The following is a 57,671-nucleotide window of genomic DNA, read 5'->3' as shown; positions in this document are numbered from 1 at the left end:
TGGAGCAGCTGGCAAGCATGAGCGCCGCAGTGAACGTGGCTGCGATCCCCTTCAGGGCACGAGGGGTAAAGAGTGTCAAGGTTGCGCCTTTCGTAGGTGGTTAAAGAATTTCGCGTTAGGTCTCCCTGACCCAACGTGACCACTCTAAGGTATGCCTTGCCTAATGGGCAATCCTTGTCTAGGCGCTCGGGACCGGGTCGACGAACGTCGATACGAGGTAGCGGTTGATGATGCCCACGACGGTGCCGTCATCCGCCACAACCAGCGCCTTCTTTAGGTGTTTATCGGCGAGGACGGAGGAGATGTGCCCGAGGTCGTTGTTGACGTTGACCGTGATGACGGACTTGGTCGCGATGGAGACGATTGGCCGGTCGAGGACTACGGCGACGTCGGTACCGAACTCCGTCGAGTCGTTGTGCGCGAGCAGCGCATACGGTGTGGTGAGCGCCGGGACGGAGTCGCCGATGACGTCGAGCACGTCGCCGTCGGCGACGAAGCCCGTGGTGGGCGTCATGACGGCCGCGCCCAGCATGTATGCCGTGGCGAGCCACTGGACAGTCGAGACGCCAATGTTGAAGTCGGCCATGATGTTGGTGAAGCCGACGTTGAGGAACGTTTCATTAAACGTAGCGATAAACGCAGCAAGCGCCGCCGCAAACATAATGGACAGCGGCCGATTTTCTGCAGCCTGAGCTGCCGAGGATGGAGACGTAGCCATGAAGCCTCTCTCAGTCGAGCGGATAGGAATGGCTTCGGTGGCGTTAGCAGATTTACGCGCGGCTATCCCGGCAGCGGGACCGCACAACGTGTCTCGTATTCCAGGCCAGGGGCAAGGCTGTAGCAGATTTTCGGTTTTGGTAGGAGTGGATTTCAAAGTGGCGAGTAAAACCATTCCAAACTGCCGAGTAAAAGTATTTCAAAATGACGAGTGAAACCATTTCAAAGTGCGGAATAGGCAGTTCATGGCTATGATTTATCCTCATGGTGGATTCGTATATTGCCCGCATTGCGGACGCTCAATTAGAGGCAGCGCTTCGGCGGCAAGGTGGGGTGCTCATCCAGGGACCAAAAGGCTGCGGGAAAACAGAGACGGCAAGCCGACAAGCGGGAAGCATTTTGAATGTTGAAACCGATCCCAGCGTCCCATTGGCGATGGCTACCGATCCACGGTTGCTGCTCGATGGGGAGGCACCTCGCCTTGTCGACGAGTGGCAACTGCATCCTCGCCTGTGGGATTTTGCGCGACACGAAATTGATCGACGCAAAGCGAAAGGGCAGTTCATTTTCACAGGCTCGACAGCGCCTGGGGTGAACGCGACTCGCCACTCCGGGGCAGGTAGATTTGCGCGATTGACGATGTCGACCATGACGCTATTTGAATCGGGCGAATCGGATGGCTCGGTATCTTTGCGGGACGTCGTTGCTGGCAAGTCTCCTGCTTTTGCAACTCCGCCACTCGCATTTGCGGATTTAGCGAATCGGATGTGTCGTGGTGGCCTGCCCTACAACGTGGATCTTTCTTTGGAAGATGCCATTCAAAACGTCCGCGACTACATGCAAACAGTTGCGGGCGTAGACATTCACACGGTTGGGGATGTGACTCGCGACTCGGAACGGGTTCGTAGAGTTTTGCGCTCTATTGCAAGAGCCGTCGCGACAGAGCTTAACCTACAGACGATTGCAACCGACGTCGAAGTGAGTCGCGATACAGCGCGTGACTACCTTGACGCACTTTCTCGGATTTTCGTCTCCGTGGATCAACCAGCCTGGTCGACTCACCTGAGGTCAAAAGCAACGTTGCGAAAGTCTCCCAAGCGTCACCTCGCTGACCCTTCGTTCGCCATGGCTGTCCTTGAGCGAGGCCCACATCATCTGGTGCAGGATCCCCGCTATTTTGGGCAACTGTTTGAGTCGCTCGTTGTGCACGAATTACGCGCTTTGACTGGCAAGACGGTGTACCACGCAAGGCTGAATACAAAGCTCGAAGTGGATGCTGTAGTCAGCTTTGACGATGTTGATCTACTCGTCGAAGTGAAGCTTGGCTATACGCCAGAGATTCTTGACCACGCCGCAGATACGCTTAAACGGTTTGCGGATCAGCTTGAACAGGAAACAGTTTTGCTCATCGTGACCTCAGGGGGTCCGGTCCACAGGCGTGCGGACGGTGTGATTGTTGCGCCGATTGGGGCGTTGGGTCCGTAGCGGAGGGATTGACGTGCTGTTCGCGTATGGCGGCCACTGAAAAAGTTCCCAAGTCCGGGAACGATTTTGGATTTCTGGTGCGGCGACCTGGGGAAACGCAGCGAAATCTAGGCTGATGGGCGGGATCGTTCCCCGAATTGCGGATGAACTGGGAACTTTTTCAAAAGGGCAGGACGGCAAACCTCTGTACCATGTGCACATGGAACCTCGAAGCATTCTCCGGACCTACGCGACGGCGATGGTTGTGTGCCTCGCGCTGGCGATCGGTACGCAGATCCTGCTCGGTAGCTCCGTGGAATTCATGACTATGACCTTGGTGTGCGGCATCGTGGAGGCATCGACGGCGCTGCTCGCGCTGGGCGGCGCGGTTTGGTTCACGCAAGCTGCGTGGGGGCGCGGCTACAGAAGGGCAGTTGTGACGGCGTGGGTAGCCGCGGTGTGCCTGGTGGTCGGGTGGGGGTCGATGGCGGTGGCGCGGTGGGAAGAGTATCGGGCGGAGATGTCCCTGCCGATCATCAACCTCTTTATGTTCCTCATTCCCATCGGCCTGGTGGTGTTGTTGAGCGCGGTCCAGCTGGTGCGGAGGCGCTAGCGCTGCGCACCTTTAATAAGGAACACCACTCCCACGATCGCGCAGGCGGCCGCGATGATAGCGCCTGTCGAGCCTGAGATGAACATGACAGCAAACGCTGAGAGCAAAATTCCTGCCCCGCCAATCAAGAAATCCATAGGTTGCAAGGCTAGTGCATGTCAGTAGACTTCGGTGACCTTGGAGGGGTCGCCGAGGCGCTCGCCGACGAACACGAGGCCGAGGAAGCAGAGTGGTACGACGTAGCCGAGCACGATCCAGAAGGTGTGCAGGCGCGGGCCGCATGCGCGCGCGATGCCGACGCCCACCAGGGTGCCCACGGTGTTCATGAGGAGGTCGTCGATATCTGAGTAGCCGAGCGAGAAGATGTATTGTCCCGTTTCGACGGCCAGGCTCAGCCCGAACCCGAACAGCACGGCCCAGCGGGCGTCGCGGAAGGCAACGTATGCGAGCACGCCGACGGGGATGAAGAAGGCGATGTTGCCGCCGTAGCCGAAGAGGGGCGCGAACCAGGATTGGGCGTCGTGAAGCTCGGCGAGGGGCTGTAGCGAGAGTCCGCGGCGGCGTTGGTTTGCTGGGTCCCAGAGGTAGCCGATGCGGAAGAACGCTTTACACATTGTTAACGCAATGACGACGCAGCAGTAGGCGGCGAGTGCTCCGAGGGCTTTGCGGTTCATGGTTGCAACCTAGCACAGTTTCACACCAGTCACAGGGGTAACGGTGGGGGCGTCGAAAAGTCACCCTGAACTGCGTAAACGGAAAAGCGAGATAGTGGGTGAAAATAAATGCTTGACTTTCACCCACTAATTCTTTAAAGTAAACAGCAAGTTAACAAACGGTCAACAAAGTAAATGAAACCGAAGGGAGAGTGTCATGAAGTTCCTCAAATACTTGCTCACGTACGATACGCGCACGATCCTTGAGGCGATCGACCGCGCATCGAACTAACAACTAACACAGAGCGAACGCGAACTGGCGGGCACCGACGAGGGGGTTGGTGCCCGCCAGATTTTTCATGTGCACCCACATATGAGAGCGCCGAACATGCACCGGCGCCCGCGAACGCACTACGCTTAGGGCGAAACTCTAACTAGGCACCGAAAGTGAGACCTGTGGAAACCACGACTGCAGTAGAAGTCCTTCAGCGAGTGCTGATGCCGAAGAAGGGCGAACCGCACGACGTCCGCATGCTGTACCTCATCGAGGCAGAGCAGAACAAGCAGCGCTTGACGTGGGCGGACCGGACGAGCGTATCCATCCCCGCCGGGGAGGAAGTTTCCTTCGAGACGTACTTCAACGCGTTCCCGGCATCCTATTGGCGGCGCTGGTCGCAGCTGGAAAACGTTGTGCTGGCGATGGAAGTTGAGGGGCAGGCGACTGTCTCCATTTACCGCTCGAAGCACGACGGCAAGCGCATCGCTGTGCAAAACGCTGAGGCCAGCGACGGCGTGCTGGAGGTAGTGCTGCCGCTGCGTAACTTCGAGGACGGCGGCTGGCTGTGGTTCGACGTCACGGCGGAAACGGACACGACGATCCGCAACGCGGGTTGGTTCTCTGACAAGGAGCCGGAGGCCCAGACGATGCCGGACGGCACGACCACCGGCCCGGAGCCGAAGCAGGTCGCGGTGGGCATCCCGACGTTCAATAGGCCTCGCGACGCCGTCAACGCCCTGCACGCGCTGGCAGAGGACCCGTTCGTGCTCGAATCCATCTCCGATGTGCTGATGCCCGACCAGGGCAACCAGCACCCGGCGGACGAACCGGACTTCAAGGAGGCGGAGAAGAACCTGCAGGGTAAGCTACAGATCTTCCGCCAGGGCAACCTGGGCGGCTCGGGCGGCTACGGCCGCATCATGTACGAGGCGCTGCGCACCACGGACGCCCCATACATCCTCTACATGGACGACGACATCGCGATCGAGCCGGATTCGATCCTGCGCGCGGTGCAGGCCGCCCGCTACGCGAAGGCCCCCATCCTGGTCGGCGGCCAGATGCTGAACCTGCAGGACCGGTCGCAGCTGCGGACGACGGGAGAGGCCGTCGATAAGGATGTGTTCATGTTCCGCGCCGCGGAGCACGCGGTGTACGACCACGACTTTGCCAAGTACCCGCTGGGCTACCTCGGTACCGAGGAAGAAGAGCTGGACCCTCGCAAGACGACGTCGCGTGCCCTGCACCGCCGCGTCGATGTGGACTACAACGGCTGGTGGATGAACCTCTTCCCACGCGTCGTCGCGGAGAAGCTGGGCCTTCCGATGCCGCTGTTCATCAAGTGGGACGACAACGAGTACGCACTGCGCGCCAAGCAAGCCGGCTTCCCCACGGTGACGTGGCCGGGCGTGGCCATCTGGCACATGGCCTGGGCCGATAAGGACGACGCCATCGACTGGCAGGCCTACTACCACATGCGCAACCGCCTCATCGTCGCCTCCCTGTACGGCCCGGAGGCCCCGGACGCGATGCTGAAGAACATGCTGAAGTCCACCTACAAGCACATCATGTGCATGGAGTACTCCACCATGGCCATCCAGCTGGAGGCCATGAAGGACTTCCTCGCAGGCCCGGACCAGCTGTTCGACATCCTCGAGACCTCGCTGCCGCGCATCCAGAAGATCCGCGCCAACTACGACGACGCCAAGGTCGTCTCCTCCGCAACGGAGCTGCCCGCGCCGACGGGCGCGCCGGGCGTGCCCACCAAGAACATCGGCGGGCGCCTGGCCAAGCTGAAGAAGATCCCGTGGGCGGTCAAGGCGCTGCGCCACCAGTTCACCCAGGAGAACCAGGAGCACTGGGAGGCGCCGCAGCTGAACCTCACCGCGGAGGAGGCCCGCTGGTTTACGCTGGCCCGCCTCGACTCGGCGACGGTGGCCACGGCAGGTGGCACGGGTGTGGCGTTCCGCAAGCGCAACAAGGCGCTTGCGGACGACCTGCTGCGCGAAACCAAGGCGCTACAGGAAGAAATCAAGGAGCGCTGGCAGGAGCTACGCCAGCAGTACGAAGCCGCGAAACCGGCGCTGACCAGCGTTGAGAACTGGGGGAAGGTGTTCGATGAGCAAGCGTGAAGCTGATATCCTCGTCGCGATCCAGAACGCGGCGTACACCCCGGCAGCCGTCAAGGCGGCCAGGGGCTTGAGCCACTTCGGCGAGCACGACCTTGGCTGGTTGGCCGTCGCGGGGCTCGGGGCGGGCGTCGATAAGAAGAGGCGCTCGAAGTGGCTGGCGCTGGGCGTGGGCACCTTCGTGGCGCACGCGGCGAGCGTCGTCATCAAGCGGATTGTGCGGCGCCCAAGGCCGCATGACCCCCGCGTGAACATTGGCGTGGCCACCCCGTCGAAACTGTCGTTCCCTAGCTCGCATGCGACGAACACGGGCGCGGCCGCGGTGCACCTGATGGACATCACGGGCAAGAAATGGCCGCTGCTGCTCGTACCGGTGATGATGTTCTCCCGCAACCTCCTTGGCGTCCACTACCCGACGGATACTATTGTCGGTGCTTTGCTCGGCGCCGGGTGCGCCAAAGCGACGATCAAGGTGGAAAGGCAGCTGAAGTGAGCAACACGCAACCGCACGAACCCTTTTTGAAGCCAGAGCCCCACACCGAGGGCGTCGACTACCAGCAGGTACGCGTCCCGCCCAAGAACCTTCCCGACGCCATGGTGAAGGGCCTTCGGCCGAAGCAGTGGGTGAAGAACGTCCTGGTGCTGGCGGCTCCGCTGGCCGCTGGGACGGAGGCATGGACCTCCCGCACCGCGCTGGACGTGCTGTTGGCGTTCGTGGTGTTCTGCTTCGGCGCCTCCTCGATCTACCTGGTCAACGACGCCCGCGACGTGGACAGTGACCGCGAGCACCCGACGAAGCGCTTCCGCCCGATCGCCTCGGGCATGCTGCCGATCAACCTGGCCTACGCGATGGCGGTGGTGCTCATCGTCGCAGCGCTTGGCCTCTCCTTCTTAGCGACGGACGGCTTCGCCCTCGCCCTCGTGATTGGCATCTATATTGCGCTGCAGCTCGGCTACTGCTTCGGCTGGAAGCACATCCCGGTCATTGACATCGCGCTGGTGTCCTCCGGGTTCATGCTGCGCACCATGGCCGGTGGCGTGGCGGCGAACATTAACCTGTCGCAGTGGTTCCTGCTGGTCGCGGCGTTCGGCTCGCTGTTCATGGCGTCGGGCAAGCGCTACGCGGAGCTGCTGCTGGCGCAGGAGACTGGCGCGAAGATCCGCAAGGCCCTGGAGGGCTACACGGCCACCTACCTGCGCTTCGTGTGGACCCTGTCCGCGACCGCCGTCGTGATGAGCTACGCCCTGTGGGGCTTCCAGCTCTCCAACTCGGTCGAGGGCGCGGCCGCGGTCTGGTACCAGATCTCGATGGTGCCGTTTGTGATCGCGATCCTGCGCTACGCCGCGAAGGTTGACGGTGGTCACGGCGGCGCGCCTGACGAGATTGCCCTGGAAGACCGCGTGCTGCAGATGCTGGCCGCGGCCTGGATCCTGTGCATTGTGCTGGCAGTTTACGTGGTGCCAGCGCTGGCTTAGTAACATTGGCGCAATGAAGATCAACGCCCGGGTGACGCTGCTGCTGTCGTGCGCCATTGCGGGCGTGTTCGCATTTTGGGGTGGGTGGACCAGGCGCTGGATGTCTGACGACGGCCTCATCGTCCTGCGCACCGTGCGCAACCTGCTGGCCGGCAATGGCCCAGTCTTCAATGCCGGTGAGCGCGTGGAGGCGAACACCTCCACGCTGTGGCAGTACTTGATCATCGCGTTCGCGATGGTCAGCGACGCCCGCCTGGAAACCATCGCGATGTGGCTCGCGCTGCTGTGCACGGTCGTCGCGGCGGTGCTGGCCACCTACGCTGCGGGCAGGTTCTGGCGCTCCGCGGCGGTGGTGCCGCTGGGCATCCTGGTCTACTTCGCCCTGCCGCCCGCGCGCGACTTCGCCACCTCCGGCCTTGAGTGGGGCCTGTCCCTGCTGTGGCTGGCCGCGTGGTGGGCGCTGCTCGTCCAGTGGGCGGGTGGCACCGCACGCCTCGCCGCCCCCGTGGTCGGCTACTGGCTGGCCTTCTGGTGCGGGCTGTCGTGGCTGGTCCGCCCAGAGCTCGCGCTCTACGGCGGTCTCACCGGCCTCGTCCTGCTGGTGTACTCGCCGCGCAAGACGCTCGGCATCCTGGCGGCCGCGCTGCCCGTGCCCGCCGCGTACCAGATCTTCCGCATGGGCTACTACGGCCTGCTCACCCCGCACACCGCGGTGGCCAAGTCCGCCTCCGGCAGCGAGTGGGCCGACGGCGCCACATACGCCTGGGACTTCATCGGGCCCTACGCGCTGTACCTGCCGCTCCTGCTGGTCATCGCGGTACTCCTTATTTCTTTACGACGCCTCCTCGTCACCGGACGTCGCGCCGCCATCGTGGCGCTCGTCGTGGGGTGCGCGCTGATCCACATCCTGTACGTGCTACGCGTCGGCGGCGACTTCATGCACGGGCGCATGTGGCTGCTGCCGCTCTTCGCGCTGCTGCTGCCGGTGATGGCCGCCCCGCTGACGCGCCTCAACGTGGTGGTTGCGCTGGTGTTGGTGGTGTGGGCGTCGATAATTGTGGTGCGTGCTCACCCGCTCGACGAGGACATCCACAGCAGGACGGCGAAAGAGCTCGGCATCGTTGACGAGCGCGAGTTCTGGACGATGGCCGTCAACCGCGAACCAGACAACCCGCCGCGCTACGCCGAAGACTTCCTGGGCTCGAAACTCATGACGAACTACACAGACGCTGTCATCGAGGCCCGCGACGCCCACGCCGCCCAAATCGCACCGGGGCTTATCAGCCGCGACCCGGAGCTCTACTCCTGGTACCCGCGCCCCCGCGTCCCCGACGCAGACAGTAACTTGCAGGCCTACCAGTTGTCGCTCTACCTGATCAACCTCGGCATGACCAGCATGAACGCGCCTCTCGACGTCCGCGTCCTCGACACCGTCGGACTTGCGACGCCGCTCGCGGCCCGTATGCCGCGCGACCCCGAAGGGCGCGTCGGGCACGACAAGCAGCTCGCCGCCGAATGGCAAGTTGCGGACACGGCCGTCGACCTCTCAAAGGTTCCCGAGTGGATCGACCAGGAGGAAGCGCGCCAAGCCCGCGCCGCACTCCGTAGCCCCGAAATAGCCGAGCTGCTCGCCACGTCCCGCGAGCCAATGAGCCGCGAACGCTTCTGGAAGAACATCAAATACTCGCTGGGTAACGGCCGAACCCTCCAGCTTTCCGACGACCCCTCCACCTACCTCAGCTACCTCACAGACGACGAACAGGCACGGCTCAGCCAAGGCGAGGATTTGGGTATCCATAGCGGTACCCGTGTAGTTTGGTAGCAAACTGCTGAGAAAGGGAAACGCTGTATGAAGAACCGCCACGGACTCATGGGCCTAGTGGTAGCGCTCCTGACCGCGCTGTCGATGATCGTCGCCGCCCCCCAAGCACAAGCCGCCAACCGTGACTGGCTGCGCCCCGACTCCACCGGCACCTGCGAATGGGACCGCGTCGGCTACTGGGTACAACGCTGCACCGTCTGGTCGCCAGCAATGGGCCGCCACATCACCGTCCAGATCCAGCCCGCTCAGCGCGGCGGCAACGCCGGCCTCTACATGCTCGACGGCCTCCGCGCCACCGAACGCACCAACGCCTGGGTCCAAGACGTCAACGCAGCACGCACCTTCGTCAACCACAACATCACCCTCGTGATGCCGGTCGGCGGCCAGTCTTCCTTCTACACCGACTGGAACGCGCCAGCCACCTACAACTTCAACAGCCCCGTCACCTACAAGTGGGACACCTTCCTGTCCAAGGAGCTGCCCGCATACCTGCAGCGCCACTTCGGCGTATCCCCGACGAACAACTCCATCCTCGGCCTGTCCATGGGCGGCACCGCCGCGATCAACCTCGCCGCGCTGCACCCGCAGCAGTTCCGCCAGGTGCTGTCCTATTCCGGCTACCTCACCACCACCATCCCCGGCGCCCAAACCGCGCTGCGTCTCGCACTTCTCGACGGCGGCCTCTACAACCTCAACGCCATGTGGGGCTCCATCTTTGATCCCCGCCGCTACGAGAACGACCCATTCCTGAACATGGGTAACCTGCGGGGCCGCGACGTCTACGTCTCCGCCGGAAGCGGCACTCCATCCGCACGCGACGACCGCTACCTGCCACAGCACAAGGCCGCCGGCATCGCGCTGGAGATGGTCGCGAACTTCACCACACGCCTGTGGAGCGCCAAGGCCACAGCCACCGGCGTCAAGCACACCGCCGTGTTCACACCTGTTGGCCTGCACAACTGGGAACAGTTCGGCCAGCAGCTTGAGTACACGAAGCCTCGCATCCTCAACGTGATGAACGCCTGGTAGTTTTTGGCCCTTGCACTTCTTGGCTCCCGCGCACCAAATTCCTTGATTTGGTGGGCGGGTTTTGCGTTTCCCCAGGTGGTGCGGCTCGCGGGACGGAATTTGGTGCGCTTGCTCGGGGTGTCAGTGACAAAAGACGCACCCTAATATATATAGCTCTTTATCTACCTGCAGGTTTGAATGTCCAGCACTTTTGGGGATGCGTCCTTTGTCACTTCCCCGCTCGACCCTGCACCAAATTCCAGCATTTCAGTGGGTGGGTTTTACGTTTGTCCAGGTCGCCGGACTTGCATGCGGGAATGTGGTGCGCACCCCACCTGGCCTGACACCAAATTCCTGGATTCTCGTGCGCTGATCTGCAAACGCCCAGGTCGCTGACTCTCGCCGAGGGAATTTGGTGCACACACCCCATCCACAAGCCAAATATCTTGGTGGCGCTCCGGCGTGTCTGGTGGCTAAACTCTCAAGGCATACTTAACCTTTAGAGTGATTTGTTAGCGCCGTCGCTGGTTGATTCCGGGGGAGGGGAACCCTCGGAGTTGGCTGTAGAGCACGCGGCGCTGGTTGTGCACACCCAAAAAATGGCAAAAGCCCAGAAGAAGAGTTGAGGCAGGAAATTCATGCGTGAGACCCGTTCCCCTATGAATCGGATGAAGAAGGCTGCGATTGTTGCGGCGGCGGTGCCGATGGTGGCGTCGTTAGTTCCGGTGTTGTCGACGTCGGCTGCGGCGCAGTCGTCGTTGCCGCTGTCGAGTAACCGTGGTGGGCTGTCGGATAATATTCGGCCGTCGGACCCGCCGAAGCGGACGCCGATTGAGGTTGATAAGAACCCGCAGATCCCGGGCCTGCCTGAAGGTGTGAGCGTGGACCGCATTGAGTGGTTGACGAACCGCCGCGTGGCTGTGTTTATTCGTTCGGCGGCGATGCCGGAGCAGCTGATGCAGGTGCAGATCCTGCTGGCGCGTGACTGGCACTCGAATCCGCAGGCGAAGTTCCCTGAGGTGTGGGCGCTGGATGGTCTGCGTGCTCGTGATGATGAGAATGGCTGGACCATCGAGACGAATATTGAGCAGTTCTACGCTGACAAGAACGTGAACGTGATCCTGCCGGTTGGTGGTGAGTCTTCGTTCTATTCGGATTGGCAGCGCCCGAACAACGGGAAGAATTACAAGTGGGAGACCTTCTTGACGAAGGAGCTCGTCCCGGTGCTCAATAACGAGTTCCGCTCGAATGATAGCCGTGCCGTGGTGGGTATCTCGATGGGTGGTACTGCCGCGATTAACCTGGCGGAGCGTAACCCGCACCTGTTCAAGTTCGTGGGTTCCTTCTCTGGTTACTTGGACACCACAACCACGGGTATGCCGACGGCGATTAAGGCCGCGCAGATGGATGCGGGCGGCTACGACTCGGAGGCGATGTGGGGCCCGGCTGGTTCGCAGGACTGGATTGACCACGACCCGAAGCTTGGCATTGAGGCGTTGAAGGACATGACGGTGTACGTGTCCTCGGGCTCGGGCCGCGATGACTTTGGTAACCCGGAGTCGGTGGCGAAGAGCGCTGCGAACCCGGCTGGTGTCGGGCTTGAGGTGATTTCTCGCTTGTCGACGCAGACCTTCGTCGATTACGCGTCGCGGACGCCGGTGAAGCCGGTTGTGAAGTTCCGTCCGTCGGGCGTGCACTCGTGGGAGTACTGGCAGTTTGAGATGACGCAGGCCTGGCCGTACATCGCGAATGCGTTGGCGTTGGCGGAGGCTGACCGCGGTTCGGACTGTAGCCCGGTGGGCGCGATCGCTGAGGCGACGAAGTCTGGTGTGATCGGTAGCTGCGTGAATAACGAGTACGACGTCGCTGACGGCAAGGGCAAGGCCGAGGACTTCCGTGGTGGTACCGCGTTCTGGTCCCCGAAGACGGGTGCGTACCCGCTGTTCGGCGCGATCCTGGCGAAGTACAGCGGCCTGGGTGGCGCGTCGAGCTGGCTCGGCTTCCCGACCACCGGTGAGACCAAGACGCCAGACGGCGTTGGCCGCTTCGTGCACTTCGAGAACGGTTCGATTTACTGGACGCCGCAGACTGGCGCCTACGCTATCCCTGGCGACATGTTCAAGGCCTGGGGCGAGAACGGCTACGAGACGGGCGACCTGAAGTACCCGGTTGCTGAGGCGAACCAGGTGGGCAAGGGCTACGTGCAGAAGTTCCAGGGCGGGTTCCTGACCCGCAACCCGGACAAGAGCCACAACATTGTCCACGGCGCGATCGCTGAGAAGTACGGCGAGCTGGGCACGGCGACGAGCGCATTGGGCTACCCGAAGAGCAACGAGATCGCGATCCGCGGAGGGTTCTTCCAGCAGTTCGAGAAGGGCAACATCTACTGGTCGCCAGAGACCGGCGCACACGTGGTGCTCTACGGCGACATCTTCGAGGAGTGGGGCAAGCGCGGCTACGAGCAGGGCGCGATGGGCTGGCCGACCTCGGACATGCGCGAAATCCCTGCCGGTGGCCTGGTGATTGACTTCCAGCACGGAACGCTGGAGCAGGTCAACGGCGTGGTCCGCGAGCGGAAGTAAGGAGCGGCGATGAAGCGACTGCTGACGAGCGCAAGCCTGTGCCTCGCGTTGGGCCTGGCGGCCTGCGGTGGCACGACGGTGGAAAGCGATGACGTAACGGCGACGCAGGCCCCGCCGACGGCAACGTCGTCGGCGTCTGGCACTGCAAAGGCGACGTCGTCGGAGGGAGCGAAGCCGGCGTCGAAAAACCAGGGCCCGGCGGATCAGCCGGCGCGTGAGGTGACCTCGATTCCGGAGCAGGCGCCGACGTTTAGCCCGAAAGAGCAGGCGTTCCTTGACCAGCTGCAGCAAAGCGGCGTGAATGTGAAGGGCGTCGAGGATCAGTTGACGGCGACGGGCGCGACGGTGTGCAATGGTGACTCCGTGACGCGCGATGCGGTTGCGGGGCAGCTGGTAGAGCAGCGCCGCACCGATTTGGATGCGAATGCCGTGGCGGCGCTGATTGGTGAAACCGCGCAGTCCAAGCTGTGCAAGTAAGGGAGTAATATGCGCAGAGCAGGCGTTGTAGCTGCGGTCATTGTGGTGCTCGCGGCGATTGGGCTGGGGGTATTCCAGTGGCTCAAGAACCAGGACGGGCCGAGTGTCGTTGAGCCGGGTGAGCCGGGCACGTCGACGGAGGCTCGCCAGGAGCCGGATTGGTGCCCCTCGGTGGAGTTCGTCTCGATTCCGGGTACGTGGGAATCGTCAATTGACGACGACCCCTTCGCCCCGCAGGCGAACCCGAACAGCTTCATGCTGTCGATTACGAACCCGCTGCAGGAGCGCTACCCGATTGACCAGGTGCGCGTGTTCACGGTGCCGTACACGGCGCAGTTCCGGAACATTCAGACGCCGCAGGGCCGCAACGAGATGAGCTACGACGACTCCCGTGCTGAGGGCACGGCGCGCGCGAACGGCGAGATCGCGTTTGTGGCGGAGCAGTGCTCGAAGACGAAGTTCATCGTGGCTGGTTTCTCCCAGGGCGCGGTGATTGCGGGCGATATTACGAGCCAGATTGGCGCGGGTACGCACGCGTTGCCGCCGGAGCGCCTGCTGGGCTCGTTGATGATTGCGGACGGGCGTCGTGAGAACGGCGTCGGCGTGAACCCTGGTGTTGAACTGCGTGGTGTTGGCGCTGAGATTGCGCTGCGCCCACTGCAGATGGTTGTGAGCGCGGCGACGCCAGGCGCAACGATGACCGGCGCGCGGCCGGGCGGTTTCGGACAGGTGGCTGATCGCGCGTACGAGATTTGTGCGCCGAACGATTCGATCTGTGACGCGCCGCAGAATGTCGGAAATGCTGTGGATCGCGCGGCTGCGTTGTTGCTGGCTAACGGCAATCACGCGATGTATGCCTCGAACCCGGATGTGATTCCGGGTACCACTACGCCGCAATGGGCTGTAGATTGGGCAATGTCCGTAATTGATTCTTTCTAGAAACTAACTAGATTCTAGGACCTGACTACAAGGAGTGCCCATGGATCTCCAAGCACTGATTCAGCGGTTTATTGACGAGACCGGCCAGATCAAACTCCCGCCGAACTTCACCATCCCGGCCCTGACCGAGATGCTCTACGGGGCGGCGGCACAGGCCGGTGCGACAGACACCATCAATATCCGCTCGTGGGACTACTCCGCGGACCCGGACGGGGCGCTGCGTACGTTCACGCGCGCGGAAGTGAACACGCGGATCAAGTCGGTAGCGGCGCGCCTGCAGCAGATCGGCGCACCGGGGGACCGCGTGGCCATCCTGGCGGGCAACTGCCCTGAGTACATCTTCGGATTCATGGGTGCCATGTACGCTGGCCAGATCCCGGTGCCGCTCTACGACCCGACCGAGCCAGGCCACGAAGGCCACCTGCGCGCCGTCCTCGCCGACGCCGAGGCCAACGTGGTACTCACTAACAAGCAGGGCGCACCAGCAGTGCGCGCCTTCTTCGCGGAGCTGCCGGGCAAGGAGCGCCCGCGCATCATCGCGGTCGACGCGCTGCCGGACACGCTCGCTGCCGGCTGGGTGGCCGGACAGGTGGAGGGGGACGTCGATACGTCGGACCATGTGTCCTTCCTGCAGTACACCTCCGGCTCCACCCGCAACCCGGCAGGCGTGATGCTCACCAACGAGTCCATCGTGTCTAACGTCATCCAGATCTATACGGCGGCGAAGCTGGAACAGCCGATGCGCGTGCCGTGCTGGCTGCCACTGCACCACGACATGGGCATCATCATCTCGATGATGCTGATCATCCTTGGCAGCGAGTTCGAGCTATTCACCCCGCGTGACTTCATCCAGCAGCCGATGCGCTGGGTGGAACGCCTCGGTCGCTGCGAGAGCGACCCGGAGGACATCCACGTCTTCACCGCGGCGCCCAACTTCGCGCTCGAGCTGTGCGCTCGTGCCGTCGGGCACGCGCCGCAGGACCTGGACCTGTCCGTCCTCGACGCCCTCGTCATCGGTTCTGAGCCGGTGACGAAGCCGAGCGTCGACAGCTTCATTGCGGCCTACGAGGGCTTCAACCTGGACCGCAAAGCGATGCGCCCCTCCTACGGGCTCGCGGAGGCGACCCTGCTCGTTTCCACCCCGCAGACCCCGGACCGCCCCAAGTTCGTCACCCTCGACCGTGACAAGCTCACCGAGGGGCTTGCGGTAGAGACAGATGGCGGCGTTGTGATGGCCTCCAACGGCCAGCCGGTGTCATGGATGCACTTCGCCGTCGTCGACCCGCAGACCCACGACGAGGTCGCGCCTGGCACCATCGGCGAGCTGTGGGCACACGGCCCGAACATCGCCCTCGGCTACCAGGACCGCGCGCGCGACACCGCCGACACCTTCGGCAACACCATCGGCGCCACGCTCCAGGAAGGCCTGCCGAAGGACGGCTGGCTGGTAACAGGGGACCTCGGCACGCTTCTCGACGGCCACCTCTACATCACCGGCCGCGTCAAGGACCTCATCGTGGTCGCAGGACGTAACCACTACCCGCAAGACATCGAGGCCACCGTCATGGAGGCCAGCGAACACGTGCGTAAAGATTCGGTGGCTGCGTTTGCGGTGCCGGGGGAGGACGTCGAAAAGCTGGTGCTGCTGGTAGAGCGCGCGGACACCGCCACCCCGGACGGTGATGCAGACGCCATCGCGGCGATCCGCTCCGCCGTGACCGCGAAGCACGGGCTGGCGCCGTCGGACATCCGCTTCTACGCGCCGAACGAGATCGCGCGTTCCTCCTCAGGCAAGATTGCGCGCCAGGTCAACGCGAAGAACTACCAAGGCTGATAACGAAAAGAAAGGCACGACCGATAGGGTTGGATGCTATGAGTGAGAATGCATTGATCCAGTGGCTGCAACAGTGGGTTGCGGAGACGACCGGTGTGGAAAGCGTTGACGCGACCACCCCGTTTGAGTCCTACGGGCTCTCGTCCCGCGACGCAGTGGTTCTCTCCGGGGAACTGGAGAAGCTACTGGGCCGACGCATTGACCCCACCGTGGCCTACCAGTACCCGACGATCGCTGCCTTGGCCCACGCGCTGACCGCTGACGCCCCGGCGGCGTCGAACGTCGTCGCCACCGGCCGCGACGTGGAGGCGAAGGGTCACGACATCGCCATCGTCGGCACGGCCGGGCGGTTCCCGGGCGCGAATAACGTGGACGAGTACTGGGAGCTGCTCGCCGCAGGCGAGGTCACGACCGGCCCGCTGCCGGAGGGCCGCTGGTCCGAGTACAACTCGGATCCGTTCCTGCGCACCAAGATGCGCGAGGAAGCCACCGACGGCGGTTACCTCGACGACATCGCCGCCTTCGACAACGAGTTCTTTGGCCTGTCCCCGCTGGAGGCGAAGAATATCGATCCGCAGCAGCGCATCATGCTGGAGGTCGCCTGGGAGGCGCTTGAGGACGCCCACATCCCCGCCGACTCGCTGCGTGGGCAGCGCGTGGGCGTGTTCGTCGGTTCCTCGAATAACGACTACGGCATGCTCATGGGCGCTGACCCGGCGCAGGCGCACCCGTACGCGCTGACCGGCGCGTCCAGCGCGGTGATCCCGAACCGGATCTCCTACGCCTTCGATTTCCGTGGCCCGTCCATGAACGTGGACACCGCCTGCTCCTCCTCGCTGGTGTCGGTGCACCACGCGGTGCGCGCGCTACGTGAGGGCGAAGCCGACGTCGCCCTCGCCGGCGGCGTGAACATCCTGGCTAACCCGTTCGCTTCCCTGATGTTCTCGGAGCTGGGCGTGATTTCGCCCTCCGGGAAGATCCACGCATTCTCTGATGACGCGGACGGCATCGTCCGCTCGGAAGCAGCCGGGTTCATCGTGCTCAAGCGTGTGGAGGACGCCATCGCCGACGGCGACGACATCCTCGCCGTGATCAAGGGCAGCGCCACCAACTCGGACGGCCACTCCAACGGCCTGACCGCCCCGAACCCGGAGGCCCAGGTAGACGTGTTGCAGCAGGCGTACGCCGACGCGGGCGTGGACCCGCGCACCGTTGACCTCGTGGAGGCCCACGGCACCGGCACCATCCTCGGCGACCCGATCGAGGCGACCGCGCTGGGGCAGGTCTGCGGCACCGGCCGCGAGGCTGGCCAGCCGCTGCTGCTTGGGTCCGCGAAATCGAATATTGGCCACTCGGAGTCGGCCGCGGGCGTGGCGGCACTCATCAAGGTCGTCCAAGCCTTGCAGCGCGACACGATCCCTGCGATGGCGAACTTCGCCGGCCCGAACCGCTACGTCGACTTCGACGCCAACAATCTTGAGGTCGTCGAGGACCCGCGCGAGTGGCCGCAGTACTCCGGCCAGCGCGTGGCGGGTGTCTCCGGCTTCGGCTTTGGCGGCACGAACGCGCACGTCGTGGTCAAGGAGTTCGACCCCGCCGACTACGAAGCAGCACCGCAGCGCCCCGAGGCGCTCACCGGCGTATCGACGGCCGCCCTGCCCGTCAGCGGCCTGCTGACCTCGCGCCGCAAGACCGCAGCAGCCGGGCTTGCCGACGCGCTCGGGGGACGCCCCGACGCGGACCTTATTCCTTTTGCGCGGTCGTTAGCGCTGCGTAACCATGGCCGTTCCGCCGCGGTGGTTACCGCCGCAACGACCGAGGAGGCCGTCAAACGGCTGCGCCAGGTCGCCGAGGGCAAGGTCGGCCCCGGTATCGCCGTGGCGGATTCGCCGAACGCGCTCGGCCCGGTGTTTGTGTACTCCGGCTTCGGCTCCCAGCACCGCAAGATGGCGAAGCAGCTCATGGCATCTTCGCCGCTGTTTGCGCAGCGGATGCGTGAGCTGGACTCCATCGTCCAGTTCGAGGCCGGCTGGTCCATCATCGAAATCATCGAGGACGACGGGCTGACCTACGATACCGAGACCGGCCAGGTCGCGGTGACCGCCTACCAGATCGCGCTGACCGACATGCTGGACGCCGCCGGGATCCGCCCGGCCGCCGTGATGGGCATGTCCATGGGTGAGATTGCCGCGGGCTACGCCTCCGGCGGCATCAGCGCGAAGGACGCGATGGTGATCGCGTGCCACCGCGCCCGCCTGATGGGTGAAGGCGAAGCGCTCACCGCCGACACCGATGCCGAGGGCGCCATGGCCGTCGTCGAATTGAGTGCTGATCAATTGGAGGGCACGGGCGTCGAAGCGGCCGTGTTCGCCGGGCCTGGCATGCTCACCGTCGGCGGTCCCGTTGGTGCGGTGAAGGGGCTCGTCGAGAAGCTGGAAGGCGAAGGCAAGTTCGCACGACTGATGCGCGTGCGCGGCGCCGGGCACACGAGTGCGCTCGACCCGATCCTGGGTGACTTGGCCGCGCAGATCGCCGGCATTGAGGCCCACCCGCTGCGGATCCCGCTGCTGAGCAGCGTCGACGAGCGTGTGGTGTACCAGCCGGGCCAGGTTGTGCACACCGACGAATACTTCCTGCGCATGACGCGTCAGCCGGTCTACATCCAGCAGGCCACCGAGACCGCGTTCGCCGAGGGCTACACCACGCTCGTGGAGGTCGCACCGAACCCGGTGGCGATCATGGGCCTGATGAACACCGCGTTCGCCTCGGGCAAGCCGGACGCGCAGCTGCTGTTCACTTGCAAGCGCAAGGTCGACGAGGTGGAGTCCATTTTGGACCTCGCCGCGAAGCTCTACGTCACCGGCACCGCCGTCGATTTCACCGCGTTCTACGGCCGCGGCCCGCGTATCGACGCCCCACTAACCCAGTTCAAGCGCTCCGAGTTCTGGACCGACGCGCGCCCCGCCTCCGCGCACACCTCGCTGCTCGGCGCGAAGGTGCGCCTGCCGGAGGGTCAGGTCGCGTACTCGACGGCCGCGGACACGCTGTTTAGCCCGCACCAGATTATCGACGCCGTCGCCGCCGAAGTCCTGCCCGGCTCCCGGGTGGTGGCCTACGAGGACCACGACGTACTGCCTGCAGAGGGCGACGTAACCACCATCGCGGCGACCTCGCTCGGCGGGGTGAGCGTGAAGGTGTTCCACGAGGACACGCTGCTTGCGGAGGGCTTCGCTACCGCGCTCGACCTTGGCGGTGCTGTTGAAGAGGACTCAATAGCTGAGGCTACTGGTGACGCCGCGCCGGCCGTGGAGGAGCTCGCCGACGTCGACGCCATCCGTTGGGACCCGAACTCCGGCGAGTCCGTCGCGCAGCGCCTGCGCTCCATCGTGTCCGAGTCCATGGGCTACGACGCCGAGGACCTCCCCGACGAGCTGCCGCTCATCGACCTCGGCCTGGACTCCCTGATGGGCATGCGCATCAAGAACCGCGTGGAGAACGACTTCCAGATCCCGCCACTGCCAGTACAAACGCTTCGCGACGCCTCCGTCGCCGACGTCATCCGCATCGTCGAGGACGCGGTCGCCGGGGTGCAGTCTGAGACCGCTGATGCTGCCGCTGAGCCAGCCGAAGCCGCTGCCGAACCCACCGAGAAGTCGGAGGGCGCCCAGGGCGTCGGCGTCGCACCCCGCGACGCCTCCGAACGCATGGTCTTCGGCGCGTGGGCCAAGTTCACCGGCACCGCTGCGGCAGGCGTGACCTCCGAGCTGCCCGCCATCGACGACGCGCAGGCCGAGAACATCGCCAACCACCTGAGCGAGCGTTCCGGCATCACCGTGACCGCGGAGCAGGTCAAGGACGCCGAAACGCTCGAGCCGCTCGCCGACATCGTGCGCGAGGGCCTCGAAACCGAGGTCGAGGGCAACATCCGCGTGCTGCAGCAACCAGAGCACACCACCAAGCCGCCCGTGTTCGTGTTCCACCCGGCCGGTGGGTCCAGTGCGGTGTACCAGCCGTTGGCTCGTCGATTAGAAGATGACGTCGCGGTGTACGGCGTCGAGCGACTCGAGGGCACCCTCGAAGAGCGCGCCGCGGCCTACGTTGAAGACATCAACCGCATCGCACCCGAGGGTAAGGTCGTGCTCGCGGGCTGGTCCTTTGGCGGCGCGCTCGCCTACGAAGTGGCGCACCAGCTGGGCAACGACCGCATCGCGTACATCGCGCTGCTGGACACCACCCAGCCGTCCGAGCCAGCCCCCGACACCCCGGAGGAGACCAAGGCGCGCTGGGAGCGCTACGCCAAGTTTGCCAAGGACACCTACGGGCTGGACTTCCCGGTGCCCTTCGACCTGCTGGAGACGGCAGGGGAGGACGCGGTGCTCAACATGCTGGCGGAATTCCTCGCCACCACCGATGCATCCGAGCACGGGCTCGCCGCCGGTGTGCTGGAACACCAGCGCGCGTCCTTCGTCGATAATCAGATCCTCAACCGCCTCGACTTCGCCCGCTGGGCAGACGTGCAGGTGCCGGTGCTGCTGTTCCGCGCCGAGCGCATGCACGACGGCGCGATCACCCTCGAGCCGGCCTACGCCCACATTGACGAGGACGGCGGCTGGGGCGCTATCGTGAAGGATTTGACGATCGTCCACCTGCCGGGCGACCATTTGGCAGTAGTTGACGAGCCCGCGATTGGCATCGTGGGCAAGCACATGAACGAATGGATTGATAATGGCAACTAGCGCAGAAAAGCTCGCTGACCTGCGTGCACGTCTAGAAAAAGCGCAGGACCCCGGTTCCGAGCGCTCCAGGAAGCGCCGCGACGACGCCGGGAACACCACCCCGCGCCAGCGCATCGCCGCGCTTCTCGACGAAGGCTCCTTCGTCGAAATCGGCGCCCTAGCCCGCACCCCCGGCGACGACAAGGCCGTCTACTCCGACGGCGTCGTCACCGGATACGGGCGCATCGACGGCCGCCCCGTCGCCATCTACGCCCACGACAAAACCGTCTACGGCGGCTCCGTCGGCGTCACCTTCGGCCGCAAAGTCGTCGAGGTGATGGAGTTCGCCATCAAGATTGGCTGCCCCGTCATCGGCATCCAGGACTCCGGCGGCGCCCGCATCCAAGACGCCGTGACCTCTTTGGCCATGTACTCCGAGATCGCACGCCGCCAGCTCCCGCTGTCCGGCCGCAGCCCGCAGATCTCCATCATGCTGGGCAAATCCGCCGGCGGCGCCGTCTACGCGCCCGTGACCACCGACTTCGTGGTCGCCGTCGACGGCCAGTCCGAAATGTACGTCACCGGCCCCAACGTCATCCGCGAAGTCACCGGCGAGGACATCACCTCCGCCGAACTCGGCGGCGCCCGAGTGCAGGAACAGTCCGGTAACATTCAGGCCGTCGTCGGCTCCGAAGAAGAAGCCTTCGACTACGTCCGCGACCTCCTCGCCCACCTGCCGACGTCCACCTTCGACCCAGCCCCTGTCGAATGGGCCCCCGAGGACGAAGACCTCGACGACTCCTCCCTCGACACCTTCATGCCCGACGACACCAACGCCGGCTACGACATGATGGACCTTCTCGTGCAACTCGGCGACGACGAGAACCTCGTCGAAATCCAAGCCGGCTACGCCGAAAACCTCATCTGCGCCTTCGGCCGCATTGACGGCCGCACCGTCGGTTTCGTCGCCAACAACCCCATGTACCAAGCCGGATGCATCGACGCCGACGCCGCCGACAAAGGCGCACGCTTCATCCGCACCTGCGACGCATACAACATCCCCCTCGTCTTCGTCGTGGACACGCCCGGCTACCTGCCCGGCGTCGACCAGGAGCGCGAAGGCCTCATCCACCGCGGCGCCAAACTCGCGTTCGCCGTCGTCGAGGCCACCGTGCCGAAGGTCACCCTCATCGTGCGCAAAGCGTACGGCGGCGCCTACGCCGTCATGGGCTCTAAGAACCTCACCGGCGACATCAACCTCGCCTGGCCCACCGCCCAGATCGCCGTCATGGGCTCCTCCGCCGCCGTCGTCATGATCCAAGGCAAGCAGCTCGCCGCCATCGAGGACCCCGTTCAGCGCGAGGCGATGAAGAAGATGTTCATGGACTTCTACGACGAAACCATGACCTCCCCATACGTCGCAGCCGAACGCGGGTTCATCGACTCGATGATCGAGCCGTCCCAAACCCGCATCTCGTTACGACGCGCCCTTCGCCAACTTGCCACCAAACAAGAGCAAGACCTGCCGAAGAAGCACACCATCAGTCCCCTCTAAAACACATAAGGAGAAGAATTTCATGCTTTCCTCTGCACTCGACATCGCCGGAGACATCATCAACCACCTCGTGTGGATGGTCTACGCCCTCCAAGGCGGCGACTTCCTCGCCAACATGGGTTGGCTGTCGAGCTAACGCCGCTTCAGAATCAGTTTCGCTGCACCGCGCCATCCGAGCATGAGCAGCGCCGACATGCTGCTCGCCACGATCACGAACGAGTAATGCGGCAACTTGTGGCGGTAGAAGCCCCAGATGATCAGTCCGACCACGATCGTGATGAGCCAAATCAGCCACCCCTTGTCCTTGCGGGTGGCCAGCCACGCCAACCCCAGCCCGACCGCGAACGGTAGGAAGGTTTCCAGCCAGCCGAAGAAGTTCAGCGGCATCTCTTCGGTCTGGTGAGCGATGCGCGCGAGCAGCGCGAACGCGGCGATGGCAACGTAGTCAGCAGCAATTGCGTACGGTTTTTTAATCATGTCAGACAGTCTAACCCGGTGCCTGGTTGCGTCGGTAGGCCGCTGGTCGGTGCCGCAAAACCCGCTTAGTGAATTTGTGAACAGATTTGCGTTTCCTGCCTACCGCCCCCGGTAAAACCGCAAAGTGTCGCAATAGGAGTGTAGTAATCCTCCCGAGGGGACCGGCTGGTGATGCAGGATCATCATCTGGGCAAACATGATGTCTGTGTCGTCGTGATCGGCGGAGATCTCCCGGTCCGCCTCAGTCGTCGCCGCGGTGGTGGCTGAGGTGGAGGCATCGGTGTTGCCTGACTCGGTGGCCTCACCGCAGGCGGCTAGCGCCAGGGTGGAGGCCACGGCGAGAGCGGAAAGAACAGGGGTGCCCCTCATGGTGGGGTCTTTCAGGGCCATATGGGGGCAGTGGAGAGAAGCGGTGGATCAGTGGACGGCGGTGGATGCCGGAGTAGGCGTGGTGCGTTCCTCCTTCGACTCGGTTGGAGCCAGGTGAGCCGGATCGAGATCAATGCGGCGCAACAGCTGGGCGTTCAGGGCCACCACGATGGTCGAGGCAGACATTAAGATCGCACCCACTGCCGGGGACAGCACGAACCCGATCGGTGCGAGCACGCCGGCGGCCAGCGGCACGGCGAGGATGTTGTAGCCAGAGGCCCAGATCAGGTTCTGGATCATCTTGCGGTAGCTGGCCTGGGACAGCTCAATCATCGACAGCACTGCCCGCGGGTCGTCACTGGCTAGGACCACCCCGGCAGATTCCATGGCCACATCCGTGCCGGCACCGATGGCGATACCGACGTCTGCGCGAGTCAGAGCGGGGGCGTCATTGACACCGTCACCGACCATGGCCACGCTCAAACCTCGGTCTTGCAGCTGCGTGACCTTGGTGTCTTTGTCCTGGGGCAGGACCTCGGCGAAGACCTCATCAATGCCTAAGTCCTGACCGACCGCGTGGGCCACCTGCTGGGCGTCGCCGGTGATCATCGCGACCTTCACCCCGCGGTCCTGCAGGGCTTTCACGGCGGCGCGGGATTCGGGGCGGATCTTGTCCTCGACGGCCACCGCACCGATGATCTGACCGTCGCGGACAATATGGAGCACACCAGCCCCACGCTCGGTCCAGGCGCTGGTGGTGTTGGTGAGCTCGGCCGGGGTGGTGAGGTTGAACTCGCGCAGCATGTTCGGCCCGCCCACGAGGATCTCAGCGCCATCGACAGTGGCCCGGACCCCTCGGCCGGAGGCGGCGCTGAAACCAGTTGCACGGATTTGCCGACGGGAGGCCTCGGAATGGGCGGCCGCGGCCTCCACGATGGCGCGGGCCACGGGGTGCTCGCTGTCGGCCTCCGCGGCGGCGGCCAGGGCCAGCAGCTCGCCCTCGGTGACGCCGACAACTGCTGCGACACCGGTGACCGCGTGCGCACCTTCGGTCAGAGTGCCGGTTTTGTCGAAGAGCACCACGTCGATGGTGCGCATCCGCTCGAGCGCCATCCGGTCCTTGATGAGCACCCCGGATTTCGCGGCCCGCTCGCTGGAGATCGCAATGACCAGCGGAATCGCCAGGCCCAGGGCGTGCGGGCAGGCGATGACCAGCACCGTGACCGTGCGCACCACAGCATCGTCCGGGCTGCCGATGATGGTCCACACCACCGCGGTGATCAGAGCGGAGATCAGCGCGAACCAGAACAACAATGCCGCCGCCCGATCCGCCAGGGCCTGGGCCCGAGAGGAGGACTCCTGGGCGTCGGCAACCATGCGTTGGATCCCGGCCAGGGCGGTGTCCCCGCCGGTAGCCTCCACTCGGATGCGGACGGTGTTGTCGGTGGCCACGGTACCGGCGACCACCTTGTCACCGGTGTCGCGGAAGACGGGACGGGATTCGCCGGTGATCATCGCCTCATCGAATTCGGCGGCTCCGTCGATGATGGTTCCGTCGGCCGGCACCCGGGCACCGGCCCTCACCAGCACGACGTCGTCGACGACCAGCTCGGAGATAGCCACGGTGCGGGTGGTCCCGTTGATGACTTTCTCAGCTTCATCCGGCAGCAGGGCAGCCAGCGCGTCAAGCGCGGAGGATGCTGCCCCGAGAGCGCGCATCTCCAGCCAGTGGCCCAGCAGCATGATGGTCACCAGCAGGGCCAGCTCCCACCAGAAGTCCAGGTCAAAACCGCCCAGCCCGAGAGTGGTGACCCAGGAGGCGACAAACGCCACGGTGATGGCCATGGCGATCAGGAGCATCATCCCGGGTTGGCGGGATTTCAGTTCTTTCCATCCGCCCTTAAGGAAAGGCGTTCCGCCGTAGACGAAGATGATCGTGCCCAGCACCGGGGGGATCCAGGTGGATCCGGGGAATGCCGGGAGGTGGTAGCCGAGGAGGTGGGCGACCATGGGGCTAAAAATAACGACGGGAATGGACAGAATCAACGACCACCAGAAGCGGTCCCGAAACATTGCGGTGCTGTGTCCGGCGTGTTCGCCGTGACCATGAACGTGGTGGTCTTCGTCCAGGGCGGAGTGCGGGTGATCGTGGGGCATCGCCTGGCCGTGGGTGTCGGCATCTGCGTGGTGTTCGTGGCTGGCATGATCCGGGTGGTAGGTGTGGTCTGTTTCCGGAGCAGGGTGATCACCATGGTGATCACCGGAATGGTTGGGAGTGTTCATGACGTTCCTTTCGCTCAACCCGGTCGGGGTCGAGATTATGGGTAAAACTGATCAGGATAAGACGGCGTAGCCGGCCTCCTCGATGGCCCGGCGAGCCATCTCCGGAGGTGCGACACCGGTGACCGTGACGGTGGAAACACCACCAGCATCGAGATCGACCTGGACGTCGTCGACCTGGGGGAGGGCCTGAAGGGCCTGGGTCACGCTTTTCGCGCAGTGTCCGCAGGTCAGACCGGTGACCTGGTAGCTAGAGGAGGACCCTCCTGCTGACGAGTCGCTGGCGGCAGGGATGGAGGCAGTGTCGGCACGTGAGGCAGGTCCGCAACAGCTGCAGCCGTGGGAGGCCATCGGCAAGAGGCGGGGTGGGGAGGTGATCATGGGAAAGCTCCTTCTGGTCGGTGGGATTCGGCGATGCTATCTGGGGTATATCTTCAAGGGGTGGAGGGCACTGCCCTCACGCGGGGCAGGGTGTGGTCACCGAGCAGCCTCCTCACTGTCGGGAGGGGACAGCGGGAGGCGGAGGGTAAACACCGCTCCGCGACCAGGTCCGGGGGAGGTGGCGGTGAGAGTGCCGCCGTGGGCCTCGATCAATGCCTTGGAGATGGTCAGACCGATACCGGACCCGCCGTTGTCCCGGCTGCGAGCGGCATCTCCCCGGTAGAAGCGTTCGAAGATGTGTCCGAGCTGGCTAGGTGGGATGCCCTCGCCGTCATCGGCGACGTGGATGAGCGCGGTGGACGCCCCCTGGCGCTGAACGCTGATCCGGACCTGCCCGCCGGCCGGGGTGTGCCGTAGCGCGTTGGACAGGAGATTGCTCATCACCTGGCCGAAGCGTTGCCGGTCCACGAGCACCCGGGCGGCGTCCGTAATGGTCTCGACCTGTAAATCGACGCCTTTGTCAGCATAAGCTTCCCCCGCGGCAGCAGCCGCGGTATGGAGCAGATCCCCGAGCTCTTCCTCCGCCAGGTCCAAATCGATCCGGTGTTCCTGGGCCCGGGAGACATCGTCAATGTCTTCCATCAACCGGGTCAGGCGGGTGAGTTGGTCAGCCATGATCGTGTGGTTGGCATTATCCCAGTCCACGACCCCGTCCTGGAGACCATCGAGGTAGACCGTGAGCACCGATAAGGGGGTGCCCATTTCGTGGGCCAGATCAGAGAGCATCTGGCGGCGGACCTGTTCGGTGTGTTCCAGCCGGTCGGCCATGGTGTTGAAGGCATGCGCCAGGGTGGCGACCTCGGGGCCTGCTTCTCCGGCGGGCACGCGGGTACGGGAGTTACCGGCCGCCAGGCTGGTAGCGGCGCGGGTGAGATCCTGCAGGGGGGTGCGCAGACGACGCGATAACCACAGGCTGGCCAGTAGGGCGCTGATCAAGGCAGTGGGCAGGGCGACGGCCAGGGTGATCAGGTTGGCGTCCCGGTAGGCCTGCTCGGCATGGAACAGCTCCAGCGAGGGGTCCTCCCGGCCGGCCATCAACATATGATCATGGAACAGGGGCGGGCCCACCGTCGTGGCCACGGCCGCGGCCACCAGCAGGCTAATCACCACGACCAACACCTGGGCGGCCAGGAAGCGGAAGGTCAGGCCGGGTCCGTGATTCATGGCTGCCCCATCCGGTAGCCCACGCCACGCACGGTGTCGATAAACCCCCGGCCTCGGGTGTCGGTGCCGAGCTTGCGACGCAAGTTGCCGATGTGGACATCGACGATGCGTTCATCACCGACCCAGGTGGTGCCCCAGACCTCGGTGACCAGGTCGTGGCGGGTCAGCACCTGGCCGGGGCGCAGGGCCAGGGCAACCAGCAGCTCGAACTCCGTGCGGGTGAGTTCCACGGTCGTCTCCCCCACCCGCACCTGATGGGCGACGGGGTCAAGGATGAGGTCACCAACGATCAAGGGGGTGGTCACCTGCGGTGGGGTGGTGCTGGTGCGCGGGCGGCGCAGCACCGCATGCACCCGTGTCACCAGTTCCCGGATGCTAAAAGGTTTGGTGATGTAGTCATCCGCCCCCAGGGTCAAACCGCTGATCTTGTCGTCCTCGCTGCCACGCGCGGTGAGCATGAGGATGTAGCAGTCCGAGAAGGTGCGGATCCGTCGGCATACCTCCAGGCCGTCGAGTTCGGGCAGCCCCAGATCCAGCACCACAACATCGGGGGAAAAGCGACGGGCCTCGTCCACGGCTTGGGTGCCGGTGTGCGCCTGGCGGGTATCGAAGCCTGCCCGGATGAGGTAGGAGGCCACCATCTGAGCCAGGGGTTGTTCATCATCGACGACCAGCACCCGCCCCGGGGGCGTGGCGGTGGTCGGTGTGTGGTCAGCCATAGACCCCAGTATCGCGCCGGCCAGGGGGGAATACCACCCTCACGCAGCGCCCGGCGGGGAATCTTCATCAAATCTTCAAACATCACTCTTCGATCGCCGACACCCCTGTGCCCCATCCCGGGCCGGCGGCATCGCCTCCCCTGGTCGGTTCAGCAGGCGTCACCAGGGATTTCACTGCCCGCACCGCATACCCGGGGCGGGTAGAAGGACATCGCCCACGGCTGTGGGGTGGTGTCCCGGTGGTGACCCAGCCCACTGAATTCACCCCCTTTTCGCTCTGTTATAAGACTGTGAGCAGGGTTTTTGATTTCTACTCCGTCAGGCACCCGTGCAAGATAACGGTATGACACCGACCTTGAGGCGGTGTCTTCTCACAGTGTTACCACGATCCAAGGAGATTGACGTGAAACGAGCAGCGATCGCAGCCGCCGCCCTTGCCCTCGCCCTCACGGGGTGTTCGACCGCCGACCCGGAACCCACGGCCGACGGGACGGTGTCCCAAGATACATTCCTGACTACCCATGGCCTGGCTGACATGGACGCGGTGGAGATCATTGATCACCTCGACCGGCAGAAGGTCACTGAGCGCCCCACGGATCTGATCGCCTCAGTGCGTCCCGATGAACTGCAGCTCTCGAGCGGTGATCAGGAAGTCGTGGTCGATCTTCCCGACAATCAGACGTATGTCTCGATCGCACCCTATCTCAACTCCACCCACGACTGCTTCTACCACAGCCTCACGACCTGCGTGGGGGAACTCAGCAATGAGGATATCCAGGTCAAGATCACCGATGAGTCGACCGGTGAGGTGCTGGTGGACGAGGAGACAACCACCTTCGACAACGGGTTTATTGGCTTCTGGCTTCCCGATGATGTCACCGGCCTGATTGAGGTCAGCTACCAGGGGCGTACCGGTACCACGGAGTTTTCCACCACCGACGACGGTGCCACCTGTGTTACAGACCTGCGCCTTTCGTGATGGCTCAGCAGGGTCCTCACCTGCACCTGTCTCTCCGTGTCACTGAATTCTTACACCAGGAAGGTTAAATCATGACGAACGCGTTTTCCCGACGACAGTTTCTGCTCGGCGGGCTCGTCCTCGCCGGCACCGGGGCCGTGGCCGCCTGCACCAGCGACCCTGGACCCGTTGCCTCGGCACCAGGTTCCTCCCTTCGCCCCACTCCCACTGCGTTCGGTGAGCCGACGGTGCGGCGGACACTGACCGCCCGGCCCCTCTCCCTGGATATCGGCGGCATCGAAGCCAAGACGTGGGGATACGTCTCTGACACCGGGGATGCGGCCATTGAGGCCACCGCCGGCGACGTCCTCCAGGTCGATATCACCAATGAACTGCCTGAGAGCACCTCCATCCACTGGCATGGCATCGCACTCCACAACGCCGCCGACGGTGTGCCCGGCATGACCCAGGACCCCATTGAACCTGGCGAGTCTTTCTCCTATGTTTTTGAAGTCCCCCACGGTGGCACCTATTTCTACCATTCCCACACCGGCCTGCAGCTTGATCGCGGCCTCCACGCCCCACTGATCATCCGTGACCCGCAAGACGCTGAGGACCAGGACGTCGAGTGGACCATCGTGCTCGACGACTGGGTCGATGGTATTCAGGGCACTCCCGACGATGAGCTCGACAAGCTCACCGGAATGGGTTCAGGCGACCATAACGGGAAGAAGGGGATGGGAGGTCACGGTCACATGATGCACGGCACCCCGGACCCGGTTCTGGGCGGGGATGCCGGCGATGTGATGTATCCGCACTACCTCATCAACGGACGTATCCCCCGTGCTCACCGGACCTTCGAGGCTCGCCCGGGCGACAAGGCCCGCCTGCGGTTTATCAACTCCGGCGGTGACACCATTTTCAAGGTGGCCCTCGGTGGTCACCGCATGACCGTCACCCACACCGACGGCTTCCCTGTCCAGCCCAGGGAGACCGAATCGATCTACCTGTCGATGGGCGAGCGTGTTGACGTCGAGGTCATCCTCGACGACGGCGTCTTCCCGCTCACGGCTTTGGCGGTGGGTAAGGACGACCGCGCCTTCGCCGTCATCCGCACCGCCGGCGGCCAGGCCCCCCGCCCCGATGTCGACTTCCCCGAGTTGTCGTCCACCGGACTGCTCCTGTCCTCTCTGAAGCCTGCAGACCGTGCACTCCTGCCCGAGGGCACACCAGACCGAGAAGTTGGCATCGACCTGGGCGGGCAGATGATGCCGTATGAATGGAGCATTCTCACCGACGGCCAATCCTCCTCCGCGACCGTGCAGGAGGGCCAGCGCCTGCGGATGGTCATGCGCAACAGGACCATGATGCCCCATCCCATGCACATCCACGGACACACGTGGGCGCTGCCCGGCAGCGGCGGGCTGCGCAAGGACACCGTCCTTCTCCGCCACGGTGAAACCATGATCGCCGACCTGATCGCTGACAACCCCGGTGAGTGGGCATTTCACTGCCATAACGCCTATCACATGGAAACCGGGATGTTCAGCTCGCTTCGCTACGAGTAACGCCCACAGCAGGGTTGAGTGCCGAGGTAGGCAGAGTCGCTGCAGACCACTCACCGGGCCACTGATGATCTTCCTCGGTGTTTCGGCATGCTGGCTGCGGCAGCTGCCGGTCTGATCTCGTTCGCTTCCCCGTGCGTCGTACCCCTGGTATCCGGGTATATGTCGTATCTGGCCAGTGCGGTCGGCGGGGAGGTCGACTACGACGCCGAGGGGGCACGGTGGTCACCATATGCCAGTGGGCGGTAGCGGGTGCGGCCGGGGTGTTCATTCTCGGCTTCACCATAGTCTTTGTGCTGGCCACTTCAGTACGACTACCGTCATCGCTGTGTCCTTCCTACCCGGTGTTGCACCGCGTGACCTGGGGTGTTCACGAGTTCAACGGAAGAAGTTCAGAAGCGAGCCGGGGAACTTTTTCGGGCGACCGGTACAGACCCAGCCAGACCAAGCCAGACTGGGACCGACCTCACGCCTTGCCCAGCATGTAGCCGCGCCCGGCGTACTCCGCCGTGTGGACGACCCAGCCGATGGCGGTGATGAGGGCGAAGGAGATGAGTCGGTAGAGGACGGTGACGGCGGTGGCGTCGACAAGGGTGAGGCCGACGGTGACCAGGGAGCCGACGAGGATGGCCTCCACGGTGCCCACGCCGCCGGGCGTGACCTGGGCGGCGCCGGCGAGTTTGGTCATGATGAACGCGAGGGTGATGCCCATCGCGGAGGTTTCGTTGAGGCCGGGGTCGAAACCTGGTGCGGTGCCCAGGACGGACCAGGCGCAGAAGTAGAGCACGGCCAGGTCGAGAACCTGGTTGAGCAGGGAGAACGCGGCGGCGGCGGTGAAGCGGCGGCGTGACATTTGGATGGCAGCGACTTGGTCGACGACGCCGCTGGCTTTGGTTGCGACGCGGGCGGGCAGGAAGCGCAGCCAGCGTTTCAGTACGGCGGGGTTGCGGGTGGCCCAGTAGAGGCCACCGACCACGGCTGCGGTGCCCAGCAACGATCCTGCCAGGGCCCACACGGAGAGGCGGGCACCCATGAACACGACGGCGCTGATGCCGATGAGCGCCATCCAGACCGTGGATAGCGCGCCGGAGACGACGAAGAACCAGGCGCACAGCCCGGTGGTCGCGCCCCAGGACTGGTGGACGCGGAAGGTCAGCCACGCGGAGAGCGCCGGGCCGCCGGGGACGGTGGTGGACCAGGCGTTAGAGGCGAGCGTGATGTTCATGCAGCCGCGCAGGTCGGCGATGCGTCCTTCGATGTTGAGGAGCACGAGCATCACGGCGGCCATGGCGGCGATGGCGCCGAACGCGGTGGCCACGGCGCCGACGAGCGGCAGTAGGTCGGCGCGGCGCAGCGTGGTCCAGGCCTCGCCGAGGAAGGGGAGGCGGTCGCGAAACAGCACCAGGCCGACAATCAGGATGACGACGGGTGCTGTCCAGCGCAGCCACTTAGCGTTCAAGTTCACGCTTCTTGAGCTGTTCGAGGGCCCGGCGGGTTTCGAGTTCCTGCATCAGTTCCGTGAAGGGGACCAGGTCGGCGTTTTCGTTGACGGTCCTGCCTGCGCGGGCGGGGGATGGGTCGAGGGCGATCGCCTCGTCGACGGGGGTGTGGGTGGGGTCGGAGGGGGCGTCGACAAGTGGGACGGAGCTGGAGCCTTCGCCGAGGCTGCGGTAGGCGCGCTTGACCCAGCGTGGTGCCCACCAGTTGTCCTCGCGCAGGAGGTGCATGACGGACGGCACGATGAGCAGGCGGATGATGGTGGCGTCGAGGGCCAGGGAGACGATCATGCCGAAGGCGATGTACTTCATCATGACGATGTCGCTCATGGCGAAGGCGGCGGCGACCACGATCATGATGGCGGCGGCCGCGGTGATGATGCCGCCGGTGTGCGCCGTGCCGTACTTGATGGACTGGTCGGTGGTGGCGCGGTTGTGGCGGGCCTCGACCATGCGGGAGACGAGGAAGACTTCGTAGTCGGTGGATAGGCCGTAGAGGATCGCGATGATGAGCACCAGCACCGGGCTCATCAGCGGACCTGGGGTGAAGTTGAGCAGGTCGGAGCCGACGCCATCAACGAAGACGAGGGTGAGGAACCCGAGGGTGGCGCCGATGCCGAGCACGTTCATGATGACGGCCTTCGCGGGCAGGATCAGGGAGCCGAACAGCAGCGCCATCAGCAGGAACGTGGCCAGCACCATGTAGAGCGCCATCCAGGGCAGCCGCTCCAGTAGGGCTTCGATGGATTCGACTTCCATGGCTGGGGTGCCTGCGATGTAGACGCCGACGCCTTCTGGCGCTTCGATGGCGCGCAGCTGGTCCACGACTGCTTGGCCGCCGTTGCGGTCCGCCAGCGGCGCGGAGAGCACCGTGGTGCCGTCCTTCGTCGCCTGGGATGGGGAGAGCGGCTTGGCTAGGCCGGTGACTTCGCGGGACTGCAGGACCACGTCCACGAGCTGCTCGTTGGTGGCGTTGGTGACCACGAGTTTGATCGGGTCGGTGCGAAACGCCGGGAACTCTTCGTTGAAGGCGTCCTGCGCCTGCCGCGTTTCCTGGTTGGGTGGCAGGTAGCTTTCGTTGATGCCGCCGAAGGTGATGCCGACCATCGGCACGGTGAGCAGCAGCAGCGCGCCGGTCGCGCCGACGACGACTTTCTTGGAGTTGCGCATTGCCCACGCCGGAAGCCGGTACCACACGGTGTCTTCTATTCGACGCCCCCTTCGCGACGTGCGCCGCACCGACCACTTATCGATGTTGGGTCCCAGCATGCCGAACAGCGCCGGCAGCATGGTCACGGAGATGACCGCGGCGAGCATCACGGCGCTAATTGCGCCGTAGGCCACGGACTTGAGGAAGGCCTGCGGGAACATGAGCAGGCCGGAGAGCGCCACACCAACCATGAGTGCGGAGAAGAACACGGTCTTGCCGGCGGTGGTTGTGGTGGCGGCGACGGCCTCCTCGGTGCTGACGCCGCGGTCGAGTTCTTCGCGGAAGCGGGAGACCATGAACAGGCCGTAGTCGATGGCCAGGCCCAGGCCGAGCAGCGTAATAATCGACTGGGAAAAGATGTTGACCTGCTGGAACTGCGCCAGGATGGACAGCAGCGACAGGGAGCCGATGATGGACAGGATGCCCACAATCAGCGGCATTGCCGCGGCGACCACGCCGCCGAAGACGAATAGCAGGATGATGGCCACGAACACCAGGCCGACTTTCTCGGCGCGGGCGATGTCGTTGGCCATGCCGGTGTCCAGCGCGTCGGCGACGGCGGTGGCGCCGGCGATCTGCACGGTGGCGTCCCCGGGCAGTGTGATGTCGTTGAGCGCCGGTTGGATGGTGCGGAAGTCTTTCAGCGTCTGTTCGCCGTCGCCGGCCAGGCCGATCGCGGCGAAGGCGGCGGTGCCGTCCTCGGTGATCTGCTGCTGGTTCGGCGCGGAGAAGTAGCTGGTGATGTGGTCGATCTGGTCCGGGAACTGGGTTTTTAAGGCTTCGATTTGTCGGTTGGCCTCGTTGAACACGGCGGGGTCGGCCACGCCTTGTGGGGCGCGGACAAGCAGGATGACGTCACCGGCATTGTCGCGGCCGAAGGTGTCGTTCTCGATGGTGGCAGCTGTGGTGGAGTCCGCGCGGGGGTCCTCCCAGCCTTCCTGCGAGAGGCGCTCGCCCAACTTGGAGCCGAAGAGCACCTGCAGCACCACGATCACTGCGATGACCACGATTGGCAGTACTTTGCGCTGCCGGTACGCGAAATGTCCCCACCTGTAAAACACGGCCAGCTCCTACTTTTCCTTGGTGTTGTGCAGCAACGAGGTCAGCGGGCGGAACGGCTGCAGCCATGCGCCGCCGTCCGGCAGGGATTCCAGGTTGATGCGCGGCAGCGGCTCCAGGAAGACGTTCGGGATGTCCTCGAGGTCCACGAAGCGCAGAAGTGGGGAGTCGACGGCCCACGCGGCGTGCTCGTGAAACCCGATGACGGTCACGGGCAGGCCGTCTTCCGCGAGCTGCTCGAGCGGCTCCTGGAAGTTCTGGCCGTCGGCCGACGCGACGACGACGCCGCGCAGCACGCCCTCGTCGAGGCGGCGGCGGATGTGGGTGAGCATGTCCTGATCGACGTCCGAATCCTCAGCAGTCTTCGGCTTTGCGAAGACCGCGAAACCCACGTTGCGCAGCGCGTCCACCCACGGGCGGACCGATTCGGCGTTGTGGGCGGCGACGTTGGTAAACACGGTGGCTTCCGGCTCGATGGTGGAGCCGGTCTCCTGCGAGGCCTTCGCCGCGAGCCCGATCAGCCAGTGGCCGAGGGCGTCGAAACGCGGCCGCTGCGACCCGGAGGGCCGCCCGCCGAGGATCGCGCCGAGCCCCATGTCAAGGTTCGGCGCGTCCCAGACGAGCAGGTAGGTTTCTGGGCCGGGTTCGGCCCCTGGCGTGTAGGGGTGCGTCTTGTCCTGCAGGTCCTGCATGGTTTACTTCTTCTCCCAGAGGTATTCGCGGATCGTGTGGTCTTTTTCCAACCCTTTCCCCTCGAATTTAGTGATGACCTGACGGTCTGTCAGCAACGGCGCCTCCGGCCATGGCCAACCCTTGTATTCCAGCATGGGTTCCACGTTCACGAGCTCGTCGATCCACTCGGCGTAACCAGCGTGGTCAGTGGCCACGTGCAGCACACCGCCTTTCTTCAGGCGCGTCGCGATGAGGTTCAGCGTGCCCGACTGGATAATGCGGCGCTTGTGGTGGCGGGCCTTCGGCCACGGGTCGGGGAAGAAGATGCGCACGCCGTCGAGGCTTTCCTCGCCGAACATGCGGGCCAGGACCTCGACGCCGTCGCCGCGCACCATGCGGATGTTCTCGATCTCGCCACGCACCACGGATCCGAGCAGCTTCGCCAGGCCCGGCTTGTACAGCTCGACGGCAATCACGTTGGTGTCCGCCTCCAGCGGTGCCATCGCCGCGGTGGAGGTGCCGGTGCCTGAGCCGATTTCGAGGATCGTCGGGTGGCCCGTGCGGCCGAACCACTCGTCGACGTCGATGGGGGTATCGCTGAGCATCTGCCCCAGGCGCGGCCAGTGCTCCTCGAAGAGCGCCTCCTGGTTGTCCGTCAGCGTGCCGCGGCGGAACGTCACCGAGCCGAGGCGCGGGTAGTCCAGGCCGGTATCAAATTCAGTTTGCGGGGGCCGCCCGTGGGGCAGTTCGCCCATGCCAGGGCGTGAATTCTCAGACATGTTCATCGTGTTCATTGTCCACACGGTGGATTGAAATGCAATTCCCCCAATTGCCCCCGGAATGGGGTGAATGTGGGTCCGGTCACGTTTATTTACGGGTTTGCACGGTGAAAGAATGTTGTTTTCGCTGCGTACGGCCAATATTTATCGACGCTCCACCGTTCGGGCACACCCCTTTTTGGGGCACATTTACATGCTCACTCTTGGTCACATCTATGAAGTATGTCACTGGTTATGACCGGGGTGGGCGTCGAAAAGCTGGAGACGGACCAGCGTAACCGCGATTTCGATAGGCTTGGGACCTAGAGGTTTGTCTATTTTGACCAGGAGAGATTATGACCACTGCCGTGAAGCGCATCGAAGGCAACGTACCAACCGACAATGAGCAGCTCATTGCTTGGATCAACGACGCTGTCGACCTCTTTGACCCGGACAAGGTGGTTTTCGCGGACGGATCCCAGGAAGAGTGGGACCGCCTCGCAGCCGAGCTGGTGGAGAAGGGCACGCTGATCAAGCTCAACGAGGAGAAGCGCCCGAACTCCTTCCTTGCACGTTCGAACCCTTCCGACGTCGCACGTGTTGAGTCCCGCACCTTCATCGCCACCGAAGGCGAGGACGGCGCAGGCCCAACCAACAACTGGCGTGACCCAGCCGAGCTCAAGGCTGAAATGCGCGAGCACTTCAGCGGCTCCATGAAGGGCCGCACCATGTACGTTGTGCCGTTCTGCATGGGCCCAATCAGCGACCCAGACCCGAAGCTGGGCGTCCAGCTCACTGACTCCGCATACGTGGTCATGTCCATGCGTGTGATGACCCGCATGGGCCAGGAAGCGCTGGACAAGATCGAGGGCGACAAGTTCGTACCGTGCCTCCACTCCGTCGGCGCACCGCTCGAACCAGGTCAGGAAGACGTCGCATGGCCATGCAACGAGACGAAGTACATCTCCCAGTTCCCAGAGACCAAGGAAATCTGGTCCTACGGCTCCGGCTACGGCGGCAACGCAATCCTGGCGAAGAAGTGCTTCGCCCTGCGTATCGCGTCCGTCATGGCGAAGGAAGAGGGCTGGATGGCTGAGCACATGCTCATCCTGAAGCTCACCTCCCCAGAGGGCAAGGTCTACCACATCACCGGCGCGTTCCCGTCCGCATGTGGCAAGACCAACCTGGCAATGCTCACCCCGTCGCTCGAGGGCTGGACCTCCGAGGTTGTCGGCGACGATATCGCCTGGATGCATCTGCGTGAGGACGGCCTCTACGCCGTCAACCCAGAAAACGGATTCTTCGGTGTTGCACCTGGCACGAACTACAAGTCCAACCCGATCGCCATGAAGACGATGGAGCCGGGCAACACCCTGTTCACAAATGTCGGCCTCACCGATGACGGCGACGTCTGGTGGGAAGGCATGGACGGCGACGCCCCAGCGCACCTCGTGGACTGGCACGGCAACGACTGGACTCCAGAATCCGGCGAGAAGGCCGCCCACCCGAATTCCCGCTACTGCACCCCGATCGCACAGTGCCCAACGGCAGCACCGGAGTACGACGACTGGAAGGGCGTCAAGGTCGACGCCATCCTCTTCGGCGGACGCCGTCCGGACACCGTGCCACTGGTCACCCAGGCGCACGACTGGGAGCACGGCACCATGATCGGTGCGATGCTCTCCTCCGGCCAGACCGCTGCCTCCGCTGAGGCGAAGGTCGGCTCCCTGCGCCACGACCCAATGGCCATGCTGCCGTTCATCGGTTACAACGTCGGTGACTACTTCCAGCACTGGATCGACATGGGCCGCGAAGGCGGGGACCGCATGCCGGCGATCTTCCTGGTGAACTGGTTCCGCCGCGGCGAGGATGGCCGCTACCTGTGGCCAGGCTTCGGCGAGAACTCCCGCGTACTGAAGTGGATCGTGGACCGCATCGAAGGCCGCGTCGGCGCAGACGAGACCGTGGTCGGCTACACCGCCCGCGCGGAAGACCTGGACCTGGAGGGCCTCGACGAGCCAATCGAGGACGTCAAGGAAGCCCTCTACCCAGATCCGAAGCTGTGGGAAGGCGACGTCGCGGATGCCCGCGAGTACTTCGCTGGACTCGGCGACCGCGTTCCGAAGGAAATCTTCGAGCAGCTGGACAAGCTCGAGGAGCGCGTCAACGCCGCGAAGTAAATCGCACTAAGCCTCTAAGGTAAAAGGCCCGCCGTGTGGCGGGCCTTTGCTTATGCGAACTTAGCGGACAGTGATTGTGACAACCTGTGGCTTCTCAAAGTTACTGACCGTTGCGTGGCCCTCCAGATCCACTCGACCGGACGACAGGGCCCCAACGCTCGGGCAGGATGCGTCGATACGTTCTTCCCCCGGCTCGAGCTTCCAGTAGTAGACGGAGTTCTTGTCGGTGTAGTGCACCTTTTCCTGGCGCAGACCACCGAGTGCGCATACGCCCGCTGACTTGCCGTCTTCGGTAACCACCTGGATGACGGACTGCTCGCCGCGCGGCTCCACGACGGGTGCCTTCGCGTTGGTTTCGCCCATCACGACGGCCACCACGATGGAGACCACCGCCAACACGGCTGCGAAAATGGACGGGGCTTGGAATTGGATCGGGAGTTTCATAGTTGCTGATCCTACCCGCGAAGCACGACCACCAGGTTGGAAACCGCAAACTCGCGGAGCAGGGGCACCCGCGTGAGCCACCAAGCCCAGCGTGGGTGGTAGCGCGGGAAGGCGGCGAGGAGCCTGCCGGTCGATTCCGCCCACGCCAAGCCCTCCTTTGCAGAGACTGCGAAAAGAGACTCGCCCCACTTGTTCTTCGGCTCGTGCCCGTGTGCCGCCACGTAACGACGCCTAGCGAACTCGCCGCCCACGTAGTGCTGCCACAGGCCGGTCTCGTGCCCGCCGAAGGGTCCCAGCCACACCGTATAACTCAGCACCACCAGGCCGCCGGGCTTGACCACCCGCAACATCTCTTCGGCCATCGTCTGCCAATCCGGGATGTGCTCGGCAACGTTGGAGGAGTACACCACGTCGAAGGAGTCCGTGGCGAAGGGGAGCGCGGTGCCGTCGCCACGAACGGAGCCGTAGCCACTGATGCCGGCGGCGGACAGCTCGGAGACGCTCGGCTCCACGCCCACGTAGAACGTGTCCGCGAAGGCCTTGGCGAAATAGCCCGGCCCACCGCCCACGTCTAACACCGACTTGCCTCGCAGGGGGGTGGAGGTGAGGTCGGCGGAGAGGGCGTCGAGAAGCTGGTAGGTGTCGCGGGCCAACCCCTCGTAAAAGATGCGGGGGCGGAACTGCTCATAGCGAAACGAGCGCAACAAGCGCAACGAACGTGCCAACGTGGCCAGGCGGCGGGTACGGTACATGACAATGAAGATACTGCTGATGTGTTGGCGCGACTCCACCCACCCACAAGGTGGCGGCTCCGAGGCGTACCTGGAACGCGTCGGCGAAGCGCTCGCGGCCGCCGACCACCAGGTGATCTACCGCACCGCGAAACACACCGACGCACCGCGCGTCTCTCGGCGCAACGGCATCCGCTTCGAGCGTGCCGGCGGCAAATACACTGTCTACCTGCTCGCGCCGTTTGCCGCGTGGCGGCACCGGCCCGACATCGTCGTGGACACCCAAAACGGCATCCCCTTCTTCGCGCGCCTCTACTCGCGCGCCACGACCGTGCTGCTCACCCACCACTGCCACAAGGAACAGTGGCCGGTGGCCGGGCCGATCATCGGGCGGTTCGGGTGGTGGCTGGAATCCAAGGTGGCGCCGCGGGTGTACCGGGGGGCGCCGTATGTGACGGTCTCGCAGGCGTCGAAACGTGACCTGGAGGCGCTCGGGGTGGACCCGGCGGCGATCCGCATCATCGAAAACGGAGTGGACCCAGTGCCCGCCGAACTGCCCACCCTCGCCGACGACGGCCGCACCCACGTGGTCACCCTCTCCCGGCTCGTGCCACACAAGCAGATCGAGCACGCCATCGACGCCGTCGCTGCCCTCGACAACGTGGTGCTCGACGTGATCGGCTCCGGCTGGTGGGAAGACCAACTCCGCGACTACGCCGGCGACCTTGCAGGCGAGCGCGTCATCTTCCACGGCCACGTCGCCGACGACCACAAACACGCCCTGCTCGCCCGCGCGCAACTCCACCTCATGCCCAGCGCCAAAGAAGGTTGGGGCATCGCCGTCATCGAAGCCGCCCAACACGCCGTCCCCACCATCGGCTACATGACGGCAGGCGGCCTCGCCGACTCAGTGCAGCACGGGGAAACCGGCCTGCTCGTGGACACGCACGCTGAGTTCGTCACCGAAGTCGCCCACCTTCTTGACGACGCCCCCCTCCGCCACACCCTCGGCACCCAGGCGCAACAGCGCGCCGGAACCTACTCGTGGGCGGAAACTGGGCGCAAGTTCACCCAGTTCATCGACACTCTCGCGCGCCCTTAGAGCAGCTCCGTCGCCCAGTTCAGTTGCTGAATCTTCGTATCCAGCTCCCGGTACTCCTTCGCTGCCTTATCCGCCATCGCGTGCAACTGGCCCACATCCACCGTGGACACATACCGCACCTCGGAGGCCGAATACCGATCCGCGCGTGCCGACGCCGCATCCGCCACCGCGCTATAAAACCTTCGGGCGCGCAAAAACGCATCCCGGCGTGCAATCGCATCCGTCAACGTCGCGTCCCCCTCAAACGGCGTCGACGCATTCGTGTGGTTAATCCGGCGGACCAGCGTCTCAATGCTCTGCAGCACCGACGCCGACTCCTGCAGCAACGCCTCCGAATCCTCCACCGGGGTATCCCCCTCCTGGATCCGCGCATTCCGCGTCAAACGACGCTCCAACTCATTCAGCCGATCCTGTGCCTGCGCCCGCTTCGCCAGCGCTTCTGCCAACAACATCGCATCCTCCTTCAAAAATAGGCGGCCACCCCCAGCACCGTGGTAGTTCCCAATTCTCATGTGCACTGTGCCCGTGTACCTTGTGCAGGCTTAGGGATCAATCACAGGGACCCGGAAAGCCACCGGGTTACAGGTTTGGGTGGTTTCCAATTGCGCCCGAGGAAACCGGTCGGGCTGGTGCTCGCTGAGTGGCCTGCGCACCACGATAGCAGGTTGGTGGGTGTTGGGGTTGGTGGCGGTTTCGGGACTGGTTTTGTTCTGGTTTCGTTCCGGTCGAGGTGCTCAAGGAGTGTGACGCTGGTCGCCCAAAATCGGTCGGGCCAGGTGAAAATGCGCGACCTGCAAGGGGACAGTGTCGGGCCAAAGGGGCCTATTGCGATTCCAGACGAAAATATCCGGCGCGTCGGCCAGGTATGTGTTGAGGCGGCTCGGGTGGAGATCCATCGGGTTTGAGTCTGGCGTCTCGTAGTGGAATAAGCGCGGGGTGACCTTTTGCTTTGAAAAGCTCACGATGACGCAGAAGACATGAGCTTGGTCACTTGCTTCGTTCGCCCAACGGAAGGTGTCGTGCGCGAAGTCAATGTGGAAGCCCAATTGGGTGATTGGGTACCAAATGTTTGCTGCCTGTTCGCCTTGGACAACCGAGTTGGTCGATACGAATGCCGTGCGTACGGTGTGGTCGCCCATGTACTCTGCGGCCTTGATGAACCAACCCGCTACGTAGTCGATGTTGCCGACATTCTTCGTTCCCTTTGGAAAGACTGAAGTGCCCCAGGTTTTGTTCCGTCTGAGCAGATGGGAAAATCTGGGGCACTTCAATTGACTTCCTTCACCCCGTTCACTAGGTGTGAGGAAGTTGAAGGTTGGTTACCGAAGCAATCTTAGATCGCTGAAATTCGGCCTGCGCGATAGCTCGGTAGAAGTTATCATTATTAGCACCACTGCCAATATCTACGGAGGATCTGGAGCGCCACATCGTGAAAGAAAAGCTCACAACAGCCCTAGAACCAATCGTCGGTACGTCCTACTCGCTGATGATCGCAGACGTTATTGCTTGGCTGGCCCTATAAAAACATGGACAATATCGAGCATCGCATTTCCCAATTAGAACTTAACCAAGGACGGATCGCAATCCTACTCAGCTCAGCCCCCGAAGAGCATAAAGCGTGGGATAAAGCGTGCCTATGCCATGACCTCACCTTCGAACAAGAATACAGGACTCGACAAGAAATCCTAGATTTCCTCAACTCAGAAGCGACTGATAGTAACGAACTACTATCAAAAGTAAGCCACATCGTAGGACATCCCGCAGTAGCTCGCGACCTCGTAAGCGCATTTAAACAACGTGGCACGGCAGCTCAACGATGGAAAGAAATAGACTCGGAAAACCTACTCTGACCATTCAGCTCACTGACTGAATGTTTCACAGAAAGAGCATCAAGTGTTGAACTAGTACTCAACGTTTGATGCTTTTGTCTTTCTGTTTTCCCATATGAGGGCGCTCCACTGGTGAGTGCATCGCTGGAGGGCCTGAAACGTGGTATTACGAACCTGATCAGCCCTTCTATTTGGCAGATTCAACAGCAGAATCATGTATTAGGATGGAGATTTCCATTTTGCAGGGTGGAAAGTACGGAATCCGCTTTTACCCTAGCCATTGGCCTCAACAAGATGGTGGTGAAGTGCCCCGGTTTTTGTTCCTAGGCATGTGCCTTGTTTTCCATTATCCCGTGGTCCTGGGAACTTTCTTTGTGGTCAGTCGTCGCGACCTGGGGAAACACTACGTCGGTCGACTGAGCAGCTGCAAAACGCAAAATGGTTCCCGAGCTTGGGAACTATTTCAGCGGGCTCGAGCGAGCGAACGACGTGACCTGGGGAAACGCGTTCGGAGGTGAGCTCCGAAACCCCCGAAAACGCGAAAAAGTTCCCGGACGCAGGGCGCGGGAACTTTTTCACAGATAGGAGAGAAGGGGATGGGGTAGGGCGGAGCGCGTTGAGTATCAGTGAGCCGGAGTTTAGGCGGCCGCGAGGAGGCTGTCTGTGCGCAGGCGGTTGAGCATCTCGGCTTCGACGAGGACGGGGATGAAGTCTTCGACGGTTGCGGTGCTGCAGTGCTCGGCGAGGACGGTGTCGAAAGTGTTGTTGATTTCGGCTTCGCTGAATTGTGGGGTCCAGGCCTCGAGGAGGTCGTGGCGGATGTTGCGAAGTACGCGCTTCTGGATGGTGTTGAACTGAATCTGCATGGTTACGCTCCTTGTTAAACTCTTGTTTACCTGGAGTTCACTTTAACCTACGCGCAAGAATACTGCAAATGCTCCAATAATGGGAGTTCCCCAACTATTTAAAGCGCCTGTTCAGCAGCGCAATCAGGGGCGATGTGCACCACAGTCCGAACAGTCCGAGGCCAAGCGGCGGCCGGCCGACGGGCGCGGCCCCCGTGTTTACCGAGTGGCCATCCGGGTACACCACCACGCCGACGCCCATCGAGGCGGCGCGCCCCACGTCCGCGTTGAGGGCGGACCAGCGCGGAGACGGCGGGTCGACCTCCACGTTGCCAACGCGCAGCGCGCCTGATTCGACAACGTTCATGATCTTGGGGGCGGGATCCACGATGATGGTGCCGTCGGCGCGTCGGGTGAGCGTGGGGCGGTCGACGAAGAAGACGTCGCGGCCCTGGTCGTCGACGTGCGGGATCGGGAGGGAAGACGCCGGGACTGGCGTGAGGGCGGAGAGGGCGAAGGGGGCGTCGAGAAGCTGGAGGAGGGCGAAACTGCCCGCGAGCTGGGCGCGAAGCTCCGGGAGGTTGCCGGCGGCGGTGACGTAGGCGGGGATGGCGAGGATGAGGAGTTTGTGGGCGTCGCGAAGGAGGCCGCCGCCGGGAACGTGCTGGATGACGGGGGTGAGCCAGCCTGCCCACGACGCGAGCGCCAGTGCAAACCCGAGGCCCGCCAGCACGAGGAGGCGGCGCGGGACGTGGCGCCACGCCAGGCACAGCACGGCAAAAAGCAGCACGCCGAAGACGGCGAAGCCCGAGGTGCGGGAGGCGGGCACGGCGTGGGCGTTCCAGATCCCGCCCAGGCCGAGCAGTGCACCGAGGGTGCCGACGCTCCCCTCCGCACGCGGGGCGAACATGGCGGCGGCCTGCGCCGAGGATGTGCCCTGTCCGCCGCTAAAAGCGGCAACTGCACCGGCGACAATCCAGGGCGCGCAGGTCAGGGCGCTGAACAGCCAGCGCCTGGAGTGGAGGGCAGCCGCGATGGCGCCGGTGGGGGTCAGCGAACAAACCCACTGGGCAGCGATGCTGCCGCGCGCGCCAAGTGCCACCAGCGGCAGCAGCCAGGCGGCCACCGCCACCGACCACTGCCCCTGCAACAGGCGCTCGACGACGAACGGGTTCCACACCGCGACCGTGATCGCCGCGAACCGGCCCCAGCCGCCGCGGCCGATCTGCCACCCCGCCCACGCGGCAGCGGCGGCGGCGCCGACCACGAGCGCGCGCACCGCCAGCACCGGGAAGGGGAGGACAGCGAGCAGCGCGTCCTGGGGGACGTTGCGGGCTGGCAGGTCCCCGAAGCCGAGGGCTGCGCGAGTTAGCGCCATGTCCGGCAGGACGAGCATGTCCCGGTACGCGAGCGCCTCGCCCGGCGCGAGGAACGGCCAGGTCACGCCGAGGACCAGGGCCGCCGCGTAGGCGAACAGCAGCCAGGAGAGCAGACGCCCCTTAATCACGGCGGCGCCGCACCAGTAGGACGAAGGCGTAGAAGAGCGCGAGCGCGCTCACCAGGCGGGTTACAAACGCCATGACCTGGAGGGATTTGAGGATGTGGACGTCGTGAAGTGCGGCGGAGGCCGCGGTGGCCTTGGACTCGTCGCTGAGCGTGTAGAGGCCCTGCAGCGGGCCGCGCGTGATGGTCCACGACTCGTCGAGGAGGCGGCCGGTGCGGCGCTCGACGTCGATGGTGCGCTCGGCGTGGTACTCGGGCACGTCGATGGTGGCGGTGTACCTGTAGGTTTCCAGGCCGGCGACCCAGCCGGCGCCGAGGTAGTCGAGAGGGACGACGAGGTCCGCAAGCGGGTCGTAGAACGGGTAGGAGCGGCGCTCCGGGTTGTACGGCAGAACGTAGCCGAGTCCCTGGCGCCCGCTGGTGGGGTAGGCGGAGGCTGGGTTGACCTCAAAGGAGTCCTCGGCGATGACGGCGCCGTCGTCGCGGACGGTGGCGGACATCGTCAGCGCCTGCTTCTTCGGGTTCGCCTCCGAGGGGCCCTCCGTGATCAACAGGGTGCGGGTGAGGGCGGAGGGGCCGTCGAAAAAGAGGGTGCTTTCCGTGGGGGCGAGCACCCGCTGGTGGTTGATGATGAGCGGGGACAGGAAGTTCAGCGCCACGCACACCGCGATGATGGCGGCGCAGATGCCCAGGCGCCGTTTGCTTACAATGTCCACATCAGAAACATTAACGTACTCCCGGAACTGGCGGGCCTGCGCGGTATCGCGGCGCTCGGCATTGTGGTGACGCACGTGGCGTTCCAGACGGCCACTGACTCGCCGGTGCTCGCGCGCTTCGACTACTTCGTGGCCGTCTTCTTCGCGCTTTCGGCGTTCCTGCTGGCGCGTGGCGAGCCCCGCCCGGCGCGCGAGTACTACTGGCGTCGCGTTGCCCGCATTGTGCCTGCGTACGTGGTGTCCGTGGCGATTATCGTGGTGACGTTGCCGCCACTCGCGGGGGTGCGCGCCGGCCCGCTCGTGGCCAACCTGACGCTCACGCAGCTCTACGTCCCCGGCGGGCTTATCGACGGCCTCACCCAGCACTGGTCCCTCTGTGTCGAGGTGGCGTTCTACCTGGTGCTGCCTGCGTACCTGGCGTGCGGACGCCGGGGTCGCGCCGTGGTGCTGGCGGTGGCGCTGGCGGCTGCCCTGGTGTGGCCGCACCTGATCCCCGCCCCGGAGCAGACGCCGGGGGAGTTGAACCTGCAGATCTGGCCGATCTCCTTTGCACCGTGGTTCGCGGTGGGCCTGCTGTGCGCGGAGGCGGAGCGCGCCGGGTGTAGGTGGCGGCTGCTGGTGCCGGCGCTGCGCTGGGTGTTTCCGGTGTTGTCGCTGCCGGTCGCGTGGGCGGGCGGGGTGCTGGGGCCTGCGGGGCTGGAGCACCCGAGCGCCGCCGAGTTCAATGTCCGCGTGCTGCTCGGCGCCTTGTTTGCAGCACTCTGGATTGTGCCGTTCGCGCTCGCGCCGCGCCTACACGGCACCGCGCTGTGTACCCGCCCGGCGCAGCTGTTGGGCCGCTGGTCCTACTCGCTGTTTTTGTGGCACATGGCGGTGCTCTACGCGGTGTTCCCAATCTTGGGGGTATCGCTTTTCGACGCCCACTTCGTCCCCATCCTCACCCTGACTGTGGCGTTGAGCCTGGTGGTGAGCTATCTGTCCTACTCGTGGGTGGAGGTGCCGGGGGCGAAGGGGGTGCACCAACTACGCGCCAGGCTTGTTAGGTAAGGCTTGCCTGATATATTGTTGTTCCGCTCTATTGGAACAAATGTTACTACGGCAAGGAAACCACTGTGAACATCCTGCGTAAAGCAATGACCGGCGCCGTCGCACTGTGCGCGGCCGCCTCACTCGCCGCGTGCTCGGGCGACAGCGCCGACACCACCCCATCCGCCGAGCCGACCCCGGCGGACAAGGCGCTGACCGTCACCGACGTCACCGGCCGCGAAGTCACCTTCGACCACGCGCCGGAGCGCATCGTCCTCGGCGAGGGCCGTGGCGTCTTCGCCACCGCGCTGCTCGGCGGGGACCCCTTCGACCACGTCGTGGCCTACGGCAACGACCTGACCAAGGCCGCCCCGGCGTTCAAGGACAAGGTCTTCGAAATCAGCGAGGGCGCCATGAAGGCGCAGGAGATCGGCAACATCGGCAAGGGTGACGTCTCCCTTGAAACCCTCATGTCGCAAGACCCGGACGTCGTCGTGATGACGCTCGACCAGAAGAAAGTCGCCGAGGAATCCGGCCTCCTGGAAAAGATGGACCAGACCGGCATGAAGTACGTCTTCACCGACTTCCGCCAGTCCCCACTCGAGCACACCGTCAGCTCCGTGCAGTTGCTCGGCGACCTGATGGGTAAATCGGAACGCGCCAAGGAGTACGGCGAGTTCTATGAATCGAAGGTCGAAGAGATCAAGGGTCGGGTCGAAGAGGCCGTCGCAAAGGACGGAGAGAAAGACGGCCTGATCTGGTCCGCCGCGGGCTTCGTTGACTGCTGCAGCACCCCCGGCAAGGCGAACCTCGGCCAGCTGCTCACCGCCGCGGGCGGCAACAACCTGGGCGAACAGCTCATCACCGCCGACTCTAAGCAGTTCAGCGCCGAGAAGATGATCGAGCTGCAGCCCGAAAACCTCATCGTCACCGGCGGCGAGTGGGCACGCAAGCCTGACCAGCCGGACACCTTCAGCCACGTCGAGCTCGGCTACCAGTCCAGCCCGCAGCGCGCCGCCGAAACCCTGAACAACCCGCTGGGCACCCCGGGTCTCGACCTGCTGCAGGCGCCGAAGCAGGGCAAGTACTTTGCCGTCTACCACCAGTTCTACGACAACCCGTACAACGTGTTCGCACTTGAGGCGTTCGCGAAGTGGCTGCACCCAGCAGCCTTCGAAGACATGGACCCGGCGAAGGACTTCGAACAGTTCCACGCCGACTGGCTGCCATTCGACTACTCCGGCGCGTTCTTCGCCCAGGCACAGCAGTAGGGGAACCATGAACCAGCAAGATCAGGCGATCCGCGCCTACCACCAGCGAGGACGACGCAAACTCATCGCGATTAGCGCGCTGCTGCTCGTCGCGTTCATCAGCTTCGTCGTTGCCACGGTGGTCGGCCCGATCAACCTCAGCGCCTCCCAGCTTCTCGACGCCCTCCTCCACCCCAACACCGCACCCGAGCAAGCCTCCGTGGTGCTGTGGGACCTGCGCCTGCCGGCCTCGGTGATGGCGCTGCTCATCGGCGCGTCCCTGGGACTTGCGGGCGGGATGATGCAAACCATCCTGGACAACCCGCTCGCGGAGCCGTTCACGCTGGGCATCTCGGCGGCGGCCGCGTTCGGCGCCGCGATGTCGATCGTGCTGGGCATCAACCTGATCGCGCACCCCCAGTTCAACCTGGCGCTCGCCGCTGCGCTGGCCGCCCTGGTGGCGGTGGCCGTCGTCGCCGCAGCAGCCGTGTGGCGCGGCGCCGCCGCCGAAACCATGATCCTGCTCGGCATCGCCCTGTCCTTCTTCTTCCAGGCGCTGCTGTCGCTCATGCAGTACGGCGCAACGCTTGAGGCGCTGCAACAGATCGTCTTCTGGACGCTCGGCTCCATGCAGCGCGCCACCTGGCTCGCCGACGGCATCATCGGCGTCCTCCTTGCCGCCGCAATCCCGTTCGTGGTGTTCAACGCCTGGCGGCTCACCGCCCTCCGACTTGGCGACGCCCGCGCCGCCTCCCTCGGCATCAACGTCTCCCGCCTGCGCGTCACCACCCTGATCGTGGCATCCCTGCTGGCAGCAGCTTCGGTGGCCTTCGCCGGTGTCATCGGCTTCATCGGACTGGTCGGCCCCCACATCGCCCGCATGTTGGTCGGGGAGGACCAGAAGTTCTACCTCCCCGCCTCCGCCGCGGCCGGCGCGCTGCTGCTCACCGCCGCGCACGCCGTCTCCATCACCGTCAAACCAGGCCTGGTGATCCCGATCGGCATCATCACGGCCATCGTCGGCGTCCCATTCTTCGTCTTCCTGATCTTCTCCCGCTACCGCAAGGCAGGCCACTAACCATGATCGTCGCCACAGACCTCAACGTTGCCTACGGACGCACCCCTATCCTCCACGACATGACCTTTCGCCTGGGCACCCCCGGCGCCGTCACCGGCCTCCTCGGCCCCAACGCCGCCGGTAAGTCCACCCTGGTCAAAACTATCGCCGGGCTCAAAACCCCCACGTCCGGCACCGTCACCACCACCTGCGAGCCCCACGACGTCGGCTACGTCCCCCAAGACCTGCTGACCAGCGCGTCGCTGACCGCGTTCGAATCCATCGTCGTCGCCGCAAAAGCCGGAGGCGCCGTCACCAACCCACTCGAGGCCACCGCCGCGATGATGGACCGCCTCGGCATCCTCCATATCTCCGACCGGATGGTCTGCCACATGTCAGGCGGCCAGCGCCAACTCGTCGGCGTCGCCCAGATGCTGGTACGCGAACCCCAACTCCTCCTTCTCGACGAACCCACCTCCGCCCTCGACCTCCACCACCAAGTCAGCCTGCTCACCATCATCCGCAACATCGTCGCCGACACCGAACGCCAAGCCGTCGTCGCAATCCACGACCTCAACCTCGCCGCCCGCTACTGCGACGAACTCCTCGTCATGAAAGCCGGCCGCGTGGTCACGCACGGCGAACCCCTCGACGTACTCACCCCCGAACTCCTCGAAGAGGTCTACGGCATCGAAGCCCGGGTCCTGTACGACCCAGTCTCCGGCGCGCCCGTCATCTGCCCTGCGTAGGGGGTGGTAGGGGGTTGATCCGTTTTGGTATGGAACTGTTCTGGGTAGGCATTCAACAAGAGTCAGCGTAGGTGGGGTGCATATGTAACTTCGATGCCAGCCCCAGAGACAGATTGTGTTGCATATCACAGTATTGAAAAAGAGTAACATGCGTGATAATATCGACACCAATCCGTTTATCTCATACGAACGCAGCCTTCATCCCTACCTCAAGGAGCTGTCATGTATCTCAACTCCCATATCAGAAAGATCTTCAACCGGGCTACAGTCCTGGCATCATCGGCTTGTCTGGCCATGGCTGTGGCGCCAGTGGCAGTCCATGCTCAGGAATCATTCATCGGAGAAGAAGCTGAAACCACGGTCGGAGTAATTAACCCGAATGATCAGTCGACTAGATCAGTTTCCTCGGAGATGACACTGGATGAGTATTGGACACTGGATCGCATGTCGAGAGCCACTCCTGTTGATGCAACCCTCGACTTGCCATTTGCGGCGGACCGAGCAACGTCAAACAGCAAAGAGGTTGTCGTTTCCCCTGAAGTGCCAGAACGTGAACAAGAAGCATCAGAACCTATTGAACCGTTCTCCTCATCTCAAACGGCCAGTGAGGCGCACTCTCGAATCGGCAATTCCGGTGCTGCGAATGGAAAAGTATTTTTCTCAAAGAAAGTCAATGGCCAATATGAAGATCACGTCTGCTCCGCATCTGCCGTAAACTCAGACAACAAAAGTACCGTAATTACTGCCGGTCACTGCGTTCATAGCGGGAGCGGAGGTGAGTTTCATAAAAACTGGGTATTCGTTCCAGAATATACGATCGGTGTTGCACCCCATGGGAGATTCAAGGCCAGTTTTATGACCACAACTACTGACTGGGCCAACTATGGAGCTACACCTCGTGGGTTTGCTTCTGACTTCGGGTTTGTCACTGTCAACTCAGAAAGAGGGAAACGTCTCGTCGATGCGGTTGGAGGCCATGGACTGCGCTCCGGAAATGCAGGTTCGTTCAAAGCTGACATAATTGGATATCCCCGCAAACGTTTCCTGGGTTCCGCTATGTTTCGGTGTACGGTACCGGTGAAAAACGAAAATTGGTCGTCCTTCAATTTCTACATGTCATATGGGTGCAACTTTGGCGGTGGTGCATCCGGTGGCGCATGGCTAGAAGACTTCAACGGAACTCTGGGGCATATCCGCTCCGTGAGTTCGTTTGGTCCTGAAAACGGTGCGTCGTATCTCGGTTCGCCGATCATAACCTCCAAGATTTGGGACATGTTTGATTCAACGGCGAGTCGGCCAGTGAAGTAAGGAGTGAGAATGTCTGGCATACTATCTAAATTCGGCATAAACGCAGGTTTGAATGCGCAAACTGTACATTTGGTCGGCGTTATTTTAACTGTGTTTGCGATAGTGGGAAGTACCATAGGAATAGTCTCAGCCACACCTGTCGGCGACGAACTCAGCAGTGCAATGGGGATCGTCCACAAAACTCGACAAAAACCTTTCGACCGAGAGGCGCGCAACGATCTCAAAAATGAGCGTCAAGTCAAATGGGCAGGCTATCAAGTAATTAGTCCGACAGAAATTCGAGTGTTCTTCCCCGCCGGAACCGAAACTTGCTACGGATACCGCGCGGAGACATCGGAGACCGCGACATCAGTAAAAGTTAGAGTGTACGAAGGGAATATTCCAGGATCGCCTGATAAGTGCATCCTGATCGGTTCCACGGCCTCCATGAAGGTGACGTTGCAGTCGCCACTTGGGGCTCGCTTGCTCCAGAACTGGTAGATCACCCGCCTGTTGTGTGAGAGTTTTCCGACGTTTCTTTGGCCCGTGCCCTAATGGGAACGGGCCAATTTACGGGGTGGAGCCCAATAAATCTCAGATTCACCCCTCGTACTCCGCTATCGTCATCTAGCCTGCCTAGTCCGCGGTGGGCCCATCGCACGCTTGTAATCCCACGCTTTCAGCATCGTTGGGGCGTGATGGACTGAAGACGCGGTAAAGCTATCGCCTGCAACCCGAAGAATTCAGGCTGATTCACCCTTCTGCCAAGCAACGATTGCTTCAGAAAAAGAGAGATCTGGATTCTTCTCCCGATAGCTCTTTAACTCTGCTGCCGAAGGGATTGGCAGATCAGAAGCAATAACATCATCGAATGCTGAGCGCCGATTATGCGACCGCAACCCCCACACGCCAATCGCCGCGACTACCGTCGCAAGCAGAAACTGGCCGGAAAGAAGCCCCAGTACCGCCGCGAATAGAGCCAAATATGATCCAATGATCGTTAGTTTCTCAGACATAACGACACCTTTCGCAATATCTCGGTCGTGCTATCTACTCAAAGCACTGGTCTTTGATTCCTGCAATTCTTGTCAGCTCTGCTGTGAGCACCGGCTGCGATCATTCTAGTGATTGCTGCCGCACATCGCAGAGCGCTTGTATATGGAGTGACTTTGTCGCCTTGGGAAGTAGAAGCAGCGGGATGTCCCCGACACTGCGCTGAGGAGATGGCGCGCTGTCACTCGAATTCGTTCCGGGCGAGGTGTTAAAAGTGTGCGAGGCGAGGGGCGGCCGGGTGCGCACCAAATTCCTGCATGAGGTTTGCGCGACCTGGGGGTTTGCAAACGCACTCGCGGGAAACCCGGAATCTGGTGCGAAGAAGCAGCGGTCGTGGGAACTTTCTTCGTAGCCAGACGACGCGACCTGGGGAAACGTCACGTCGGTCGACCGGAACCGGCCGAAAACCCAAAATTCCCGAGCGCGGGAACTTTTTCAGCAGGCGGCCGGGCAACCAAAATCTAGTCCGGCCAGGCGAGGCAGGCCACCGCGACGCACCCGGCCACGAACATGAGGGTGGCGTCGCCGGCGTACCCAGCGGAAGGCCAGGGTGCGCGGGCCAGCCACAGGCCCATCGCGATGACTGCGCCGGCGGCAATGTATCGTCTGGCCAGGAGGGTGTAGCGGCGCACTACCCAGACACCGATGGCGCTGACGATTCCGATTGGCGGGTTGATGCACAGCGCGGCTGCCAGCGGCAACGCCGCCACCATCTTGCCGGGGACGGGGCGGGCCGGGGTGCCAACAACACGGCGGCGCCACGCGAACCACCCTAACACCAGCATGGTGACCAGGCTGAGCGCGGCGCCGCCGAACAGGCTGAGGCGGTAGGGGCGCTCCCCGGCGAAGGAGAAGTCCAGGGTGCCGCCACGTCCGGCGGGGATGTGGAAGGCGAGTTGGCCGGCGTCGATGCGTTGGGGAGTGAGGGGTTCGCCGTCGAGGCTGGCTTGGAGTCCAGGGTTGTACGCGCGAGTGGTGATGAGCAGGAGGTCCTGGTCAGCGGGCACAACTGCGCTACCAACAATCGGCTCCCAAGAAACAGCAGGCGCAGGCCCGCGCCGCAGCGTGATCGTTTCGGCGTCCGTGACGAGTTCGTGGCGCCCGGCGGGGAGGAAGACGGTGTTGGTGGCGGAGGAGCCGTCGATAAGGGCGGGGGAGGAGAGGTGCCATTCGGCGTCTTCGGCGGTGGTGAAGGCGCGCTGCAGTGTGGTGGTTTCGGGCATGAGGCGTTGGAAGAAGTAGGTGTCGGCTGTGCCGGGGACGTCGACGATGCGGTGGATGCCGACGTCGATTTCGGTGATGCCGACGGGTTCGGTGAGGGCGAGCGTGGTGTCGCCGCGCACGCTGATGGTGCGGGCTTGGTCGGCGACGAGGCTGAGCGTGCGCTCGCCGGAAGCATCCGTGACCTGCACTTTCGTGTTGGTGGTGGCGGTGATGGTGGCGGTGTCGGCGTTGGGGGTGAAGCGTAGCCACGGGTGGGGGTCTTGGGCGGCGGGCCACCAGGCGGTGTCGTCGAGGCCGTCGAAGGCGGCGGTCAGTGACCGGGAGGCGCGGGCGCCGCCGAAGGCGGTGGCGTCGGCGGCGGAGGAGGAAGCGGAGGCGGCGCCCTCCATCGCGACGCCCACCGGGGTGCCCGCGGAGGGGTAGTCCGGCACCAGGTTGCGTACGTCTTCGCCCTCAGAGGTAGCAGCGAGGTGCGCGGACTGCGCACGCTGCACGGCGCCGTAGTTGCGAACCGTCAGCGCCGGTGTATCCGTCACGATGTCCGCATCACCGCTGGTCAGAGTCGCGGGGAAGTAGCCGAACTCGCGCCACAGGAGGGGCAGTGCCTCGCCGCCGCCATCGACGCGCACGGGGGTTGCGCTGGTCAGCATCATGTCGCGCGTGGGCTCCAGCGCATAGATATCGACGTCCCCGAAGCGCACGGTTGGCTCGCCAAGATCGGGCACGCTTGTCGACGCCACCGCCTCCTCCAAGTCGTGCCTGACCACGACGACGCCCACCCCGATGGCGCGCAGCGCCTCCGAGTCCACGGCGCGGACCTGGCCGTCGAGGCCCCGGATCGCTTCCGGGTCGACGAGGGGGATGGCGTCGCGCACCGCGAAGCGCACCTGGCTGAGCCCCTGGATGGGTTCGTCGCGTGTCCAGCCCCAGGTCTGGCGGGCGAAGGGCGCGGCGGGGACGACGAGCGTGCGGGTGCCGGTGGCGTGTTCGTCGAGCCAGCGGGCCGCCGCGACCCAGTCCGCGGAGGGTTCCTGCCAGGTGCCCTGCGGAAGGAGGCGCAGCGACCACGCCGGGGACACCGCCACCGCCACCAGCGTGACGGCGCCGACCAGCTGCGGGGTGCGCGCCCGGGACACCACCCACCCGGCCCCCAACGCCAGCGGGAGGCGGACCAGTGGGTCGAATTTGTGCAGGTTGCGGAAGGCGGCGAGGGGGGCGTCGAAAAGTAAGGGGTGGGCGTGCGCGAAACACAGCATGCCGACGCCCACGGCGAAGACGGTGATGAGCGGGGCGCGGGCGGGCATGTCGCGGCGGGCGAGCCCCGCGATGCCGAGCGCCGCCACACCCGCCGTGAGCAGCACGAATACGGGCTCGGTGACCAGGAGGTGCCCGGCGGCGCGCTCGGCGTCGACGAAGGGAGTCCAGCTGGTGGTGCCGCGCAGCACCTCGATCGGGTTGAGCCACGCGGTGGTGACTGAGGCGGACTCAATAAAGTCGGTGAACGGCGGGGAATAGCGGCCGAGCACCACGAGCGGGCCGAGCCACCACGCGTTGACCAGTACCGCACCCACCGGCCACAGTGCGGCGGCGCGCCACTGGCGCTGCGCGCACAGCACGAGCAGGGCGGGTAGGCAGGCGGCGATAGTGGCCGTCGCGTTGACCGCGCCCATGCACGCCACCGGCAGCAGCGCGGCGGCAAGGCGAGGCCCCCGGCGCTGGGCCCCCAGCAGCGGCAGCAGTGTCCACGGCACCAACGCCACCGGCCACGCCTCCGAAGAAATGGCGGTCAGCGTGGTCAGGATTCGCGGGCTGAACGCGTACAGCGCCCCGGCCACCGCCGGGCCCGCCACCCCGCGCATGTCCAGTCGCCTGGCCAGCGCGAACGTCCCGGAGAATGCCAGGCCGACCAGGAGCGTCCACCAGCAGCGCTGCAACACCCACGCGGGCAGCGGCAGTAGGAAAAACGCGCCCTGAGGGAAGAGGTAGCCGTACGCCTGGTTCTGCAACTGCCCGAGCGTGAATCGGTCCGTGTAGGCGTGCAGCGCTTGCGCGAGGAACCCGGCAGGGTTCGTGGTGAGGTCAAACTTGGTGTCCGCGGCGATCTGCCCCGGCGCCTGCGCCCACACGATCAGTGCGATGAAGGCCCACGCGACCAGGTGGGGAGTGCAGCTGCGGAGTTTAGCGCGCGCCATATTCCGGGCCGCCAAGCACGGCCTCGTCTGCCGGGACGGCGTTAGACACCGGCACGGAATTCTGCCCGGAGAACGCCGCTACCCCAATCACGCCCACCACGCCGAGCACAACACCGACGACGGCGCTAGCCACAACGGAAGGCAAGGTAGTACGGTTTGACATGTGCAAAAGCGTACCAGACGTGTATGGGGGTCCGCCGCGGCGACGGCGGGGCTCGTCGTCGTGCTCGCCGGGTGCGCGCCCGAGCCAGCCCCACAACCCGTGACGACGCCCGCTCCGCTCCACGAACACATCCCACTCCTGCCCACCGACACGGTGCCGATCACCGAGATCGTCCCCAAAACGCCCGCTCAGCAGCGCGTCCCGGAGGACCTGCGGGCGCGCGTCGCATCCCTGATGGTCGTCGGAGTGAAGAACTACGACCAGGCCCGCGCGGCCCTCGATCAGGGCGTCGGCGGGCTTATCATCCCCAGCTGGGCCGACCCCAAGCTTCTCGACGACCCCGGCCACGACATCAATGCGCTGCGCGAGCAGTACCCGCGCGGGTTCACCGTCGCCATCGACTTCGAGGGTGGCCGCGTCCAGCGCCACACCGACGTCCTCGGGGACTTCCCCGCGCCGGGCCGCCTCGCCGCCGGCACACCCGCGGTGATCCAGGGCACCGGCTACGACATCGGCCGTTCACTTCGCGCCCACGGCATCAACGTGGACTACGCCCCCGTCGTCGACATCGACGCCGCCGACCTGCCCATCATCGGGGACCGCGCCTTCCACCCCGACCCCGCCGAAGTCGCCCGCATCGCCGCCCTCTTCTCCCAAGGACTTATCGACGCCGGCGTCACTCCCACCTTCAAACACTTCCCAGGGCACGGCCGCGCCTCCGGTGACACCCACAAGAAGCTCGCCACCACGCCACCCATCGGGGACCTGCACGCCTTCGACCTGGTCCCCTACGGCGAGCTCCTGCAGCGCTTCCCGCGCGCCAGCGTCATGGTCGGCCACATGATCGTGCCCGGCCTCGGTGCCGAGGGCGTGCCCAGCAGCCTCAACCCGGAGGCCTACCGCATCCTGCGCGAAGGCGACTACCCCGGCGGTGTCCCCTTCGAAGGCGTCGCCGTTACCGACGACCTTTCCGGCATGCGCGGCATCCTCGAATACGCCCCCACACCCGACGCAGTCCGCCTCGCCATCAGCGCAGGTGCCGACCAAGCCCTCTGGTCCTCCGGCCACGACATCGCGCGGATCATCGATGGTGTCGTAGCGGGCGTCGAAAAGGGAGAAATCCCCGAATCCCGCATCGACGAAGCCGCGACCCGCGTGCAACAACAACTCATTGACGTTGGGTTATAGCCCAAACTCTATTACCCTGGGGCGGGTGAATAGGGCAACAAAGATCTTCATCGGCTTCTCCGTGGGCGTGCTCGCGGTGCTGCTGGCCATCTACCTCGCCGACCTGGCGCTCAACCGCGGCCACGTGCCGCGCGGCACCACCGTCGGCGGCGTCGCCATCGGCGGACTCACCCCGCAGGAAGCAGAAGCCGAGCTCAAAGCCCAACTTGGCGACGCCCCCTCACGCCCCATCACCGTCACTTCCGGGCCAGAGCGAGCCGAAGTGGTGCCGCAGCGCGCCGGGCTCGGCATCGACTACGTGGCGACCATTGAGGCGGCCGGGCTGCAGTCCGCAAGCCCGATTGAGCGCCTCAGCGGCCTGATCCGAGAGCACGAAGTGGCCGTCGTTCCCAGCGTCGACGACGCGAAACTCGCCCCCGAAATCACCCGCCTACAGAAAGAACTGCACCGCGACCCCGTCGACGCCGCCATCACCCTCGAGGGTGGCACCGCCCGCGAACGTACCCCCGAAGACGGCCAAGACGTGCCCGCCGACGCCCTGCGCACCCAGCTGACCGCCCACTGGCTCAACCCCGACGGCGTCACCGTTGAGCCGCAACCAATAGCGCCGCGCATCGGCGCTTCCGCTCTGAAGGAAGCGATGGACGGCCCGGTCCACCGCGCCCTCTCCGGCCCACTCACCGTCAACGGCCGCGAGAACGTCACAGCCGTGATCCCGAAGGAACGCATCGGCGAAATCCTCCACTTCGACGAGGCCCTGAAGCCCGTCGTCGACCATAAGGCAGCCGGCGCGATCCTCGGCGAGCAGCTGCAAGAGTCCGAGGTCGAGGCCAAGAACGCCCGGGTACTCACCAGCGGCGGCATCGAACCCTCCGTCGACGGCATCAACGTCGACTGGGACGCCACCTTCAAAGGTTTCGACGATCGCCTCCTCCACAACGCCGACCGCACCTGGGACGCCACCTACAAAGACGTCCCCGCCACCTTCACCACCGCCGACGCCGAACAAGCCACCTTCAACGACACCGTCGGCGCCTTCACCACCGGCGGCTTTTCCGGCGCCTCCGGCGAGAACATCCGCATCGTGGCCAACACCGTCAACGGTGCCATCGTTAACCCCGGCGAAACGTTCTCCCTCAACGGCTACACCGGCCCCCGCGGCACCGCCCAGGGCTACGTGGAATCCGGCATCATCATCAACGGTCGCGGCGGCACCGCCGTCGGCGGCGGCATCTCCCAGTTCGCCACTACCTTGTACAACGCCGCCTACTTCGCCGGCATGACCGACGTCGCCTCCACCCCGCACTCCTACTACATCTCCCGCTACCCAGCCGGACGCGAAGCCACCGTCTACGAAGGCGCCATCGACCTCGCCTTCCGCAACGACAGCAACCACCCCGTCAAAATCGTCACCAACTACGGCGGTGGCAACATCACCGTCAGCCTCCTCGGCGTCAAGACCGTCAACGTGGAATCCATCAACGGCGGACGCTGGGCCTACACCCAGCCGCAACCCCGCACCGTCACCGGCCCCGACTGCGCCCCATCCGGCGGCGCCCCCGGCTTCACCACCTCCGACACCCGCGTCATCACCGACCTCGCCGGCAACGAACTCAGTCGCGAAACCACCACCACGGTCTACGACCCGCAGCCCATCGTGCGCTGCGGGTAGCCATGTGGTGGGCAGTGACAAAAGACGCATCTCT

At 64.1% G+C, this 57,671-nt stretch carries 49 protein-coding genes and 1 pseudogene (1 of these 50 only partly in view); 26 read left to right on the top strand and 24 right to left on the bottom strand.

The genetic code is table 11. The features are described 5' to 3' along the window. Both KBX13_RS06785 and KBX13_RS06780 read right to left on the bottom strand, forming a co-directional pair. A protein-coding gene (locus KBX13_RS06785; RefSeq protein ID WP_256021374.1) for an iron-siderophore ABC transporter substrate-binding protein crosses the window boundary here: on the bottom strand, nt 1–79 show its 5' portion. Its footprint begins 875 nt before the window's first position; only the first 79 of its 954 coding nucleotides appear in the window; it begins with the start codon at nt 77–79; the stop codon falls past the left edge of the window. 99 nt (nt 80–178) lie between these two features. Then, complete coding sequence (locus KBX13_RS06780) at nt 179–718, bottom strand: hypothetical protein (RefSeq protein WP_256021372.1); 540 nt, start codon at nt 716–718, stop codon at nt 179–181. 263 nt (nt 719–981) lie between these two features. On the opposite strand from KBX13_RS06780, the gene KBX13_RS06775 reads away from it, so the two are divergent. Then, nucleotides 982–2,202 (top strand): ATP-binding protein, encoded by a 1,221-nt coding sequence (locus tag KBX13_RS06775; protein WP_256008302.1) that lies wholly within the window; start codon nt 982–984, stop codon nt 2,200–2,202. Between the two features lie 199 nt (nt 2,203–2,401). After that, nucleotides 2,402–2,794 (top strand): hypothetical protein, encoded by a 393-nt coding sequence (locus KBX13_RS06770; protein ID WP_256021371.1) that lies wholly within the window; start codon nt 2,402–2,404, stop codon nt 2,792–2,794. On the opposite strand, the gene KBX13_RS06765 is transcribed toward KBX13_RS06770, so the two are convergent. After that, the gene (locus KBX13_RS06765; RefSeq protein WP_168156157.1) at nt 2,791–2,931 is read right to left on the bottom strand and encodes a hypothetical protein; all 141 of its coding nucleotides are present in this window, start codon (nt 2,929–2,931) and stop codon (nt 2,791–2,793) included. The two genes, KBX13_RS06770 and KBX13_RS06765, sit on opposite strands and share 4 nt — an antisense overlap. A gap of 21 nt (nt 2,932–2,952) precedes the next feature. Continuing rightward, the gene (locus KBX13_RS06760; protein WP_070479666.1) at nt 2,953–3,468 is read right to left on the bottom strand and encodes a VanZ family protein; all 516 of its coding nucleotides are present in this window, start codon (nt 3,466–3,468) and stop codon (nt 2,953–2,955) included. Between the two features lie 435 nt (nt 3,469–3,903). On the opposite strand from KBX13_RS06760, the gene KBX13_RS06755 reads away from it, so the two are divergent. The 11 genes from KBX13_RS06755 (at nt 3,904) to KBX13_RS06705 (ending at nt 22,258) form a co-directional block, all read left to right on the top strand. After that, nucleotides 3,904–5,853 carry a glycosyltransferase gene (locus KBX13_RS06755; RefSeq protein WP_256021370.1) on the top strand — a complete coding sequence of 650 codons (1,950 nt, stop codon included), beginning with the start codon at nt 3,904–3,906 and terminating at the stop codon, nt 5,851–5,853. After that, complete coding sequence (locus KBX13_RS06750; RefSeq protein ID WP_070479664.1) at nt 5,840–6,343, top strand: phosphatase PAP2 family protein; 504 nt, start codon at nt 5,840–5,842, stop codon at nt 6,341–6,343. Before KBX13_RS06755 ends, KBX13_RS06750 begins: the two co-directional genes overlap by 14 nt. Beyond that, nucleotides 6,340–7,326 (top strand): decaprenyl-phosphate phosphoribosyltransferase, encoded by a 987-nt coding sequence (locus KBX13_RS06745; protein ID WP_256021368.1) that lies wholly within the window; start codon nt 6,340–6,342, stop codon nt 7,324–7,326. Before KBX13_RS06750 ends, KBX13_RS06745 begins: the two co-directional genes overlap by 4 nt. A 13-nt stretch (nt 7,327–7,339) precedes the next feature. Next, nucleotides 7,340–9,148 (top strand): hypothetical protein, encoded by a 1,809-nt coding sequence (locus KBX13_RS06740; RefSeq protein WP_256021367.1) that lies wholly within the window; start codon nt 7,340–7,342, stop codon nt 9,146–9,148. Between the two features lie 27 nt (nt 9,149–9,175). Further along, nucleotides 9,176–10,177 (top strand): alpha/beta hydrolase family protein, encoded by a 1,002-nt coding sequence (locus tag KBX13_RS06735; RefSeq protein WP_070361775.1) that lies wholly within the window; start codon nt 9,176–9,178, stop codon nt 10,175–10,177. A gap of 617 nt (nt 10,178–10,794) precedes the next feature. Next, a complete protein-coding gene (locus KBX13_RS06730) occupies nt 10,795–12,738 on the top strand; it encodes an alpha/beta hydrolase-fold protein (RefSeq protein ID WP_256021365.1) in 1,944 nt (647 codons plus the stop codon). Nucleotides 12,739–12,747: 9 nt separating this feature from the next. Beyond that, nucleotides 12,748–13,215 (top strand): DUF732 domain-containing protein, encoded by a 468-nt coding sequence (locus KBX13_RS06725; protein ID WP_070361777.1) that lies wholly within the window; start codon nt 12,748–12,750, stop codon nt 13,213–13,215. 9 nt (nt 13,216–13,224) lie between these two features. Further along, entirely contained in the window at nt 13,225–14,154 is a 930-nt protein-coding gene (locus KBX13_RS06720; RefSeq protein WP_256021363.1) for a cutinase family protein, read from the top strand. A gap of 40 nt (nt 14,155–14,194) precedes the next feature. Beyond that, entirely contained in the window at nt 14,195–15,988 is a 1,794-nt protein-coding gene (locus KBX13_RS06715) for a FadD32-like long-chain-fatty-acid--AMP ligase (protein WP_256021361.1), read from the top strand. 38 nt (nt 15,989–16,026) lie between these two features. Continuing rightward, the gene (locus KBX13_RS06710; protein ID WP_256021360.1) at nt 16,027–20,724 is read left to right on the top strand and encodes a type I polyketide synthase; all 4,698 of its coding nucleotides are present in this window, start codon (nt 16,027–16,029) and stop codon (nt 20,722–20,724) included. Next, the gene (locus KBX13_RS06705) at nt 20,714–22,258 is read left to right on the top strand and encodes an acyl-CoA carboxylase subunit beta (RefSeq protein WP_256021357.1); all 1,545 of its coding nucleotides are present in this window, start codon (nt 20,714–20,716) and stop codon (nt 22,256–22,258) included. The genes KBX13_RS06710 and KBX13_RS06705 overlap by 11 nt, the downstream gene beginning before the upstream one ends. Nucleotides 22,259–22,390: 132 nt before the next feature. Here KBX13_RS06705 and KBX13_RS06700 read toward each other — a convergent pair whose 3' ends face one another. The 6 genes from KBX13_RS06700 to KBX13_RS06675 form a co-directional block, all read right to left on the bottom strand. Beyond that, on the bottom strand, nt 22,391–22,735 hold the full coding sequence (locus KBX13_RS06700; protein WP_070975634.1) for a DUF3054 domain-containing protein: 345 nt from the start codon (nt 22,733–22,735) through the stop codon (nt 22,391–22,393). Between the two features lie 99 nt (nt 22,736–22,834). Then, entirely contained in the window at nt 22,835–23,125 is a 291-nt protein-coding gene (locus tag KBX13_RS06695) for a hypothetical protein (RefSeq protein ID WP_256021354.1), read from the bottom strand. Nucleotides 23,126–23,152: 27 nt separating this feature from the next. Next, complete coding sequence (locus KBX13_RS06690) at nt 23,153–25,387, bottom strand: copper-translocating P-type ATPase (protein ID WP_256000775.1); 2,235 nt, start codon at nt 25,385–25,387, stop codon at nt 23,153–23,155. Between the two features lie 51 nt (nt 25,388–25,438). After that, a complete protein-coding gene (locus KBX13_RS06685) occupies nt 25,439–25,765 on the bottom strand; it encodes a heavy-metal-associated domain-containing protein (protein WP_256000776.1) in 327 nt (108 codons plus the stop codon). A gap of 96 nt (nt 25,766–25,861) precedes the next feature. After that, on the bottom strand, nt 25,862–26,989 hold the full coding sequence (locus KBX13_RS06680) for a cell wall metabolism sensor histidine kinase WalK (protein ID WP_071573009.1): 1,128 nt from the start codon (nt 26,987–26,989) through the stop codon (nt 25,862–25,864). Beyond that, nucleotides 26,986–27,708, bottom strand: a complete 723-nt coding sequence (locus KBX13_RS06675) for a response regulator transcription factor (protein ID WP_252931623.1) — start codon at nt 27,706–27,708, stop codon at nt 26,986–26,988. Before KBX13_RS06675 ends, KBX13_RS06680 begins: the two co-directional genes overlap by 4 nt. A 403-nt stretch (nt 27,709–28,111) precedes the next feature. On the opposite strand from KBX13_RS06675, the gene KBX13_RS06670 reads away from it, so the two are divergent. From KBX13_RS06670 to KBX13_RS06660, 3 genes and pseudogenes are all read left to right on the top strand, one after another. Next, a complete protein-coding gene (locus tag KBX13_RS06670) occupies nt 28,112–28,687 on the top strand; it encodes a CueP family metal-binding protein (protein WP_256021352.1) in 576 nt (191 codons plus the stop codon). Between the two features lie 71 nt (nt 28,688–28,758). Beyond that, entirely contained in the window at nt 28,759–30,234 is a 1,476-nt protein-coding gene (locus KBX13_RS06665; RefSeq protein ID WP_256021350.1) for a multicopper oxidase family protein, read from the top strand. An 87-nt stretch (nt 30,235–30,321) separates the two neighbouring features. Then, nucleotides 30,322–30,536: pseudogene (locus tag KBX13_RS06660) on the top strand (cytochrome c biogenesis protein CcdA); the annotation flags it as partial. A gap of 161 nt (nt 30,537–30,697) precedes the next feature. On the opposite strand, the gene KBX13_RS06655 reads toward KBX13_RS06660, so the two are convergent. From KBX13_RS06655 to trmB, 4 genes are read right to left on the bottom strand one after another with little or no spacing between them, the layout of a single operon-like run. After that, nucleotides 30,698–31,696, bottom strand: coding sequence for a YbhN family protein (locus KBX13_RS06655; protein WP_256021348.1), 999 nt, complete (start codon nt 31,694–31,696; stop codon nt 30,698–30,700). Beyond that, entirely contained in the window at nt 31,680–33,998 is a 2,319-nt protein-coding gene (locus tag KBX13_RS06650) for an MMPL family transporter (RefSeq protein WP_256021347.1), read from the bottom strand. Before KBX13_RS06650 ends, KBX13_RS06655 begins: the two co-directional genes overlap by 17 nt. Before the next feature lie 9 nt (nt 33,999–34,007). Further along, nucleotides 34,008–34,688, bottom strand: a complete 681-nt coding sequence (locus KBX13_RS06645; protein WP_256021346.1) for an NYN domain-containing protein — start codon at nt 34,686–34,688, stop codon at nt 34,008–34,010. A gap of 3 nt (nt 34,689–34,691) precedes the next feature. Continuing rightward, the gene (gene trmB / locus KBX13_RS06640) at nt 34,692–35,453 is read right to left on the bottom strand and encodes a tRNA (guanosine(46)-N7)-methyltransferase TrmB (protein WP_256021419.1); all 762 of its coding nucleotides are present in this window, start codon (nt 35,451–35,453) and stop codon (nt 34,692–34,694) included. Nucleotides 35,454–35,782: 329 nt separating this feature from the next. On the opposite strand from trmB, the gene KBX13_RS06635 reads away from it, so the two are divergent. Beyond that, on the top strand, nt 35,783–37,606 hold the full coding sequence (locus tag KBX13_RS06635) for a phosphoenolpyruvate carboxykinase (GTP) (RefSeq protein WP_256021345.1): 1,824 nt from the start codon (nt 35,783–35,785) through the stop codon (nt 37,604–37,606). Nucleotides 37,607–37,666: 60 nt separating this feature from the next. Here the strand turns inward: KBX13_RS06635 and KBX13_RS06630 are convergent, their stop codons facing one another. After that, entirely contained in the window at nt 37,667–38,050 is a 384-nt protein-coding gene (locus KBX13_RS06630) for a hypothetical protein (protein WP_256021343.1), read from the bottom strand. An 11-nt stretch (nt 38,051–38,061) separates the two neighbouring features. After that, on the bottom strand, nt 38,062–38,802 hold the full coding sequence (locus KBX13_RS06625; protein ID WP_256021341.1) for a class I SAM-dependent methyltransferase: 741 nt from the start codon (nt 38,800–38,802) through the stop codon (nt 38,062–38,064). 4 nt (nt 38,803–38,806) lie between these two features. On the opposite strand from KBX13_RS06625, the gene KBX13_RS06620 reads away from it, so the two are divergent. Then, on the top strand, nt 38,807–39,883 hold the full coding sequence (locus KBX13_RS06620) for a glycosyltransferase family 4 protein (protein WP_256021417.1): 1,077 nt from the start codon (nt 38,807–38,809) through the stop codon (nt 39,881–39,883). On the opposite strand, the gene KBX13_RS06615 is transcribed toward KBX13_RS06620, so the two are convergent. The 5 genes from KBX13_RS06615 to KBX13_RS11530 form a co-directional block, all read right to left on the bottom strand. After that, nucleotides 39,880–40,335: a DIP1984 family protein gene (locus tag KBX13_RS06615; protein WP_070975623.1), complete on the bottom strand. Its 456-nt coding sequence runs from the start codon at nt 40,333–40,335 to the stop codon at nt 39,880–39,882. The two genes, KBX13_RS06620 and KBX13_RS06615, sit on opposite strands and share 4 nt — an antisense overlap. 282 nt (nt 40,336–40,617) lie before the next feature. Beyond that, nucleotides 40,618–41,154, bottom strand: coding sequence for a DNA methyltransferase (locus KBX13_RS06610; RefSeq protein WP_370687319.1), 537 nt, complete (start codon nt 41,152–41,154; stop codon nt 40,618–40,620). A gap of 1,196 nt (nt 41,155–42,350) precedes the next feature. After that, nucleotides 42,351–42,578, bottom strand: coding sequence for a three-helix bundle dimerization domain-containing protein (locus KBX13_RS06605; protein ID WP_070361790.1), 228 nt, complete (start codon nt 42,576–42,578; stop codon nt 42,351–42,353). 94 nt (nt 42,579–42,672) lie between these two features. Then, nucleotides 42,673–43,707 (bottom strand): hypothetical protein, encoded by a 1,035-nt coding sequence (locus KBX13_RS06600; RefSeq protein ID WP_256021337.1) that lies wholly within the window; start codon nt 43,705–43,707, stop codon nt 42,673–42,675. 349 nt (nt 43,708–44,056) lie between these two features. After that, complete coding sequence (locus tag KBX13_RS11530) at nt 44,057–44,851, bottom strand: porin PorA family protein (protein WP_256021335.1); 795 nt, start codon at nt 44,849–44,851, stop codon at nt 44,057–44,059. On the opposite strand from KBX13_RS11530, the gene KBX13_RS06590 reads away from it, so the two are divergent. From KBX13_RS06590 to KBX13_RS06565, 6 genes are all read left to right on the top strand, one after another. Further along, on the top strand, nt 44,852–45,823 hold the full coding sequence (locus KBX13_RS06590) for an acyltransferase (RefSeq protein ID WP_256021334.1): 972 nt from the start codon (nt 44,852–44,854) through the stop codon (nt 45,821–45,823). Nucleotides 45,824–45,888: 65 nt separating this feature from the next. Beyond that, on the top strand, nt 45,889–47,073 hold the full coding sequence (locus KBX13_RS06585; RefSeq protein ID WP_256021332.1) for an ABC transporter substrate-binding protein: 1,185 nt from the start codon (nt 45,889–45,891) through the stop codon (nt 47,071–47,073). Between the two features lie 7 nt (nt 47,074–47,080). Next, nucleotides 47,081–48,130: an iron ABC transporter permease gene (locus KBX13_RS06580; protein ID WP_071573041.1), complete on the top strand. Its 1,050-nt coding sequence runs from the start codon at nt 47,081–47,083 to the stop codon at nt 48,128–48,130. Between the two features lie 2 nt (nt 48,131–48,132). Next, nucleotides 48,133–48,858: an ABC transporter ATP-binding protein gene (locus KBX13_RS06575; protein WP_070975618.1), complete on the top strand. Its 726-nt coding sequence runs from the start codon at nt 48,133–48,135 to the stop codon at nt 48,856–48,858. A gap of 222 nt (nt 48,859–49,080) precedes the next feature. Further along, nucleotides 49,081–50,166 (top strand): serine protease, encoded by a 1,086-nt coding sequence (locus tag KBX13_RS06570; protein ID WP_256021329.1) that lies wholly within the window; start codon nt 49,081–49,083, stop codon nt 50,164–50,166. A gap of 9 nt (nt 50,167–50,175) precedes the next feature. Then, nucleotides 50,176–50,646 (top strand): hypothetical protein, encoded by a 471-nt coding sequence (locus KBX13_RS06565; RefSeq protein WP_083433200.1) that lies wholly within the window; start codon nt 50,176–50,178, stop codon nt 50,644–50,646. A 242-nt stretch (nt 50,647–50,888) separates the two neighbouring features. Here the strand turns inward: KBX13_RS06565 and KBX13_RS06560 are convergent, their stop codons facing one another. The 3 genes from KBX13_RS06560 to KBX13_RS06550 form a co-directional block, all read right to left on the bottom strand. Beyond that, on the bottom strand, nt 50,889–51,161 hold the full coding sequence (locus tag KBX13_RS06560) for a hypothetical protein (protein ID WP_256021328.1): 273 nt from the start codon (nt 51,159–51,161) through the stop codon (nt 50,889–50,891). Between the two features lie 498 nt (nt 51,162–51,659). Continuing rightward, nucleotides 51,660–54,614: an alpha-(1->3)-arabinofuranosyltransferase family protein gene (locus KBX13_RS06555; RefSeq protein WP_256021326.1), complete on the bottom strand. Its 2,955-nt coding sequence runs from the start codon at nt 54,612–54,614 to the stop codon at nt 51,660–51,662. Continuing rightward, nucleotides 54,601–54,777 (bottom strand): DUF2613 family protein, encoded by a 177-nt coding sequence (locus tag KBX13_RS06550; RefSeq protein ID WP_071565697.1) that lies wholly within the window; start codon nt 54,775–54,777, stop codon nt 54,601–54,603. The genes KBX13_RS06555 and KBX13_RS06550 overlap by 14 nt, the downstream gene beginning before the upstream one ends. On the opposite strand from KBX13_RS06550, the gene KBX13_RS06545 reads away from it, so the two are divergent. Together KBX13_RS06545 and KBX13_RS06540 are read left to right on the top strand one after the other, a co-directional pair. Beyond that, complete coding sequence (locus tag KBX13_RS06545; RefSeq protein ID WP_256021324.1) at nt 54,778–55,965, top strand: glycoside hydrolase family 3 N-terminal domain-containing protein; 1,188 nt, start codon at nt 54,778–54,780, stop codon at nt 55,963–55,965. It abuts the gene before it with no gap. Nucleotides 55,966–55,990: 25 nt separating this feature from the next. Beyond that, entirely contained in the window at nt 55,991–57,637 is a 1,647-nt protein-coding gene (locus KBX13_RS06540) for a VanW family protein (RefSeq protein WP_256021323.1), read from the top strand. Nucleotides 57,638–57,671 lie beyond the last annotated feature (34 nt).

Source organism: Corynebacterium sp. CCUG 51687, assembly GCF_024453995.1.
GTDB lineage: Bacteria > Actinomycetota > Actinomycetes > Mycobacteriales > Mycobacteriaceae > Corynebacterium > Corynebacterium pseudogenitalium.
This window is presented reverse-complemented; position numbering and strand designations above follow the sequence as displayed.

Coding starts and splice junctions, on each gene's coding strand:
- KBX13_RS06780 (WP_256021372.1), bottom strand. CDS start 718: ATGGCTACGTCTCCATCCTCGGCAGCTCAGGCTGCAGAAAATCGGCCG.
- KBX13_RS06775 (WP_256008302.1), top strand. CDS start 982: ATGGTGGATTCGTATATTGCCCGCATTGCGGACGCTCAATTAGAGGCA.
- KBX13_RS06770 (WP_256021371.1), top strand. CDS start 2,402: ATGGAACCTCGAAGCATTCTCCGGACCTACGCGACGGCGATGGTTGTG.
- KBX13_RS06765 (WP_168156157.1), bottom strand. CDS start 2,931: ATGGATTTCTTGATTGGCGGGGCAGGAATTTTGCTCTCAGCGTTTGCT.
- KBX13_RS06760 (WP_070479666.1), bottom strand. CDS start 3,468: ATGAACCGCAAAGCCCTCGGAGCACTCGCCGCCTACTGCTGCGTCGTC.
- KBX13_RS06750 (WP_070479664.1), top strand. CDS start 5,840: ATGAGCAAGCGTGAAGCTGATATCCTCGTCGCGATCCAGAACGCGGCG.
- KBX13_RS06740 (WP_256021367.1), top strand. CDS start 7,340: ATGAAGATCAACGCCCGGGTGACGCTGCTGCTGTCGTGCGCCATTGCG.
- KBX13_RS06735 (WP_070361775.1), top strand. CDS start 9,176: ATGAAGAACCGCCACGGACTCATGGGCCTAGTGGTAGCGCTCCTGACC.
- KBX13_RS06730 (WP_256021365.1), top strand. CDS start 10,795: ATGCGTGAGACCCGTTCCCCTATGAATCGGATGAAGAAGGCTGCGATT.
- KBX13_RS06725 (WP_070361777.1), top strand. CDS start 12,748: ATGAAGCGACTGCTGACGAGCGCAAGCCTGTGCCTCGCGTTGGGCCTG.
- KBX13_RS06720 (WP_256021363.1), top strand. CDS start 13,225: ATGCGCAGAGCAGGCGTTGTAGCTGCGGTCATTGTGGTGCTCGCGGCG.
- KBX13_RS06715 (WP_256021361.1), top strand. CDS start 14,195: ATGGATCTCCAAGCACTGATTCAGCGGTTTATTGACGAGACCGGCCAG.
- KBX13_RS06710 (WP_256021360.1), top strand. CDS start 16,027: ATGAGTGAGAATGCATTGATCCAGTGGCTGCAACAGTGGGTTGCGGAG.
- KBX13_RS06705 (WP_256021357.1), top strand. CDS start 20,714: ATGGCAACTAGCGCAGAAAAGCTCGCTGACCTGCGTGCACGTCTAGAA.
- KBX13_RS06700 (WP_070975634.1), bottom strand. CDS start 22,735: ATGATTAAAAAACCGTACGCAATTGCTGCTGACTACGTTGCCATCGCC.
- KBX13_RS06695 (WP_256021354.1), bottom strand. CDS start 23,125: ATGGCCCTGAAAGACCCCACCATGAGGGGCACCCCTGTTCTTTCCGCT.
- KBX13_RS06690 (WP_256000775.1), bottom strand. CDS start 25,387: ATGAACACTCCCAACCATTCCGGTGATCACCATGGTGATCACCCTGCT.
- KBX13_RS06685 (WP_256000776.1), bottom strand. CDS start 25,765: ATGATCACCTCCCCACCCCGCCTCTTGCCGATGGCCTCCCACGGCTGC.
- KBX13_RS06680 (WP_071573009.1), bottom strand. CDS start 26,989: ATGAATCACGGACCCGGCCTGACCTTCCGCTTCCTGGCCGCCCAGGTG.
- KBX13_RS06675 (WP_252931623.1), bottom strand. CDS start 27,708: ATGGCTGACCACACACCGACCACCGCCACGCCCCCGGGGCGGGTGCTG.
- KBX13_RS06665 (WP_256021350.1), top strand. CDS start 28,759: ATGACGAACGCGTTTTCCCGACGACAGTTTCTGCTCGGCGGGCTCGTC.
- KBX13_RS06645 (WP_256021346.1), bottom strand. CDS start 34,688: ATGCAGGACCTGCAGGACAAGACGCACCCCTACACGCCAGGGGCCGAA.
- trmB (WP_256021419.1), bottom strand. CDS start 35,453: ATGAACATGTCTGAGAATTCACGCCCTGGCATGGGCGAACTGCCCCAC.
- KBX13_RS06635 (WP_256021345.1), top strand. CDS start 35,783: ATGACCACTGCCGTGAAGCGCATCGAAGGCAACGTACCAACCGACAAT.
- KBX13_RS06630 (WP_256021343.1), bottom strand. CDS start 38,050: ATGAAACTCCCGATCCAATTCCAAGCCCCGTCCATTTTCGCAGCCGTG.
- KBX13_RS06625 (WP_256021341.1), bottom strand. CDS start 38,802: ATGTACCGTACCCGCCGCCTGGCCACGTTGGCACGTTCGTTGCGCTTG.
- KBX13_RS06620 (WP_256021417.1), top strand. CDS start 38,807: ATGAAGATACTGCTGATGTGTTGGCGCGACTCCACCCACCCACAAGGT.
- KBX13_RS06615 (WP_070975623.1), bottom strand. CDS start 40,335: ATGTTGTTGGCAGAAGCGCTGGCGAAGCGGGCGCAGGCACAGGATCGG.
- KBX13_RS06605 (WP_070361790.1), bottom strand. CDS start 42,578: ATGCAGATTCAGTTCAACACCATCCAGAAGCGCGTACTTCGCAACATC.
- KBX13_RS06580 (WP_071573041.1), top strand. CDS start 47,081: ATGAACCAGCAAGATCAGGCGATCCGCGCCTACCACCAGCGAGGACGA.
- KBX13_RS06575 (WP_070975618.1), top strand. CDS start 48,133: ATGATCGTCGCCACAGACCTCAACGTTGCCTACGGACGCACCCCTATC.
- KBX13_RS06570 (WP_256021329.1), top strand. CDS start 49,081: ATGTATCTCAACTCCCATATCAGAAAGATCTTCAACCGGGCTACAGTC.
- KBX13_RS06565 (WP_083433200.1), top strand. CDS start 50,176: ATGTCTGGCATACTATCTAAATTCGGCATAAACGCAGGTTTGAATGCG.
- KBX13_RS06560 (WP_256021328.1), bottom strand. CDS start 51,161: ATGTCTGAGAAACTAACGATCATTGGATCATATTTGGCTCTATTCGCG.
- KBX13_RS06555 (WP_256021326.1), bottom strand. CDS start 54,614: ATGGCGCGCGCTAAACTCCGCAGCTGCACTCCCCACCTGGTCGCGTGG.
- KBX13_RS06550 (WP_071565697.1), bottom strand. CDS start 54,777: ATGTCAAACCGTACTACCTTGCCTTCCGTTGTGGCTAGCGCCGTCGTC.